This is a genomic window from Amycolatopsis acidiphila (assembly GCF_021391495.1).
Classification (GTDB): Bacteria; Actinomycetota; Actinomycetes; order Mycobacteriales; family Pseudonocardiaceae; genus Amycolatopsis_E; species Amycolatopsis_E acidiphila.
Window position 1 is genome coordinate 168,399 of record NZ_CP090063.1, and the last position, 56,467, is coordinate 224,865.

Here is a 56,467-nt window from a genome sequence, read left to right on the forward strand (position 1 = left end):
GCCGCCGCGGTCGCGTTCCGGTGTGGACGCTCCTGCTGATCGGCGGCTACCTGGGCTTCGCCGGAATGACGTACACCCTGCACCTCGTGCTCGGGGTGCTGGCCGTCGTGCTGCTCGCGATCGTCGCCGGGGTGCTCGACGTGCGCCGCGGGGAAGCCGCGGGCGCCACGGTCAAGCGGCTCCTGCTGCGACTGGTCGTCATCGGCGTCGTGACCGGGCTGCTGTCGCTGGTCACCTGGGGCCCGTTCATCCTCGCCGGCGGTCTGGGCAAGCCGAACGTCGCCGCGCACTTCCTGCCGGAGACCAGCGCGGACTTCCCGACCCCGTTCGAGCCGACGAGCGTGTTCGGCTTCCTGTGCCTGGCCGGGCTGGTCTGGCTGGTACTGCGGGCGCGCCGGCACGCGGTCGCGTTCCCGCTGCTGACGCTCGCCGCGCTGGTGTACGTCTGGTTCGGGCTCTCGACGCTCGCGTTGATGGTGCACACCACGTTGCTGTCGTTCCGGTTCGTCGTCACCGTCGACACCGTGTTCGCGGTCGCGGGCGTGTTCGCCGCTGTGGACCTGTTGCGGCTGGTGCCGAAGCTGTTCCGCGACGGACGGCCGGTGCTGGTGACGGGGTTCGTCCTCGCCTTCGTCGCGGCGCTGTCGCTCGCGCAGACCAGCGTCAAGTCCACCGGCGACTCGGTGAAGACGGCCGAGTCGGACTATTACGACAACGGGTTCAACGCCAAGGGCCAGCACGACACCAGCCAGGACGGGGCGTGGACCGGCGAGCTGATCGGCACGATCGACGAGCTGTCCGGCCGCGCGCCGACGCAGGACATCGTGCTCTCGGCGGACGACCGGCTGCTGTCGTTCGCGCCCTACTGGGGCTTCCAGCAGACCACGCCGCACTACGCGAACCCGCTGGCCGGGTACACCCAACGCAACGCCGAGATCAAGTCCTGGACCACGTCGGCGGATTCGGCACAGCTGCTCGACCGGCTCGCGACGAACCCGCACCAGGCGCCGAACGTGTTCGTCCTACGCAAGGACAACGGCAAGCTCGCGGCGTACCTCGCGTCGGACTCGTTCCCCCAGGCGTCGCCGGTGGCCGTCGAGAAGGTGGACTTCGAGCCCGCCCTCTTCGACTCGCCGCGGTTCGTCCGGCGGGACGTCGGTCCGTTTGCCGTCATCGCCCTGCGGTAACAATGTCGGGGTGAGAACGTCCTGGTGGCTGCCCGCCGCCGCCGCGCTGGTCTCGGCGCTGACCTTCCTGGTCGCGAAGGACAGTCTCACCGACGATGCGTACATCACGCTCGACTACGCGAGGAACCTCGCGGTGCACGGGGAATGGGCGCTGGTCTCCGGCCACCCGGCCAACACCGCCACTTCGCCGCTGCACGTCGCGTTGCTCGGGTTCGTCACGTTCCTGACCCGTGTCTCCGGTTCGGCGCATCCGGTGCTGGCGCTCGGCATCGTGAACACGGCGGTGAGCGCACTGCTGGGCTGGGGCTGGTCCAGAATGCGCTTACCGGTGGCGGCGTCGGCGCTCGGGGTCGCGCTCGTCCTGCTCAACCCGCTGCTGCTTTCCGCGCTGGGGATGGAAGTTCTGCTCATCGCCGCGATGCTGGTGCTGCTGGTGGCGTTCGCCGACCGGCCCGTCGCGTTCGGACTCGTCGCGGGGCTCGCCGTGCTGACGCGGCTCGACCTGATCGTCTTCGCAGGGCTGATCGGGCTGTGCTCGGCGCCGGTCCGCCGGCACTTCGGCCGCGCGCTGGGCTGGTTCGCGCTCGTCGCGTTGCCCTGGTTCGTGTTCAGCTGGTTCTTCTTCGGCTCCGCGGTGCCGGACACGCTGGTCATCAAACAACTGCAGAGATCGTTCGGCGGCAACGGTTATCTCGAAACCGGGCTGCACCTGATGTGGGGTCCGGACCCGGTCGCCGTGTTCAGTTTCGCGCCCGCGGAACTGGGTGTCCTCGCCGTTCTCGGCTGGTTGCTGCTGCGCCGCCGCCTCGACCCGTTCGTCGGGCTCGGGCTGGGCGGGATCGTCTACTACCTGGTGTATTCGGTGATCGGCGTGCCGCCGTACCACTGGTACTTCGTGCCGCCGGTGCTCGCGCTGAGCACCGCCGCCGCGGGGCTGGCCGCGCGCCTGCCGTGGCCGCCGCGGGTCGGCGTGCTGTCGCTGGCCGCGCTGCTGGTGGTGGGCTACGCGCCCGCGTTCGCCGGACGGCCGGTGCCGTGGGCGGCGCCGCCGTTCTTCGGAAACTGGGCCAGTGCACGGGATTACGCCCGCGTCGGCCAGGATCTCGCCGCCCGGGCGCCGGGGAAGGCCGTCGGCGCGCCCGGTGAGATCGGCACCCTCGCCTACTTCTGCGACTGCCTGATCGTCGACGGGTTTTCCGATCCCGGACGACTCGGGCCGCAGATCACCCAGCGGATCGACCAGGCGAGCCCGTTCGTGGCGTGGCTGTTCCGGGTGAACTACACGCATTTCGATTGGTCGAGGCCACCTGTCCGGCTCGACTACCAGCTGCGATACGCGCCGGGACCGGGTCCGTGGCAGGTTTTCTCGGTCGCGAAGGGTGTCGGTCACTTCACGCTCGAACCAACTCGCTGAAACCGTAAGCTGCTCGTAAACTCCCTGCACACAGTGGTCGGGGAGAACACAGCAAAGGGGCGTCATGAGCTACCCCCTGTACCGGCACGGCACGTTCGCCGTCATCGACGGGGTGTCGCACCCGGTCTCGTACACGGTCGGCGAGCACTACGTCCACCTGCCTTCCGGCGCGAGAACCGAGCCCATCCCCGTCGACATGTGCGAGCGCGTGATCTCGGTACAGGTCTACGCCGCCTACCGCGGCCACGGCGTCCTGGTCGACGGCATGGGCCCCGCAGGCAACGCCCGGATCATGGAAGCCGAGTGGGACGGGGAGTGGGCCACCGTCAACGGCTTCCTGCACGAGAACAAGTACGAGTACTTCAAGACCGTCGACGTGCGGGACCTGCGGGACTACTACGAGAAGCAGGTCGACCTGCTGTTCCCGCGCTGGCGCGCGGCGCACTTCGCCCGGCCGGTCGACGGCCATCCGCTCACCGGTGGCTGGGCCAACGGCAGTCCCGCCGTGGTCGACGGCCGCCCCCGCTCCGGCACGCTCACGACCGAGGACGGCCGCAAGGCGGAGGTCACCACGCGGGCGGAGTACCTCGGCTATCCGTGCGAGGTCGCGGGCATCTCGGCCGACGGCTCGGTCGGCCTGTACTACCTCGGCCAGGACCTCTCGCGCGCCGACGCGGACGGCTTCGAGCTGACCGTGGACTTCCGGTGGGCCAAGACGGTGCACATCTACGACCTGGCCCGCTACCAGGAGCATCACGCCGACCTGTACTTCGAGGAGTGGCGTTCGGCCCGGGAGCTGGCAAAGGGTACGTAGCTCACTTTTCCACCAGGTAATCTGCGCGCATGACTCCCGAGGACTGGCTCGCGAACTTCGAGTCGAAGATCGCCGACGTGCAGGCGAAGGCCGCGGAGTTCCAGGAGAACCTGGAGACCGCCGGTGCCACCGAGTCCTCGAAGGACGGTTCGATCCGGGTCACCGTCGCCCCCAACGGCGCGCTGAGCGACCTGCGGCTGGCCGATTCGGCGCGCTCGGGCCCCGCGCTGGCGCAGGAGATCCTCAAGCTCGCCCGCAAGGCGCAGCGAGCGGCCGCGGTGCACGTCGCCGAGGCGTTCGCGCCGCTGGGGGCCGACTCCGAGGCGATGCGGATGGTCACCGGCTACATCCCGCCGGAGGAGCCCGAGGGCGAACCGGACGCACCGGCACCGACCTACCGATTCATCGACGAAACGGAACCGCCGCCCGCCCCGCCGCGTCCGACCCAGCAGCCGCAGCCCCGCCCGCGCCGTCACCGGCGGTCCGACGACGAGGACGACGACTTCGGCGACAACTCCTACCTCCGCCGCGACTGACCGGGAGCCTCACGCGATGACCACAGCCACCTCGGGCGCGGGGTTCGTCGACTCCTACGCCGGCCTGGTGGACTCGATCACCAGCGATTCCGAGTCCGAGGGCATGAACGCGCTCGACGTGTCGATCAACGCGGCCGGCGCCGTGGTGGACACGGTCGCGACACTGGCCGACCCGCTCGGCGCGGTGCTGAACGCCGGTGTCGGCTGGCTGCTGCAGCACATCAGCTTCCTGCGGGAACCGCTCGACGCGCTGCTGGGCAACCCGGACGAGATCAACGCGAACGTCGACCAGCTCAAGACCGCCGCCGCGGAGATGCACCAGCTCGCCGACGAGCACCGCCAAGACGTCGGCACGGTGGGGGACTGGTCGGGCGATTCGGCCGACGCGTACCGGAACTCGATGCACCAGCTCGGCGACGAGCTGGAGTCGCTCGGCAAGACGCTCGACGGCACCGCCACCGTCGCCGCGGTGTCCGGGATGCTCGTCTGCACCCTGCGCGAGATCGTCTACGGGCTGATCTCCTCGGTGATCTCCGAGCTGATCCGGGACGCGCTGATCGCGGCGGCCTCGGCGGTGGTGACGCTCGGCAGCTCGATCGCCGCGTTCTGCGGGGTGGCGGGCGTGCGGGCGGCGGCAACGGCGTCGAAGATCGCGGGCAAGATCAGCAAGCTGCTGCAGGCGTTCGCGCGCCAGGGCAGCAGGCTCGCGAAGCTCGCCGAGGCGATGGAGAAGATCACCAAGGGGCTGGACCGGTTCTCCACGGCCGGCGGTCTCGCGCTCGGCGCGTACCAGGCCGTGCAGCCGTATCCGGCGGAGGCGTGATGGCGCGCCATTCGCACACCCCGAGCACGCACCACACGAGCACGTCCACCCCGCACCACACGAGCACCCCGTCCCACCACACGACGGAAACTCCGCACCACACCAGGGAAAGCGGGCCGCCGACCGGTGGCGGCAAGGGCTACCGGTTCGAACCGGAGCAGCTCGGCTCGATGGAGGGCCGCATCGGCGCCACCCGCACGAAGGTCGACGGGGTCGGCCAGCGGGTCGCCTCGACGAACTTCGGCGCCCAATCGATGGGCGTGGTCGGCAGCACCATGACGGGCACCCTGAACAACGCGCTCGGCAGCGCGAAGCAGCAGGTGGCGAAGGCCGGCGAGGCCGTGGAAGGCGCGCGCACGCAGACGAAGTCGGCGCGCGACGCATTGCAGAACACGGACCGGGCGAACGCCGACAGGCTGAACCGGCTCAAGTCCGATGGGGACGGAAAGACCACTCCGTCCTCCACCGCGACCGCCACCAGCCCGTCGGGCACGTCCGCCAGCACGACGTCGCCCGCCGGCGCGGGTGGCGGTCCACCCGGTCCACCCGGTCCACCGCCGCCACCCGGCGGCGGCGGTGGCAGCCTTCCGCCGACGACACCTTCGGGCGGCGGCTCGACGCCGCGCTCCTGGCGCGACGAGATCAAGAACCACTTCAGCGCCAGCGAGCAGCGCGAGCTGGACTCGGCGTTCAAGAAGATGTCCGAGGACCCGCGGCCGGGCGAGGTGCCGGGCTCCGGCCGGCTCACGCAACACGAACGCGAGCTCGCGGCCGAGGCGCAGAAGCTGGTCACCATCTCGCCGGACACCCGGATGCAGAAGGTCATCCCGCCCGCCGACGTCGACAACTACCTGGACGGCAGGTACCAGCAGGTGGGCGGGTTCGCCGCGCGGCAGCAGGACGCCACCCACATGTCCACTCCGGACGATCTCATCCGCGGAAACCGCCTGGACTACCCGGGAACGAAGTACACGACCGGCATGCCCGAGGTGCACGTGATCGAGTTCCGCGCCGGGGCGCCGGACAACTACCAGATCCCGTTCGGCGCACCGCACGGCGGTGCGAGCGGGCTCGACGCGAGCAACCCGGCGGTCACCAGGGCGGGTGACGACATGATCACCGGCGCGCGCACGGCGGGCGTCGACCCGAACACCTACCACCGGCACGACTCGGAGTGGCCCTACAGCGGCATCGGCGTCACCGCGGACAAGGACATGGGCGTGCCCGAGCGCACCATGACCGACCGGAAGGACTTCGAAGACGGTGACATGATGTACAAGTACACGGCCGCGGGCGACAAGGTCCCGGTGGCACGGTTCGACGAGACGATCGGGCAATGGGTGAGGCTGTGATGACCTACCAGCCGCATCGCCAGGGTGTGCACGTCACCGTCAACGGCCGCACGTACCCCGCGCGCTACAACTCCGGCAAGCGCGTCGTGTTCATCTCGCTCGACACGCCTGAGAACCCCGACCCGGACCTGTTCAGCCGGCACGAGACGCACGAGCTGTGGGTCGCGCGGGTGCCTGCCGACGAGTGCGAGCGCGTCTTCCGCGTCTCGCCGTACGCCCGGTTCTTCGGCCATCGGTGCTATGTGGACGGTCTGGCGGGCGGGGCGGCCGAGCTGGTCTACGCCGACGCGGACGAGGACTGGGCCCAGCGCAACGGTTTCCAGCAGCACGACCGCGGCACGTTCCGCCGCACGGTGCCGGTCACCGAGCTGTACGACTACCACGAGGAACAGTGGGACCTGCTGTTCGACGACTGGCGCGCCCGCACGTTCGGGGAGGCGCCATGATCCCCGGGGCCGGACAGCTGAGCGACCACGAGCGCGAGCTCGTCGCCCGCGTGCAGCGGGTCGTGGTGATCGAGCCGAACACCCTGGTGCTCAAGGTGCTGCGGCCGGGCAGCGTCGAGCGGTACCTGCGGCGCGAGGTGTCGCCCGGCGTCTGGGGACAGGCGCCGCCGTTCGACCACCGGCTCGTCGGCGGCAGCGTCGTGCGCAAACAGGACTGCGCGGCGCTGCGGACGCCGGCGGACTTCGTGCGCGCGCTGCGCCTGGACTACCCGCTCAGCCCGTTCCGCCCGGACCAGCCGGTGCTGCACACGATGGAGTTCCCGGCGGTGGACCCGGCCCAGTACGTGACGCCGCTGGGCGCACCGTCACAGCCGTATCCCGAGCAGGGCTTCCCGCCCGACCACGCCGATGTCCGGCTGGTCGCCGCCGCGATGGCGCAGGCCGCCGAGCGAGCGGGCGTCGACCCGAACACGTTCCGCCGGGAGGTCCGGCCGTGGCCGTACACCGGCACGGGCCTGACCGCCGACCCGGACACCGGCGTGCCGGAGCGCTGGCGCCGGTACGGGCCCATCCCGGCGGGCGCCCTGATCGTCGAGTACCCGGTGGGCAAGCCTGTCGCCGTGTACCGCGGCGAGGCGTTCGGCTGGGAGGTGACGCGGTGACCTACCGGCGTCCGCGCTCCGGTGTCATCGCCACCGTCGACGGCCGGGACTTCCAGGCGGACTCATACCCTCGCGAAGGCGTCGTCACGCTCTTCTCGCGCGAAGCCGAAAATCCGGACCCGACGCACTTCGCGCCCGGGAACGGACTGTGGCTGGCGACGGTGCCTCTCGCACGGTGCGACCGCCTCGCGGAGGTGACCTCCGTCGCGGAGTACCGCGGGCACACCTGCCAGGTGGTCGGCATCGACGAGGACGGCACGACCGGGCTGTACTACCTGGGCGACGACATGGCCGCGATGCCGCGCGACGGGTTCGTCCAGGTCGACCCGGGAACCTGGGCGAAAACCGTGCACATCGGAGAACTCGCCCGATACCGGGAACTGCACCGTGACCTGCTGTTCGACGCGTGGGTGCGGGGCGGGGGCAACCGGTAGTCCGGCCGGAACGTACAGTTCCGTGTGATCGAAGTGCTGAACGCCACCCGCGAAACCAGCCAGGACAGCCGATCCGCGACGCGTAGGAAGCGTGACCCCTACCCGTGGCTGATCGGCGGGCTCGCGCTGCTCCTCGGCCTCGCGTTCGTCGTCTCCGATCTCGCGGCCAACCAGGGCAAGCTCCTCGCGCCGCTGGACGACGTGTACATCCACCTGCAGTACGGACGGCAGATCGGGCTCGGGCACTTCTTCCAGTTCAACACCGGCGACCAGGTCAGCTCCGGGGCCAGCAGCTTCCTCTACGCCCTCGTGCTCGGGCTCGCCTACGCCATCGGGTTCCACGGCGCGTGGTTCCTCGCCTTCGCGATGGGGTTCAACCTGCTGTGCTTCGCGGCGAGCGCGGCACTGGTCTACCGCCTCGGCGCGCTGCTCGTCGCGCGCTCGGTCGGCGGCTGGACCGGGCTGCTGGTCGCGGTCAGCGGGCCGCTGCTGTGGGGGACGGCCAGCGGCATGGAAGTCGGCATCACGATGCTGCTCGTGGTGTCGACCGTGCTGGTGTTCGTGCGCGAGGCGCCCGGCGGCCGGTTCCGCTTCACCCCGGTGATGGCCCTGTTGCTGGCGCTCGTCCGGCCCGAAGGGCTCATCTTCGCCGGCGTGCTCACGCTCGCGTCGTGGTGGATCCTCTGGACCCGGCGCCGCACGACCGGCATCGCCCGCTCGTGGGCGCGCTGGCCGTGGACCCTGCTGCCGCTCCTGGCCGGGATCGGCCAGCTGGTGTTCTACGCGATCGCCACCGGCACCACCTCGGCCAACGGCATCCAGGCGAAATCGCTGCTCTACGACCGGCCGTTGTTCTACCTCGGCGACTTCATCGACCGGGCGGCGGCGAACCTGCGTGGGCTCGTCGGCACCTTCCTCGGCTTCACCATCGGGGACTTCGCGTTTCCCGGCGCGCTCCTGCTGTTCTTCGCCGGTGTGGTGTACCTGATCCTCCTCCGGCGGGCCTGGCGGCCGGTGCTCGTGGCGCTCGTGGCCGGCCTGGTCGCGGTCATGCTCTCGGTGTCCACCCTGAACACCGCGCTGGCGCACAACCTGCGCTACGAGCAGCCCTTCCTGCCGATTCTGCTGCTGTTCGCGGTGTCCGGCGCCTACGGCATCACCCGCGTCGTACCGCACGCCGCGCGGCGGCCGACCCTGCACGGCGGGCTCGCGGTGGTGCTGGTGTTCTCGCTGCTCGCGGTGCCGACGTGGGCGGTCCGCTTCGGTCGGGACAGCGCGACGATCCGGGACAGCGACGTGTCCGTCGGCGGCTGGATCAGCGGAAACGTCCCACCGGGCGCGAGCGTCGCGGTGAAGGACGTGGGCGCGGCCGCGTACTTCGGCAAGCACCGGGTCGTCGATCTGATCGGCCTGGGCACCAACGGTCTGGCCGAGGCCTCGAACAACGGCATCGGCTCGCTCTACGAGGCGGTCCGCCGCCTGCCCGCCGCGCAGCGCCCGACCTACTTCGCCACCTACGACAGCGGCCCCGGCCCGTCCATGGCCATGCTGCGGCAGGTCGGCATCCTCGAGAACGAGCCGCTGCAGGTGTTCGACGTGCAGACTCCGCCGGACATCGGGGGCAACCTCATCGTTCCGTTCCGGGAGATCGACATCTACCGGGCGGACTGGACGCTCGCCGGCACCGGCGACGAGCAGCAGGTGCCGGGACAGCTGCGCGACTACCTCAACGTGGGCGACCTCAGCAGCGAAAAGGCGCACGCCTACGACCCGCGGATGGCGCAGGTCGGCATGCAGCCGCTGAGCATCGTGTCCCGGCTCGGCGACGTCGTCGACAGCGGCCGCAACATCGCCGGTGGTGAGGCCTTCACCGCGCACAACCTGGTGCCGGGCCGTCCGCTGACGATCACCTCGCGCACCGCGATGAACAAGATCGTGCCGGACATGCAGGTGCTGGTGGACGGCAGGCCGGCGGGCACCTGGACGCGCACCCCGGAGGCGGGCGGCTGGGCGACCTACAGCTACACGATCCCGGCTTCGCTCATCACGGCACCGACCGCGCGCATCGAGATCCTGCAGCCCCGCCCGCTGCTCAACCCCTACCCGATCTACAACTCCTTCGGCTACTGGCTGAGCCAATGAGAAAGGGGGGAGGCCCCTGAACCGGTCCGGCCTCCCCCCTTCTTTCCTGCCCCGGGATCAGATCGGCAGCTTCCGGAAGATCGGCCGCGGCACGTGCCGCAGCACCGACATCACCAGCCGGAACGGTGCGGGCGCCCACACGAGATCCTTGCCCTTGCGAGCCGCGTCCACCGCGATCTCGGCGACCTGCTCGGCGGTCTGCTCCAGTGGCGCCTTGCCCATGCCCTCGGTCATCTTCGTCTTGACCTGGCCCGGGCGGACGACCGTCACGGTGACCCCGTGCGGCGCGAGCGCCTCGCCGAGGCCGAGGTAGAACCCGTCGAACCCGGCCTTCGTGGAGCCGTAGACGAAGTTCGAGCGGCGCACGCGCTCACCGGCCACCGACGACAGCGCGATCACCGCGCCGTGCGCCTGCTTCTTGAGCTTCTCCGCCAGCGCGACGCCGACCGACACCGCGGCGGTGTAGTTCACCGTGGCCAGTTCGACGGCCTTGGCGTGGTCCTGCCACGCCTCTTCGTTGTCTCCGAGCAGCCCGAACGCGACCACCGTGACGTCGATGTCGCCTTCGTCGAACGCCTTGTCCAGCACCGCGGGGTGCGAAGCGGTGTCCTTGGCGTCGAAGTCCACTTCGGACACTTCGGCGCCCGCCGAGCGCAGCTTCTCCGCGGCGAGCTTGCGGCGCTCGGACGGCCGGGCCGCGAGCACGACCTTGAGGGGGCGCTCGGCGAGGTACTTGCCGGCGATCGCGAGCGCGATGTCCGACGTGCCGCCGAGCAGCAGGAGCGACTGGGGGTTGCCTACCGCGTCGATCACAGTTCGAGCCTCCGGCTCATGTCTGAGGCGAAAACGCCTTCGGGGTCAACGGAATGCCGGACCTTGCGCCACTCGTCCAGGCGCGGGTACATCTTCGCGAAGGTCTCCGCCGTGGTGCGGGAGTCCTTCGCCGTGTACAGCCGGCCGCCGGCGGCCAGCACGTCGGAGTCCAGCTCGATGCAGAACCGGCCGAGCCCGTTCTTGATGGGGAAGTCCACGCTGAGCATCCAGCCGGGCGACGGCCAGGACAGCGGCGCGCGGTTGCCCTCGCCCATCCGCTTGAACACGTTCAGGAACGAGTAGTGCCCGGAGGTCGCGATCTTGCGGCAGATGCGCTTGAGCTCGTCCTCCCGGCCGAACGGGACCGAGAACTGGTACTGCAGGAAACCCTTCGAACCATAGGCGCGGTTCCACTCGCTGAGCATGTCCAGCGGGTGGTAGAACTGCGTCAGGTTCTGGATCTTGCCGCGCACGCCCTTCTTCGGCACCGTGCGCTGCCAGACGTTGTTGAGCAGCCCGAAGGTCAGCTTGTTGCCCAGCCCGTTGGGGAACACGTCGGGCAGCGTCGCCAGCTGCGGCGCGTCGAACTTCAGCGGGTCGTGCCGCAGCTTCTCGGGCAGCTGGTCCACCCGCGCGAGCGAGCCGCGGGAGAACGTCGCGCGGCCCAGCCGCTCGTCGGAGTTGATCAGGTCCGGCACCGACATCGAGTAGTCGTAGTTGAGGTCGGAGCCGTCGGTGAACAGGGCGAGCGTCTCGTCCAGGTTCGCGGTGCGGTCGGCGTCGACGACGAAGTACGCGCTCTCGGTCTTCTTCATCCGGATCTTCGCGCGGACGATGATGCCGGTCAGGCCGATGCCCGCGACGGTGGCCCAGAACAGCTCCGCCTCGGGGCCCTCCGGGGTCAGCGTGCGCACCTGGCCGTCCGCGGTGACCAGGTCCATCGACACGACGTGGTTGCCGAAGCTGCCCGCGCTGTGGTGGTTCTTGCCGTGGATGTCGTTGGCGATCGCGCCGCCGATGGTCACCTGGCGGGTGCCCGGCAGCACCGGGACCCACAGGCCGTGCGGCAGCGCCGCCTTCATCAGCTGGTCCAGGCTCACGCCCGCGTCCACGTCGACCAGCGCGCTGTCGGGGTCGATCGAGTGGATCCGGTTCAGCGCGGTCATGTCCACGACCAGGCCGCCGGCGTTCTGCGCGGTGTCGCCGTAGGAGCGGCCCAGCCCGCGTGCGATCACGCCGCGCTCGCCCGCCTGGGTCACCGCGCGGGCGATGACCTCCACGTCCGGCGTGCTGAGCACGTCCGCCGTGGTCGGGGCCGTGCGGGCCCAACCGGTCAGTGTCCGCCGCTCGGTCGGAAAATCGGGAGTCGTCGCGTTCACCCGGACCAGGGTAACGATCCCCGATCGGCGGCTTGCGGTTGACCGCTTCTACACTTTCCGCGTCCTTGAAATCCCGGCCGGTGAGGTAGTGCAGTGGTGTCTACGGAACCGCAGGAGTCAACGGAGACGTCGAAGGCCGCCCCCGGCCTGCTCGGCCAGCTGGTGCGTTTCGCGCTCATCGGTGGCTTCTGTGCTTGTCTCGATCTCGGGGTGTACACCGGCGAACGCGCGCTGGGCATGAACCACGTGCCCTGGGACACCGTCGCGCGGGCGATCAGTTTCATCGTCGGCACGACCACCGCGTATTTCCTTAACCGGAAATTCACATTTTCTGCAGGGCGAAAAGAAGGTGCCGCTCAGGTCGGCAGTTTCGTGCTGCTCTACACCGTGACGTTCTTCGTCGCCGTCGGCATGAACGCACTCATGCTGCAGGTGCTGCCGCCTGCTTCCTGGCAGCCGACCCTGGCGTGGGTCATCTCGCAGGGCACCGCGACCGCGATCAACTTCGTGATGCTGAAGTGGGTCGTGTTCCGTGAGCAGCCCACCGCCTAGCTCGTGACCAAGAATCCTCTGGAGGACAGCGAACCCATGGCTGGTAAGACCGCCACCGGACGGGCCACCACCGCGACGGCAAGGACGCGGGGCACCGGCTCCCGCGCGGCCGCGACCGAGGAGGAGACCACGTTCTCCGAGCACACCCCCAAGGGGCGGCTGACCACCCAGCGGGGGCTCTTCGCGGGCCCGTCGCCGGTCGTGTCGAAGGACCTCTACGCCGAGGTAGCGGAGGGTGTCGTCACCCGCAAGCGCGAGCGCATCAGCCTGGAGGGGTCGGCCCGGGTCTCCGGCAACACCTACTTCGGCCGGTTCCCGGCCAGCTACTGGCAGCGCTGGACCACCGTCCGTGAGGTCCGCGCCGAACTCGTCGTCACCGGCTCGGGCTTCGTCGCCGTGCGCGCGTCGGACTACGAGGGCGAGCCGCGCACCGTCGCCGCCCAGGAGGTCGAGGGCGCGAAGGGGACGGCGCTGAGCTTCGACCTGAAGCTCGACAAGTTCCTCGACGGCGGCGCGCTGTGGCTGGACCTGGAGACCGAGGCCGGGCAGCAGCTGAGCGTCGAGCGGGTCCGCTGGACGGTCGAGCCGCCGGAGACGATCCGGCCGACCGCGGTGACGATCTGCACGATGAACCGCGCCGACGACTGCCTGGCGAACCTGCGGGCGCTGGCCGGGGACATCTCCTCGCTGGACACTCTCGACGCGATCTACGTCACCGACCAGGGCACCGACCGGGTGGACTCGCGCGACGGGTTCGCGCAGGTCGCGGGCGACCTCGGGGACAAGCTGCACTACATCGTCCAGCCGAACCTCGGCGGTGCCGGCGGGTTCACCCGCGGGCTGTTCGAGGTGGCCGGGCACACCGAGACCGAGCACGCGAACGTCCTGTTCATGGACGACGACGTGCTGCTCGAGCCGGACCTGGTGATCCGGATGACGGCGTTCTCCAACCGCGCCGCGAACCCGATCATCGTCGGCGGCCAGATGCTCAACCTGCTGCACCCGCACCAGTTGCACGTGGGGGCGGAGTACGCGCGACTGAACACGCTGGAGCCGGGTCAGCCGGTCGAGCACAGCCTGTCCACCGCGGACCTGCTGGGCGTCGACGAGGAGACCGGCAAGCCGAACAAGCAGGAGCGGCGTCTCGACGCGGGGTACAACGGCTGGTGGTCGTGCCTGATCCCGTACGAGGTGGTGAAGGAGGTCGGCTACCCGATGCCGTTCTTCTTCCAGTGGGACGACGCGGAGTACAGCTACCGGGCGCGCGCCCACGGCTTCCCGACGGTGACGCTGCCCGGTGCGGGCGTGTGGCACGCGGACTTCCACTGGAAGGACTGGGACGAGTGGCACCGGTACTTCAACCTGCGCAACTCGATCATCACGGCGGCGCTGCACAGCGAGTTCAACCTGAACGTGCTGGCCAGGGTGCTGATGGCGCAGCTGGTGCGGTACCTGCTCGGGATGCAGTACGGGCTGACGCACACGCTGATCAAGGCGGTGGAGGACTTCCTCGAGGGCCCGGAGATCCTGCACGACGGCGGGGTCGCGGCGATGAAGGACATCCGCGAGATCCGCGCCCGGTACCCGGAGACGAAGCGGCACGACCCGACCGACGTGCCGGGCATCGCGTCGAACGACATCGGCATCATCAACAGCCCCGGCAGGCCGGCCTTCCAGCGGCTCGTGCTGGTCAAGCGCGTGCTCGACCGGCTCCGCGGCCGGTCCCGGTTCGCGCTCGGTGCGATCCCGATGGACGAGGCGAGCTGGTGGCACGTGGCCCTGTTCGACACGGCGGTCGTGACGGACGCGAACCAGGAGGGCGTGCGGGTGCGCAAGTACGACCGTGACCGCATGTTCGAGCTGGCCAAGCACGGGGTGCGGGTGATCAACCGGCTGCGCAAGGAGGGCCGTGCCGTGCAGGCCCAGTACAAGCGGGCGATGCCGGGCCTGACCAGCCGGGAGAACTGGAAGCGCCTGTACGAGCTGTGACGTTGTGGTGCGAGACCCCGTGGTTCCCTGTCCGGAGCTGCGGGGTCTCGTGCTTTCCGGGAACCGCGGGCCCGTGAGCTGCGTCGAAGTGATGTTTCTGCGTGAAAGCGCGGTTGCGGTCGGTTGTCGGCCAGTAGACTCCGCGAGGTAACCGGACGAGACGACGGGGGACGGGACAGCGATGACGGGGTTCGTGCCCAACGCGGGCCAGCCGCAAACTACGGGCGCCGGTGTCGGTGGCGCGGTAGGCGCCGCCGTCGGCGGCATGCTCAGCGAGGCGGCCATCGCCTCCACCTCGGCCGAGGTGCAGAAACTGGTGGACTCTGCCAAGTCGGGCGGCTTCGCGATCAGCGAAGAAGGCGCGAACGAGTACATCAAGGTGTTCCGTGGTTTCGAGGACCAGCTCAACGCGCTGGAGACCACCGTGCAGGACGCGAGCCAGTCTCCCCAGCTTGGCGGAAGCACGTACGCGAGCACTGTCGCGTCAGAAACAGTGAAGATCGCGACTGGTGATCACCAGTCGTACTCCACCGCGCTTCGATCGCTCGGCGTCATCGTGAAACAGGCGCGAGAGGCCTTCGAGGACGCGAAGAAGAACTACGCGCAGATGGATGATGACGCGAAGCAGACGTTCGGTGGGATTCAGGTCTGATCAATGCGAAACACTGTACGTAAGGCCTGGATCGTCCTGCCGTTCGTGACCGCAGCCATGGTCGTGGTCGGCTGCTCCACCGCCAGCACCGGCAACCCCATCCCGCAGACCGGTCCTTCGGCAAGTGGCGGTCAGCAGAGCTCTTCGGCGCCGACCAGCTCTGCCGGTGACTCGAGACTGGGTTCGGTCAACGCCTGTGACCTGCTCACGACTCAGGAAGCGGCGTCTCTCATGAAGGCGCAGGGACCTGGGCACAACGAGGACACCACGGCGTCCGGCGCGACAAGCAATTGCAAGTGGACCGGTCGCTCCGCGGACGACAGTTCCACGAACCTGAGCATCAGCGTGCGGGCCGCCCAGGGGCTGGATCAGGTGAACAACTCGGGCGGAAATCTGACCCAGGGATCGATCAACGGCCGCCCGGCCAGCCAGTATGTGCCGAGTGCGGGCGGATATTGCATGGTCTCGCTTGCCGTGAGCTCCGATTCCCGCGTCGACCTGGGCTACTCGCTCCTCGCTGCAACTGACAACACCGAGGTGTGCCGGACTGCGAGCGATATCGCCAACATCGTCGAACCCAAGCTGCCGAAGTACGAGGGGTAGACCATGACCAATCCGCAGCAGCAGGGCAACCAGGGCCTGGACCAGTACAACAACCAGTACCAGGACATGACCCCCTGGACGCACGGTGGCCGCTACACCTCGCCGGAAGAGGCGCTCAAGCAGCAGCTCGTCGCGCAGGGGTACGACCCCAACAGCAAGGGGTTCTTCGACCTCTTCAACAACCTGATCGCGCAGTCGAAGGCGAACGCCACCGCCGACCAGCAGCGCACCCAGCAGTCGCGCCAGCTGAGCCAGGGCGTCGAGTTCCGCAGTGGGCTGCCGGCGCCGGACACGCACTACCAGGGCTACGACCACAGCACGCTGCAGACCATGGTCCAGTCGGTCAACCCCGGCCAGGTCACCGGTGTCTCCACCTCCTGGACCCAGCTCGCCAACGCGATGGCCACCTTCGGCCAGCAGCTGGGCCAGGCGGCGACCAAGTCGGGCGCCACGTGGAAGGGTGACGCGGCCGAGTCGGCCTACAACTTCGTCTCCGGGCTCGGCACCTGGAGCGACCAGAGCGGCCAGGCGGCACAGCTCGCGTCCGACCAGGTCTACAGCCAGTCCTCCGCGGCCGAGACCGCCAAGAACAGCATGCCCGAGCCCATCCCGTTCAGCTGGACCGACGAGATGAAGGGCTGGGCCAGCTCGAACCCGCTGGACCTCGTCGACAACATCGACAAGTCCTTCCAGAAGCAGCAGCAGAGCCAGGAGGCCCACGACCAGGCCGTCCAGGTCATGACGTCCTACGACAACAACCTCTACACCGCCGCCTCCAAGGCGCCCGCGTTCAACCCGCCGCCCACCTTCGAGGGCCCCACGGGCGGCACCACCGGGCACCTCAGCGGCAGCATCGACGGCACCTCCTCCGCCGGCTACACCGGCCCGTCGGGCGGCACCGGCGGTGTCGGGGGCACCGGCGGCACACCGGGCGGCGGCCAGGTCGGCGGCGGCAACTCCGGCTCCCTCAGCGGCAGCCTCGCAGGTCTCAGCACCCCGGTCGCGCCGACCCTCAACAGCGGCGTCAAGACCGGCGGCAGCAGCACGCCCGGCCGGACCAGCGCGCAGGGCTTCCAGCCGCCCGGCGGCAACTCCAACTCCTCGACCAGCTCCGGACTCGGCCAGGCCGGCCTTGGCAGCATGGGCGGTATGCCGATGGGCGCCATGGGCGGCGGCTTCGGCGGCATGGGCGACGGGGACGACTACTCGAGCAAGGTCGGCCGCGGTGGCGGCAGCGGGTTCGGCCCCGGCGGCTCGGCCGCGAGCAGCGGCAGCGGGAGCAGCGGCAGCGCCGGCGCCGGCGCGCAGAGCGGTGCCCGGGCCGGCGGTGCGGGTGCGGCCGAGACCGCCGCGGGCGGCAGCGGCGCCCGCGGGTCGGCCGGGTCCAGCGGACGCAGCGGTATGGGCGGCATGGGCCACGGCGGCAAGGGACAGGGCGGCGAGGACGAGGAGCACCAGCGCCCGTCCTGGCTCATCGAGCCCGACCCGGACGAGGTCTTCGGCACCACCGAGCGCACCGCCCCACCGGTGATCGGCGAGTAACCGAACGGATCAGTGCAGACCGAACACCTTGCCTTTTCGCTGCAGGTCGTCGATATAGGCGACGGCGACGTGCGCGAAATTGACGGAAATACGGGATTCGTCTTTGGTCTGCACTGATTCCGTGGAACCGTGTTCGAGCAGCAGGGGCAGTTTCGATGCGAGTTCTTCCGCACCTTCCCCGGGCAGGGCGAACACCAGTGGTTCGCCGCCGGTGGCGAGGTGCAGGACGAGTGCGGGTTTGGTTTCGGCCATGCTTCCAGAACACCAGTTTCCGATCTTGTACTGCAACCGGGTTCGCTGACGGCTGAGAGAGTCCGAAAACGCAGCTGATCCGCTAACGTGCTGCAGGGACCATTTCCGAGGGGGAACGTCGATGCCACACCAGTTCTCGCTGTCGCTGGCGGCGCTGGACGTGCTGCTCGAGCACATGAAGCTCGGGCGGGCGCCCGCGCCGTTCGAGGTGCCCTACATCGGCACGTCGAGCACCCAGCGGGCACAGGTGCGCGGAGCGGTGTTCCGTGAGCTCGAATCCCGTGGCCTCGCCGGCCGCGGCCGACTCGACCCGGACCTGGAGCTGGCGCTGCACACCTTCACCAAAGCGCCCGTCGCGATCACCGCCGTCGCTCAGCTGGAGGAGGGCAAGCAGCTGTTCGCCCGCGCCGTGTCGAACGGGCAGTACGCGGTGGTCGCCAAGCAGGACCAGAACTCGGTGATCTTCACCGACGCCCGCCCGACGGCGATCGTGCCCGGCATCGTCGACCTGCTGCCGCTCACCCCGGCGGCCGCCGGCCAGTCGGTCACCGTGTCGAAGCCGGCGAAGCGCGCGAAGCACCGCCTCGACGACGACAACAGCTACGACCCGTTCGCCAACGTGAGCAAGCCGCGCTCGACGGCGCCGGCCCAGTTGCGCATGGTCGAGCGCATCTTCCAGAAGCCCAAGCTGCGGATCGGCCAGTTCAGCGCCGTCGTGCAGGCCCACCGGCTGACCCCGACCGCCTGGTTCGACACCGAAGAGGGCCGCTACTTCGTCACCTCACGCGACGCGGAGGACGGTCAGAGCTGGGTCACCTACGCGCCCGCGGACAACGCACGGATCGCGCACCACCTGTTCGAGCAGCTGCAGCCGTATCAGTAGCGGAAGAACTTCTCCCGCTGCCCCTGCCGCACCAGCTTCAGCCACTGCAGGAACGCCTTCGGGTCACGCTTGACGCCCACGAAGTACAGCCCGAACCGGATCACCTCGAGGGCGCCGATCTTGCGCATCCCGGGCTGCGACAGCAGATAACCCCGGTTGCGGTAGGTGTAGTAGCGCTTGACCTCGTTCTCCGGGTCCTGCGCGTGGAACCGCCCGCCGAGCATCGGCTTGAACTCGTCCGAGCCGTCGGGGTGCAGGTAGGACGCCTTCAGCGACGTGCCGAACGGCAGCCCCGACCGCGCCAGCCGCCGGTGCACCTCGACCTCGTCACCGCGGAAGAACAGCCGCAGGTCCGGCACGCCGACGACGTCCAGCGTGGACGCGCGGAACAGCGCGCCGTTGAACAGCGAGGCGATCCCGGGCAGGAAGTCGGCGCCCAGCTCCGCCGAGGACCGCTTCCAGGTCAGGCCCCGCCGCAGCGGGAACGCCAGCTTCGCGGGCGCGTCGATGTTCGTCACCACCGGCGACACCTCGGCCAGGCCGCGCTTGTCGGCCTCCGTCAGCAGCACCTCGAGGACGGTCTCGTCGGCGGGCCTGCCGTCGTCGTCCGCCAGCCACACCCAGTCCGCGCCCAGTGACAGCGCGTGCAGCATGCCCAGCGCGAACCCGCCCGCGCCACCGAGGTTCCGGTGCGAGGGCAGGTAGGTGTACGGCAGCGGATAGGACTCGACGACCGCGCGCGCGGGCTGGTCCGGCCCGTTGTCGACGACCACGAGGTGGTCGACCGGCCGGGTCTGCGCGGCGATCACCTTGAGCGAGTCCGCGAGCAGGTCACGCCGGTGCCTGGTGACCACGACGGCCACCACGGCACCCTTGCCGAGCGGCGCCTGCTCGGGACTGCTCATGCTCACTCACCGCCTTTGACTGTCACCACGTGCTCGGCCCCGATCCGGGCGGCCGTCTCCGCGCTGATGCTCTCGTAGGGGTCCCGCCCCTTGTAGGCGGTCAGGACCTCGCGCAGGGAGCCCTGCATGCGCATCCGGCCCTCGTCCATCCAGATGGCCGTGGTGCACAGCTCCAACAGTAGGTCGTCGGCGTGCGAGGCGAAGACCAACAGGCCGGAGCGGCGCACGAGATCCACGAGCCGGTCGCGGGCCTTGTTCAGGAACGCCGCGTCGACGGCGCCGATGCCCTCGTCGAGGATCAGGATCTCGGGGTCGATCGTGGTGACCACGCCGAGCGCCAGGCGCACGCGCATACCGGTCGAGTACGTCCGCAGCGGCATCGAGAGGTAGTCGCCGAGCTCGGTGAAGTCCGCGATGTCGTCGACCCGCTTCTCCATCTGCTTGCGGGTCATGCCGAGGAAGAGGCCGCGGATCATGATGTTCTCGTAGCCGGAGATCTCCGGGTCCATCCCGATGCCCAGGTCGAACACCGGCGCGACCTTGCCCTCCACCCGGGCGGTGCCGCGGGTGGGCTCGTAGATGCCCGACAGCAACCGCAGCAGCGTGGACTTGCCGGCGCCGTTGTGCCCGACGAGGCCGACGCGGTCGCCGTCCTTGAGCGCCAGCGACACGTCCTGCAGCGCCTCGATCACCGGCACCCTGCTGTCCGTGCCGATCTTGCCGCCGACCTTGCCGAGCACCCGCTTCTTCAGCGACCGGGTCTTCGCGTCGAAGATCGGGAAATCGACGTACGCGTTGTTGACTTCAATGTTGACCATGTCTAGTTCTCACACCCAGTAGGAGACGCGGGCCCGGTAGTTGCGCATCGCGACGAGGGCGAGCAACCAGCCCACGACGGTGATCCCGCCGACGACGACCCAGCTCCAGGGGTTGACGGCCTGTCCGATCAACGGCGCACGCAGGATCTGGACGAAGTGGTAGAAGGGGTTCAGGTGCACGATCGGCACCACCCACGAGGCGAGTGCCGAGCGGGCGCCGTGGCCGTACAGCTGGTCGATGGGCCAGACGATCGGGGTCATGTAGAACAGCAGCTGGATCAGCGAGTTGATCACCTGCGGGATGTCCCGGTAGCGGGTCGAGATGATGCCGAGCAGTAGCGTGATCCACCAGGCGTTGAACGCCAGCAGGAAGAACGCGGGGATCGCGCTCAGCGAGTACAGGCCCAGGCCCGGGTGACAGATCGGTGAGTCCGGCCCGCAGGTGCCCGTGGTGAGACCGTACGAGTGGCTCAGCGAGCCGAAGAAGATCGCGTCGATGATGACCACGACGATCAGGTTGTGCGCGAACATCAGCGTCTGCCGCCACACCGTGCGCAGCGCGTACACCGTCAACGGCGCGCGGATCTGCTTGATCAGGCCCTCGTTGGAGATGAAGGTCTCCATGCCCTCCGACAGGCAGCCGCTGATGAAGGTCCAGACGATGAACCCGGTGGAGATGTAGGGCAGGAACGTCGAGGTGTGCAGGCCCCACAACTGTGAGTACAGCAGGCCGAGGCCGAGGGAGATGACGCCCTGGCTGATGGTGATCCAGAACGGGCCGATCACCGACCGGCGGTAGCGCTGCTTGATGTCCTGCCAGCCCAGGTGACTCCACAGCTCACGCTGCGAAAACCCCTCGCGGATGTCCTCGAACGCGCGCGCGAAGGAACGGCTGTTCGCCGAGGGCGGGATCCGCCGTGGACCGTTTGTCACAGGATCGCTGGCCGTGTCGACCGTGCTGGTGGCGTGCACTGCCTCAGGGTAGCGACCGGAACCGGGGGGTCCCGTTGAGGGCGGGCAACCTCCTGCCACCTGGGGCGTCACTCTTTCGGGGCGGATAATTCCTGGCCGCTTGTGCCCGGTAGCGTGTGATCCACCTTCCGCCGAGGCGCCGTAGCCTCCGCTGTTTCGACAAACACAAAATCTGAAGCGGGGTGTCGAGCGACATGACCCAGAACGCGGTTGCCGAGCCGGAGAACCGGTCGGGAAGCCAGGGCGGCGAGCCGGGGCGGCTGCTGGCGCAGCGCACGTTCTTCGCCGCGCGCTCCTTCCCCGCTCCGGACGCGATGTACGCGGCCGCGACGCTGGGTGCGGTTGTCACCGAACGTGACCGGGTGACCGTCGAGCCGCACGCGTACGTCACCACCAACACCTACTTCGGCCGCTTTCCGGCGAGCTACTGGCAGCGCTACACCGAGGTCGCGACCTGCGACGTCGAGGCCGTGGTCACCGGCTCGGGCAAGCTGCTGATCAGCGCGTCGGACAGCAAGGGCGACTCCCGCACGGCGGCGAGCACCGTCGTCGAGGGCGCCGACCACGAGACCGTCCGGCTGACCGCGCCGATCGACCGGTTCGTCGACGGTGGCGCGCTGTGGCTCGACATCGAGACCGGCGGCGAGCGCCTGGTCGTGGAGGACGTGCGCTGGACGGTGGCGAGCGCGAAGGCGCCGCGCCCGGTCTCGGTGGTCATCTGCACGCACAACCGCGCCGACTACTGCATCGAGACGCTGACCGAGCTGGCCGAAGACCCGGCCGTCCGCGACTACGTCGCCGCGGTGCACGTCACCGACCAGGGCACCGACACCGTGGAGTCGCGCGAGCGCTTCGCGTACGTCAAGGAGCTGCTCGGTGACAAGCTCCGCTACGTCCGCCAGCCCAACCTCGGCGGTGCCGGCGGCTTCACCCGCGGCATGTACGAGACGCTCGAGGCCCCGGGCGGCGAGGACGCGCACGTCCTGCTGATGGACGACGACATCAAGCTCGAGTCCGACACCATCCTGCGGATCAGCGCGCTCGCCAACTCCACCACCGAGCCCGCCGTGGTGGGTGGCCAGAACCTGTGCGAGCTGCACCCCGACCAGCTGTTCGTCGACGCGGACATCGCGAACCTGCCGAAGCTTCGTGCCGGGATCGACCGCACGGACTCGCTGTCGCAGCGCAGCATGCTCGAGCACAACCAGGACCGCCGCGTCGACGCCACGCACAACGCGTGGTGGTGCTGCCTGATCCCCGCCGAGGTCGTGCGGGCCATCGGCTACCCGCTGCCGATCTTCTTCCAGTGGGACGACGTCGAGTACGGCCTGCGGGCGCGCGGCGCGGGCTTCTTCACCGTGACCCTGCCCGGCGCCGGGGTCTGGCACCAGGACCTGCACTGGAAGGGCTGGGACGACTGGGCCCGCTACTTCCACTACCGCAACGGCCTGATCACCGCGGCGCTGCACCACCAGCTGCAGCCCAAGGACATGTTCCAGTTCCTGCTCAACGAGTTCATGGAGACGCTGGCCTCGATGCAGTACGGCCTGGCTGCGACCATGATCAAGGCGATCGAGGACTTCCTGGACGGCCCCGCCGGCCTGGCCGACGGCGGTGCGAACGTGGTGCAGGCGATCCGGATGCTGCGTGCCGAGTACCCCGAGACCCACATCGTGCCCGCGGCGCGCGCCGGTGTCCGGGCCGACCACATGCCGATCGTGCGCGCGGGCTTCGAGCCGTCGAGGCCGACGCTGGTGATGCTCAAGCGCCTGGCCATGCAGTACCTGGACAAGCCGGGCGGCAGCGCGGCGGTCCGCGCCGGTGACGAGCACTGGTGGCACGTGTCGCTGTTCCGCACGGCGGTCGTCACCGACTCCTCGCAGACGGGTGTGCGGGTGCGCCGGCTGGACAAGAAGCTGATGACCAGGCTCGGCAAGCAGGGCCTGGCAGTGCTGTGGCGGTTGCGGCAGGAGGGGGACCAGACGGTCCGCCGCTACCACGAGGCGCAGCCGCAGCTGACCAGCAAGGAGAACTGGGAGCGCCTCTTCGGCGGCCGATGAGCGGGTTCCGTACCCTCACCCACGTGGCTGAACGAGAGGGGACCCGCGTCCTGGCGGTCGTACCCGCGCGGGGCGGCTCGAAGGGTGTGCCGGGGAAGAACCTCGCGAAGGTTGGCGAGGACCCGCTGATCGCGCGGGCGGTGCGGGCACTGCGCTCGTCCGCCCGGGTCGACGAGGTCGTCGTCAGCACCGACAGCACCGAGATCGGCGCGGCCGCGCGGGCGGTGGGTGCCGCCGTGCTGCCGCGTCCGGACGAACTGTCGGGCGACGTGGTGTCCTCGGAAGCGGTTCTGTTGCACTCGCTGGACGTGTTCGAGGAAGAGCACGGGTACGCCCCCGAGGTGGTACTGCTCGTGCAGTGCACTTCGCCGTTCATCGCCACCGAGACGGTCGACAACGTCGTCTCGCAGATCCTCGACGAGGGCTGGGACTGCGCCTTCACGGCCGTACGCGTGCACGAGTTCCTGTGGCAGCGCGACGACGAAGGCGGTGCGGTCGCGGTGAACCACGACGCGGCGGTACGGCCGCGGCGTCAGGAGCGCACGCCGGAGTTCCGCGAAACCGGTGCGGTGTACGGGATGCGCGTTCCCGGCTTCCGCGCGGCGCGGCACCGGTTCTTCGGGCGCATCGGGCTCGTGGAGACGCCCGCGAAGCACGCCATCGAGATCGACACCCCCGAAGACCTCGCGATCGCCCGCGCGCTGGCGGCGACGATCGAGCCGTCATCCGCCGAGGTCGACGTGGACGCCGTGGTCACCGACTTCGACGGCGTGCACACCGACGACCGCGCGCTGGTGCTGCAGGACGGCACCGAGGGCGTCATGGTCAGCCGGTCCGACGGGGCGGGCGTCGCGCGCCTGCTCGCCGCCGGGATCCCGCTGATGATCCTGTCCGTCGAGCGGAACCCGGTGGTCGCCGCCAGGGCGGCGAAGCTCGGCGCGGAGGTGCTGCACGGCGTCGGCGACAAGGCCGCCGTGCTCAAGAACTGGCTCGCCGAGCAGCGGCTGGACCCCGCCCGGGTCGCGTTCGTCGGCAACGACCTGCGCGACCTGGAGGCGATGGCCCTGGTCGGCTGGCCCATCGCGGTGCAGGACGCGCGGCCCGAGGTCCGCAACGCGGCTCGCCTGGTGCTGAGCAGGCCCGGCGGGTCCGGTGCGGTCCGCGAGGTGGCCGATCTCGTCCTGCACGCAGTCGAACGGAGGAAAGAACAGTGACTTCTGCCGTGCGGATCGGCGACCGAGTTCTCGGCGCGGGGCACCCGGTGTACACCGTCGCGGAGATCGGCATCAACCACAACGGCGATGTGGAGATCGCCAAGCGGTTGATCGAGCTCGCCGCGAACGTCGGCGCGGACGCGGTCAAGTTCCAGAAGCGGACGCCCGACATCGCGACCCCGCCGGACATGCGCGACACGTTGCGCGACACCCCGTGGGGGCAGATGACCTACCTCGACTACCGGTACCGCGTGGAGTTCGGCGAGTCCGAGTACGAGGCGATCGACGGGTACTGCCGCGAGCTGGGCCTCGCCTGGTTCGCCTCGCCGTGGGACGTGCCGAGCGTGGAGTTCCTGGAGAAGTTCGACGTCGTCACGCACAAGGTGGCCTCGGCCTCGCTGACCGACATCGAACTGCTGAAGGCGTTGCGCGATACCGGGAAGCCGATCATCGCCTCCACCGGTATGTCCACAATGGACGAGATCGACGCGGCGGTCGAGGTGCTGGGCACCGAGCGGCTGGTGCTGCTGCACGCCACCTCGACGTACCCGTGCCCGCCGGAAGAGGCGAACCTCCGCATGATCAACACGCTGGCCGACCGGTTCGGCGTGCCGATCGGCTACTCCGGGCACGAGCGCGGCCTGCAGGTGTCGATCGCCGCGGTGGCCATGGGCGCGTGCCTGGTCGAGCGGCACGTCACGCTGGACCGGACGATGTGGGGCTCGGACCAGGCCGCGTCGCTGGAGCCTGACGGCCTGCGGCGGCTGGTCCGCGACATCCGCAACGTCGAGCTGGCGCTCGGCGACGGTGTCAAGCGCGTGTTCCCCGGCGAGGAGGCCCCGCGCCGCCGTTTGCGCCGGGTGTGACGCCCGACGGGCGGTTCGTTACAGTCTCCCGGTCGATCGGTGAAGGGTGGGAGCTGTGCACCTGGCAGAGGCTGCACCGGAGCAGGCGGACGCGTCTCGACAGCTCGACGTGCTCCGGGACCTGCTCGCCTCGTACGCCCGTGGCAGGCGGGTCGAGACCCTGACAGTGGTGGGCAACGCCCCGCTGACCCCGGACACCGAACGGGCCGCCCTGATCGACGGCAGTGACCTCGTGCTGCGGATGACGACGTTCGCGCTCGACGAGCCCGGCGGGCAGCCGGCGTACGGCCGCAAGACCGACGTCGTCGTCGTGCACCGCGGCGTGCTGGTCAGCCCGCACACGTTCGCCGACTACAAGTCCCGGCTCTACCTGCTGGCCGAGCCGGGACGGCTGCACTGGGAGCCCGAGATCATCCCCGGCTGGTGGCCAACGGACCTGGGGTTCGTGCCGATCCCGAACCGGCCGTTCGTGCGCCCGCTGGGGCGCCTGCTGGGGCTCGACCCCGAGCAGGCGATCTGGGCGACCACCGGCACGCTCGTCGTCTACCTCGCCGTCCGGCTCTTTCCCGAGGCCAGGATCCGGATCACCGGGTTCTCGATCCTCGACAAGCCCGAGCAGACGACGTTCGCGCACGCGTGGGGCCAGGACGTGAACGTGACCGGAGACCATCGCCTGCACGCCGAGTCCGCGCTGCTGCGCTCGTGGCGTGACAACGGAGAAATCGAGTTGATCCCGTGAGCACCGTGAAGAAGCTGGGCAAGGTCGCCGTGTTCCCGCTGTGGAAGCGGATTCGCTGGCGGATCGAGAACGTGGCCGACCAGCGGTACGTGCCGCAGCTGGACGACCTGCGCCGCCAGGTGGACGCGTTGCGCGGGGAGCTGCACGCGATCCGCGACGAGCTGCGTGGGCACACCGACCGGCGGGCCGACGAGCTCGACGGCCGGGTCCGGTGGCACGACGACGAGATCAACCGCCTGTCCGCGCACGTCGCGGGCATCGACAGCCGGGTCGCGACGCTGGAACGACCGGGCGGTGGCAACGCGCAGGCCGCGCCGGACCTGGAAGACGCGCGGGCCGAACACGCACGTATCCGGGCCCGCGTCTCTGCCGTGGCGCAGTACGAGGAGCGCCTGGCCCGGGTGGAAGAGGCGTTGACGAAGGATGGTCACCGCAGCAACTGAGGTCAGACCCGGCGCCCCCGGCCGTCCGGCGTTCGGTCGCGGGGCCTGGCCGGCGGCCTCCTGGCGGCGGTCCCGGTCGCCGTCACCTTGTTCCGGACCGGCCTGAACCACGACATCCGGTTCGTGCTGGGATTTCTGCGCACCAGCGACATCGGCCCGGTCGGGGTCTTCGCGCACCGGCTGCTCCTCGCGCCGATGAGCCTCGTTCCGTCTGTGCCCTCTCGCCGAACTGGGACTTCCTGCAGCCGGAATGGGTGGCCGGGGTCTTCTCGACGCCCGCGGTCGCCGGCGCGCTCTGGCCGAAGAGACTGTGGGTGGCCGCGGTTCTCGGCGGACTGGGCCCCGCGCTCGCCGTCCTGGTGAAGTACACGACGGCGCCGACGGCTGGCGATCGGCGTGGTCCTGGTGGTCGACCGGCGGCGGGCGCTGTCGGCGACCGTCGCGGCGGTGCCGATCGGGCTCGCGCCGGCCCTGACACCTACAGGTACTGACCGGTGCCGCTGATTCCCGGAGCATGGCCTTCGGGGCGGCCGGAGGTGCCCGGCGGCAGGCCTCGGCGCATCTGCTCCAACTGCACGCGAGCGGCCATCTGCTGCGCGAACAGCGCTGTCTGGATGCCGTGGAAGAGCCCCTCCAGCCAGCCGACCAGCTGGGCCTGTGCGATCCGCAGCTCGGCGTCCGACGGGGTCGAGTCGTCGGTGAACGGCTGCACCAGGCGTTCGAGCTCGCTCTGCAGCTCCGGCGCGAGCGCCTGCTCGAGCTCCCGGACCGACGTCTGGTGGATCTCGCGCAGCCGGTTGCGGCTAGCGTCGTCCAGCGGCGCGGCGCGGACCTCCTCGAGCAGCTGCTTGATCATCGTCCCGATGCGCATCACCTTGGCCGGCTCTTCGACGAGGTCACCGACGGATTCCTGGGACTCCTCGTCGCCCGCCGGCATCCGCGCCGTGCCCACCGGGGCACCGTCGGGGCCGACCACCAGCACGTGCTGCGCCTGCTCGTCCGACTGGGGATTGAAGTTGTTGGGCTCCGTCATGACTCCGTCCATGGGCTTCGGCGACGCTGGTGCGACGTTCCCGAGCCTAGTCCTTGCGCCGCGGCCGGGTGTCCCACCCGAGGCCCGGACGGGCAAGCGCGACGCGGGAGCATGCCGCGAGAGGACCGATCGGGCACGGGGCGTCCCGCATACACATAGCCCAACCCCGGACGCGCAGCGAAATTACCCCTCCGTACGGTGTGCCCATGGCGTTCGACGTCGCTCGAATTCGTGGGTTGTTCCCCGCGCTGGGTGACGGCTGGATCCACTTCGACGGCCCTGCCGGAATGCTGGTACCCGAACAGGTGGCCTCGGCCGTGTCGACGGCGATGCGTGCCCCGGTCTCCGGACCCGGTGGCGCGTTCCCGGCATCCCAGCGTGCGGAGAGCATAGTGACCGCTGCCCGGCGGGCGGTGGCCGACCTGGTCGGCACCGACCCGGCCGGTGTCGTGCTCGGTCCGAGCGCCGCCGTCCTGATGCGCCGCTTGGTCGAGGCGGTGAGCGACCGCTGGCAGCTGGGCGACGAGGTCATCGTGTCGCGGCTCGACGAGCAGGCGAATCTGGTGCCGTGGCAGCGCGTGGCGAAGCGCATCGGTGCCATCGTGCGCTGGAGCGAGATCGACATCGAGACGTGCGAGCTGCCCGCGTGGCAGTACGAGAGCCTGATTTCCGCGCACACCAAGGCCGTCGCCATCACGGCCGCGTCCGGCTCGGTCGGCACCCGGCCCGACGTGCCGACGGTGGTCGAGTTCGCGAAGCGGGTCGGCGCCCTGGTCGTGGTCGACGCGACCTACGCCGCGCCGTTCGTCCCGCTCGACCTGCCGGAGCTGGGCGCGGACGTGATCGTGGTGTCCGCGCAGTCGTGGGGCGGGCCGGCCGTGGGCGCGCTCGCCTTCCGCGACCCGGAGATGATCGAGCGGCTGCCCTCGGCGTCGCTCGACCCGGACGTCCGGGGTCCGGCGCGGCTCGAACTCGGGCCGCACGCGTACCCGTTGCTGGCCGGGCTGATCGCGTCGATCGACTACCTCGCCGGCCTCGACGACGCGGCCACCGGCTCCCGGCGGGAGCGGCTGGTGACCTCGCTCGGCTCGGCGAAGTCCTACCACGCCGGGCTTCTCGCGCAGCTGAGCTCGGAACTGCGCGCGCTGCCGCACGTGATGGTCATCGGCGACGCGATGCGTCGCATTCCCGCGCTCGCCTTCACGGTGGCGGGCAAGAAGGCGCCGGAGATCGCGGACCACCTGGCCGAACAGGGCCTGTGCGCGTTCGCCGACGACGGGACCAGCGGGGTGTTCGCGGCGCTCGGCGTGGGTGAGGTCGGTGGCGCGGTGCGCATCGGCCTGGCCCACTACTCGAACGTCTTCGAGGTCAACCAGCTGGTCCGCGTCCTCGAAGAACTCCGCTAGCCCTTCGCGGCCAGCAACACCTTCCCGAACACACCACCCTCGTCGAGCGCGCGGTGTGCGTTTCCGGCCTCGGCCATCGGGAGTATCTGACCGACCACGGGCTGGATCGAGCCGTCCTCCACCAGCGGCCACAGGTTCGCGCGCACTTCGGCGACGATCTCGCCCTTCTCCGCCACCGGCCGGGCCCGCAGCGTGGTGCCGGAGACGCTCGCGCGCTTGCCCATCAGCCTGCCGAGGTTGAACTCCGTCTTGGTGCCACCCTGCATGCCGATGATCGCCAGTCGCCCGTTGCTCGCCAGCGCGTCGATGTTGCGGTCCAGATAGGACGCGCCCATGTTGTCGAGGATGACGTCGGCGCCGCCGGTCTCCTTCTTCAGCACCTCGACGAAGTCCTGCTCGCGGTAGTTGATGGTGATGTCGGCGCCGAGCTGGCGGCAGCGCTCCAGGCGCTCCGGGGACCCCGCCGTCACCGCGACAGTCGCGCCGAGGGCCTTGCCGACCTGGATCGCGTGGGTGCCGATGCCGCCGGCGCCGCCGTGTACCAGCAGCACCTCGCCCTCGGTGAGCCGGGCGATCATGACCACGTTCGACCAGACCGTGCACGCGACCTCGGGCAGCGCCGCGGCCGTCACGAGGCCGAACTCGGCGGGCACGGGCAGCAGCTGCACGGCCGGCACGACGACCTTCTCGGCGTACCCGCCGCCCGCCAGCAGCGCGCACACCTCGTCGCCGACCTGCCAGCCCTCGACGCCCTCGCCCAGGGCCGCGATCGTGCCGGAGCATTCGAGGCCGAGGATGTCGCTCGCGCCGGGCGGCGGCGGGTAGTGGCCCTGGCGTTGCAGCAGGTCGGCCCGGTTCACCGCACTCGCGGCGACCTCGACGAGCACCTCGCCCTGGCCGGGTTCGGGATCCGGGACCTCCGTCCACTCCAGGACTTCGGGGCCGCCGGGTTCACGAAAGGTGATCGCACGCATACGCCCGACCCTATCGCGGGAGCGGGTGGGATTCAGCCCAGATCGCGGGCGCCGAAGGTGTCGCAGCGCGCCGGGTCGCCCGTGGAGAAGCCGGTGTTGAACCACTTCTCGCGCTGGGCGGAGGTGCCGTGGGTGAACTGTGAGGTGTCGATCCGCCCGTTGCCGAGGTTCTGCTGGATGTAGTCGTCGCCGATGCGGGACGCGGTGTCGAGCGCGCGTTGCACGTCGTCCTGCGTCACGTCGGTGATCAGGGGCCTGCCGCTCGACGAAGGTGTGGTGGTGGCGTGCTTGCCCCAGACCCCGGCGTAGCAGTCGGCCTGCAGTTCGAGGCGCACCGAGCCGGAGGTCGGTCCGCTGCCGCTGCTGACGCGGTCGGAGGTGCCGAGGAGGTCCTGCACGTGGTGGCCGTACTCGTGTGCCAGCACGTACGCCTCGGGGAAGGGGCCGCCTTCGGCGCCGAAGCGGGTTTGCAGCTCCTGGAAGAAGGAGAGGTCGATGTAGACCTCGGAGTCGGCCGGGCAGTAGAACGGCCCGGTGTCGGAGGTGGCGCTACCGCAGCCGGTGCGAACGCTGCCGTTGAAGAAGTTCGTGGTGGCCTTGCGGTAGGTCCGGCCGGAGCGGGCGAACTGGTCGGTCCAGTAGTCCTGGATCGAGTTGATCATCGCGACGACGGCGCAGTCGTGGTTGCGGTTGGCGTCCGCGCCGGTGTGGCACTCCTGGGAGAGGCTGCCGGCGCTGACCTGCTGGCCGGAGCCGAGCTGGCCGAGCCCCACGTCGCTGCTGCCCGTGGTGCCCACGCCGCCGAGCTGGCTGAGCACGAAGTAGATGAGCACGCCCACCACGCCGAGCCCACCGCCACCGAGCGCCACCCGGGGACCTACGCCTCCGCCACCGCCGCCCCGGAGGTCGGAAACCTCGGAAGTGTCGAGCCCGGCGTCGTCATCGAACCTCATGGTTCCGGAAGCCTAGCCAAAAAGGCCCGGGTGCGGCGCCTTGAGGCCGCACCCGGGGTTGTACCGAGGTTGTCACTGTTGGGGCGGTTGGCTGCCTCTCAGGCCGGCGAGTTTCGCTCTGCCGGTGCTCACGCAGAGGTGGCACCGATGCAGGCCAGATCCTCGCCGTGATGCGCGAGAGGTAGATCGAGCGCATGGCGTTGACACCCGTGCTGCTCACGTCGCGACCGAGCTGAGGTTCACCAAATCCCGGTCGTGGGTCCACAGCCGGCAGTCAACCGCGGGGAATCAATCGTCATTGAACCACCTGACCTTCCCCGGCGGCGGGTCCCGCGCGGTGCACCCGGTAGTGCGCCGGTTGCCGCGGAGCTCGTCCTCCGATGCTCTCCAGCATGCGCCTTTCGGGCGCCGGTCTCAACCGTTCCGTTATCCCACTTCCGGGGATAATCGCCATTCACCGCTATCGTTCCCGGGCATGGGTGATGTGCGCTGGCTGACGCCGCCGGAGCAGAGCGCGTGGCGGGCGTACGTCGTGACCTGGCTGCGGTTGCGTCAGCGCCTGCACCGCGAGCTGACCGACGCGCACGACGTGTCACTGACCGACTACGAGGTGCTCGTGGTGCTCGACGTCCAGGACGGTGGCCGGATGCGGATGTCGGACCTGGCGCACGAGCTGGGTTCGACGAAGAGCCGGCTGTCGCACCAGGTGGGCCGCATGGAGGCCGAGGGTCTCGTGCGCCGCGTCCCCGACCCCGACGACAAGCGAGGGGTCATCGCGGAACTGACACAGGCCGGCAACGCCCTCCTGACCGATGCGGCGCCCACCCATGTCCACGGAGTCCGGCGGCACCTGATCGATCTGCTGACGCCCGAGGAGCAACTGGTGATGAGCGCGGCCTTCACGCGGGTGCTCGAACACCTGAAGGACCTGCCGGACTGAGGAGCTACCCTGCACCTACGGGAAGCGTGGCAGAGCGGCCGAATGCACTCGCCTTGAAAGCGAGCGTGGGGCAACCCACCGGGGGTTCAAATCCCTCCGCTTCCGCTCGCTTGAGCAGGGATTTTGCCGGGCGGTGCCATTGCTGGCGTCACCCGGCGAAGGCCCAGGGTTGCAGTTGACCCCTGTGGCGGGACCGTCGGGACGGGAACGGGGGTCGTCCTGTGGCAGCACTCCGCCGGGTTCGTGACACCTTCGCCATCGTGGCAGTCACGTGGGTCTGCGGCTTCGTCGCGACATTCCTTGACACCTTCGGAGATCTGCTTGGGTGCGCCGAGTTCGCAGCCATTGAGGTGATCTCATCAAGTTGTGGTGTTGGACGCCGAAAAAGCGTAGGCAAGGCTATGCGGGCGGGTTGCAGGACGCTGAGCTGAGCCCTGGGAAGACGGGCGGGGAGCCCCTGGTAAGACTGGATTTGCGAAGATCAAGTCCGGACCAGGAAGCTCCCCGTGATCACCTATCATGCCATCCTCGACGTGCCCGGTGAACTGGCTCAGTACCTGGGCAGACTGCTGCATGCCGAGCGCCGCCGACGTGGCACCCGCAAGACGACCCGCGCGTTGAGCTGCTTCGCCCAGGCGGTGCTGGGCCTGCGCTGGTTCCGTCACCACGTCGATGTCACCGCACTGGCCCGTGATCACGGGATCTCGCGCGCCACCGGCTACCGGTACCTGGACGAGGTCATTACCGTCCTCGCCGATCAGGCGCCGGATCTGCACGACGCATTGCGGAAAGCCAAAGACGACGGCATGACCCACCTGATCTTGGACGGCAAGGTCTTCTCCGCCGACCGTTCTGGCGAGCAGGCCACCAGCGTGAAAGGGAAGCAGATCGACGCGTGGTACTCGGGAAAAGCTCACCAGCACGGTGGCAACGTTCAAGCGCTCTCGGCGCCGACCGGGTTTCCGTGGTGGGTCAGTGACGTCGAGCCCGGCTCGGTCCACGATCTGACCGCAGCCCGGCAGCACGTGCTGGGCGCCTTGTACTGGGCGGCATCGCAACTGGATCTGCCGACGCTGGCCGATGGCGGCTACACCGGCGCCGGCATCGGAGTGTTCACCCCGATCCGGCAACCCGCCGAGGGCCACGTCCTTGACATCGACAACCGTACCTACAACGCGCTGCTCCGGGGCCTGCGATGTTTGGGCGAACGCGGCTTCGCTCTGCTCACCGGACGCTGGCGAACGCTGAGCCACATCACCGCGAGCCCACGCAAGATCGGTGACATCGTCAAAGCCTCGCTCGTGCTCACCCATTACGAGCACGGCAAGATCACGTGAAAGTCGCTGAGATCACCTCATTGAGACCGTTGTCTTTCTTGCGGTAGGCGGAATCGCTCTCGTTTGGTCGCGTTTCCGCAACCATCGGCGCGAGCGGAGATTGGCGCGGTTGCGCGAAGAGAATCGGCAATTCGACAACCCGGCCTCGCCCTAACCAGCGCTTTAGCAAGGGTGTCGACCACAACCCCGGCCTGTTGCTTCCAGGCCGCGGCGTGGCCGTGCGAATCAAACGGCTACCGGCTGCCCTGCTGAGCCGTCGTCACCGTCGTCTTCGTCCGACCAGAGCAGCCCGCCGATTTGGTCGGTAATCGAGGTCATCAGCTCGGTTGTCATGTGCTGGTATCGCTGCGTCATTCCGACGTGGCTCCAGCCCATCACTTCCCTGACGGCCCGCCGCGCTGACGAATCCCCACCCTTCGTCCTGCCAGAGGTTCGCTGCGGCTTCGTGCTCCCGCATTTGGTCAGCCTGATGATCCTTCAGCGCGGTCACAATCGGTTCTGGCATTGCGACCGTGCGCCGTCCGGCCCGGGACACCGAAGCGGTTCTCGCGCGGTATGCGCCGGTGGACGCCTACGAGTTCGCCGACACCGATGCGCCCCTCGGCGACGGCCTGCACCCCACCTTGCTCCTGGCCCCGGGTGCCGTCCAGTCGACGGTCACCGCCGCTGCGCACCACTGCGACCTCTGAGCACGGCTGCATCCGGCGCCTCAGGCTTGAGCGCCCTCAACCGCCGCCCTTGCGCCACAACAACACCACGCCGTGGCCGGGCAACAGCCACGACCGGACTTCCAGTTCCGGCAGGTCCTCCGCCTTCAGCCAGCGCGTCGGCGCGGTGTTCGAGCGGAACGTGAAAGGCGCGATGTTGAATTGGAAATCCCCCGCGCCGTCGAAGTCCAGTTCCTTCACCGCGAACGTCACGCGGTCGACGTAGCACGGGTACGGCGCTTGCCAGTAACAGAAACCTTCGTCGATGCGCTGCAGCGAAGTCGCGCGGACCGACAGGCGTTCGATGGCCTGGACGGAACGGTCGTCGTCGGCGATGTCGCTCAGGTCGCATTCGAAGATGCGCAGATCGGCGAGGTGTTCCCGGGGGCTCTGCCGCGGCAGCGCGCCCATGTCCTCCCGGAAGAACGACAGGTAGTCCGACCAGTTCTGGAACTTGACCTCCCGCAGCCGCAGCTTGCGCGACTCCGCCACGTGGTGCCGGTCGTCGTGGTCCAGGTACTCGATGCCCAGCCGCACCGACGGCAGCATGTCGTCCACCGAGCTCTGGAACAGCTCACTGTCCGGCACGAACCACAGCTCGAACAGCGGCAGCTGGCAACCCGAACTGATGGAGTCGCGCAGCAGCGCGTTACAGGTCGCGAAGATGATGAACCTGTCCACCTGGACGTTCTTCTTGAAGCTGTAGGTCACGGCGAGCGTGAAGTGGTACAGCTCGTGGTCCACGGCGCGCAGTTCGACGTTCACCCCGGTGTGGGTGCTGATCGTGAGATCCCCGCCGAGCGGCCGCCGCCCCTCGCCGCCCAGCACGCCCGTCATCACATCCCGGTTGGCGTCGTTCGCGCCGTAGATCGACTCCAGGAACACCTCCATGACCTGCTGGGGGAGCAGTGCTTCGACGATCCGCGGCCCGGCGATGCGCGCGAGCTCGGCCGCGATCCAGCGGCGGAGGACCAGCTCGTACGCGCCGAGCGCGCCGCCTGCCAGCAACAACACCGGAAATGTCAGCTCGAGCAGGCGGTGCAGTGCCGCCGACCAACCCGGCACCGGCGTCCAGAACACGACCGCGAGCAGCGCGGCCACCCCCAGGAGGACCAGCGACACCGACACCGTCCGCACGCGCCGCCGGTGCTCCGGCGGGCGCGTGTCATCGGCGGGCTGCTCGCGTTCCCCAGCCTTCACTGCCTCTCCGCCTCGTCGACAACAATCGTGTGCGGAAAGGGGAGGAACGCGATAGACCCGTTCGGATTAAATCAGTGCCGGTGCCAGCGTGGTTCGTCCTCCGAGTCGTAGACGTACGTGTTGAGCGCGGCACGCTCGTCGACCGGCGTGCCGGCCTGGCTGGCGAGGTCGTTGTAGAGCCCGAGGAGGTGCGTCGTCATCGAGACGCGTGCGCCGCCCTCGTCGTGCCGCTTGAGGAACCAGGCGACCTGGTTGTGCTCCGTCGCCGACCGGTTGTGCAGCTCAGCGGTGCCGTAGCTGGTGCGGCGGTATCCGCGCAGCTTCGGCACCAGGGACCGGTAGACCTGTTCGAGCAGCTCGTTGTGACTCGCCCTGACGACCGCCGCGTGGAACTCTTCGTCGGTCCGCAGCAGCTCTTCCTTGTCGTCGTTCGGGGCCGTCTGATGGTCCTTCGCGCGCTTCGCGATCTCGTCGATCTCACCCTCGTCGGCACGCAGCGCGGCCAGGCTCGCGGCCGTGGCTTCCAGCGCGATGCGCACCTCGATGAGGTCGGACTCGCTGACGCGCGTGTCTAGCACCAGCGCGTCCTCACGGTCGACGAGGTCGGTGGACCGGACGTACCAGCCGCGGCCACGCATGACCTCGACGATGCCCTGCAGCTGCAACCGTTGCAGCGCGGTACGCAGCGAGCTTCGCGCCACCGCCATCCGCTGCGCGAGCTCGGGTTCGGTGGGCAGCCGGTCGCCGGCCTTGAACCGGCCACTCTCGATCAACTGGCGGAGCTTGTCCTCGATGAGCTCCGGCAGTGGCTTGCGAGTGTCCGGTGAGAGCGCCCAGCTCTCGTCATCCATGATCGGCCTTCTCCACCTCGTACGGGGCCCCGAGCGTTCTCGTCAGGCTAGCAAGGGCAGACAACAGACGCAAGTTGTCTGTCTACAAGTTGTAGCTTGACAGACAACCGACAGCCAGGGGATCCTATTTTCACCGAGGTGGCGGGCAAGCTTCCCTGCCGGCCCGTCACCCCGGCTCTTCCCGAAGGAGGTGTCGTCGTGAGCTCGCAAAACCTGCTGATTGTCATCTTCCTGATCGCAATGGGCGTCGCCCTGATCGGGTGGCGGACGGTGTTGGTGATGACCCTGACGGCCGGCGTGACCCTGGCCGTGCTGGGTCTGGTTGAAATCGTCGCCCTACTCAACGCCGCCGCGTGAGCGTGGGGTGACGGGGTAGCCGAAGACTGTTGTCAGACAAGTCTTCGGCAGAGGTGGCTGAGTGACCAAGGGACCGGGCGGGTACTTTGACCCGGTCCAGAGGTCGCTCCCCCTAGCCGGAAGCCGCGTGGATGAACCTCAGTTCCGACTGGCCCGACGCCACCGCGGTGCACGCGGCGCTCGCTCCCGCGGGCGCGCTGCTGGCCGAGCGTCGCGCGTTGTACCAGCTCGCGGTCGAGCTGTTCGCGCCCGGCACGCCGCCGGTATCCGACGGCCGGCTCGACAACCCGCTCTTCCGGTTCCGGGTGGGGGAAGCGCTGGCGGATCGCATTCCCTTCGATCCCGCCGCCGACGACGAGCTCGACGACGTCGTCACCGAGCTCGACGGGCAGTTGAAGGTGGCCTCGGGCGCCGACGCCGACGCGAAGCTCGCCGACGCGCTCCGCATCATCCACGGCCAGAGCGGTGCCCCCGGTGTGCCGCCGCGGCTGCTGACCGACGCCGACGGCGAGCCCTTCCGGGACGCGATGGACGTCGTCGAAGCGGGACTGGCGCGGTTCCAGGCGGTCAGTCCCGGGCTGGCCCAGGACCTGTTGCCGCACACCGCGCTGCTGGTCGTCCTCGACCCGGCGACGTCCAACGGTCTCGTCTCCGCCTCGTCGCGACTGTTCCCGGGACTGATCCTGATCGACCGCCCGTCCTGTCCGTACGACGTCGCGGAAGCTCTCGTGCACGAGGGCGCCCATCAGAAGTTCTTCGACCTCGCGATCACGCGCGACTTCCTGCGCGTCGACGCGGAAGACCGCGTCTTCACCCCTTCGTGGTCCGGCGCCCGGTGGCCCCTCGAACAGGTCGTCGCGGCCTTTCACGCCTACGCGCTGCTGGCACAGTTCGCCGAGGATGTGACCTCTTCAGGCGAAACCGGCCAAATAGGCCGAAACTCGCTCCTGCCGTTCGCCCGGGCGCGGGAAACCGAGATCGGCCGCTGGCTGCTCGGCACCGAGGAGTCGCTGGAGTGCGACGCACGGTGGCTGCTCCGAACTCTTCTGCGTGAGGACGGCAACTCGATCCGGGCAGCGGAACCGACGAGTTCTGTCCCGGACGGACGTTATGCACTGAAACCTTTCGTCAGAATGGCAAGAATGGCCACCGGTCGGGTGCTGCTGGCGAGCCCGGGCCATCCGCCGCAGCTGCATTGGCTCAACGACAACGCTGCCGAGGTCGTCGACCAGCTGGGACAGGAGCCGTTGTCGATGAGCGCGCTGGGCCCGGAAAAGGCCCGGATTCTGTCGGGGCTCGTCGATTCCGCGCTCGTCCACCGGATCCAGTGAAAAGTGACGGATGGTGGCCTCGCTGTCGCTGTGTGATCGTTGACAGGAGGACTACGATGGCGAAGACATCCACAGCGGCACCGTCTTGTTTGGACGGTGCCGTCACCCATTTTGAAAGGACGCTGATGGCAGCGCAGTGGGATTCTCCCCGGAGAGCCGACACCCCGACCGGCGAGCCGGTGGTCCAGCAACCCCACGGCGGCAGTGTTTCGGAGCAGGTCGTCCTCGGCGGCCGGCCCTACGGCCAGCCCCTCACCCGTGTTGACTTCTTCCGGCGGATGCCCGCCGGTGGTACTGCCTACCTCAAGCCGGCCGACTCCGAAGACTGATTCCGTCGGCGCGGCAGCAGCCCGTTGTCGCGCCCTTCAAAGTGCTCCTGCCGCCATCGCTTCGCAGCTGCGGAGGACGACCGCCGCGGCGCGGCGCTCACCGACGCCGAAGCCCGCGGTCTCCATGAGAGCCCGCCATCGCCGGATCGCGTCGAAGACCGCGCGCTGACCACCCGCGCCGTCCGCGCCCAGCCGCTCCGCGACCGCAGTTCCGTTGCCGCCCACCAACCGGACCGCCTCCGCGTTCAGCTCCGGCGACAACACCACCCGCCCGGTCCGCAGGGCCGCCAGCAGCCGCAGCTCGCGAAACTCGTGGGCGCTCGCCAGCGTCCGCTCCAGCTCGCCGCCCAGCGCCGCCGCGGCGGGATGCGGCTCCATCCGGAGCACCACTTCCAGCCCCAGCAACGCCGATCGCGCCTTGAGTACCGACTGCCGTTCGGTGAAGTACTGGTCGATCGTGTCGCGCAGCTCGGCAAGGCCACTGCGGGGCACCAGCTGGGCCGCCAGCGCCGGCTGGGTCTGCGCGCCCCGGCGGATCAGGGTGACCGCGAGCCGCACGCCGAACAGGCCGAAGCGCTCGAGCAGTGCCGCCCGCGCCTCGGGATTCTGGGACAGGAAGCGATCCGTCGACATCAGCTGTGGCTCCAGCTCCGCCCGCGGCACCCGCGCCAGGTCGACCAGCGCCTCGAACTCGTGCGTGCGCAACGTCCGGCCCGCCGACGCCAGCAGCCCCGCCACCGGCACCACGTCCTGGCACAACCCCTGCAGCTCGGGCTCACGACGGTAGCGGCGGGCGATCTGCCGCGCCGAGATCAGCGCATCGACCCGCCCGGCGCCGAGTTCGTCCGCGCGAGACAGCACGACGACGGAGTTGACGGCCGAGGCCCGGGCGATCGGATGGTCCTGCAAGGTGTGCAGGAAGCCCAGATCCGCGTTCTGCGGATGCCGCACCAGGTACAGCACGGCATCCGCCTCCAGGCAGATTCCCTCGATCGTGTTAGGCGCCGCGTCCGCGTCGATCGCGGGGGTGTCGATCAGGGTCAGCTCGTCCTGCGACCGGCGCAGCGCCGCCCGGAACCAGCGCATCCCGTCGCCCTGACCGCTCAGCTCCTGCCCGGCGATCGCGCTGGCCATCGTCGACTTGCCGGTCTGGTGCGCCCCGACGACGGCGATGCGCAACGGGTCCGAAAACCGGTCCAGATGGCGCCGGAGCCAGCCCACGGCGCGCGGGCTGTCCTGATACGCGTCGAGGGCCTGTTCGAGCATCCTCCGCGTGCGTGCCGTCAGGTTCACGCCGTGAGCCCCCGCAGCGCGGGTTGTGGCGCCCGCAGGCCGCCCAGCGCCTGCGCACGCTGCCGGAGCAGGCTGAGCTCCTCGACGCTGCGCCGGATCTCGTTGGCACGAGCGTTGCGTTGCGCGGCGTCCGTGTCGATGACGCCTTTGATCGACTTCGCCGACTCGGTGATCTCCGCCCGCAGCTCCTCGGCCACGCCCGTCAGCCGGTCACGCAGCGCGCGGTGGATCTGCCGTGCGGTGTCCTTGCTGTGCTTCCCGTAGGTCAGGAAGAAGTCGTCGACGTAGCGGTGCGCGGCGTTCTTCGCCGCGGCCTGGCGCCGTTTCAGCCGGTTGCCCCGCTCCTCGAACACGCTCTTCGCGCCGAACGCGGCACCGGCGCCCAGCGAGATCGGGTTGATCAGCGGCAGGCCGGCGATCGTCGTCGCCAGACCGAACATCAGCAGGCCGCTGTACGAACCGCGCATACCGACGAACAGCTTCTGCCCCACGCTGAACCGCTCGACGCGCGGCATCCGCAGGTCGCCGACCGCGTCAGCGGGCACCTCGCGCGGCAGCGACTCCGGCACGGCGTCCGGCCGGTGCGGCGAGACCTGCCGCGCCATCTTGCGGGCGATCCACTCGAACCGGTCCAGCAGCCACTCGGAGTTCGTCTCGGCGACCGTCGTGAGGTTCTCCCGCAGCCAGTCCTCGAACTCCGCCCACGCCCGCGCCGGGTCCGCGGCGTCGAAGTACTCGTCGACCTCGACCAGGATCCGGCGCGTCCGGTCCCGCAGGTCGAACTCGACGTCCGAGAGCAGGTCCGCGACCTCGTCCGAGAGCAACGTCTGCCAGCGGCCGGCGTCGCGCTGCAGCCGTTCCAGCCGTCTGCCCTCGTTGTGCCAGCGCGCGACGGCGTCGCCGGTGTCGGACTGCTGCGTCTCGGCGAACTCCTCCTGCAGGGGCCCCATCAGCGATTCGACGGCCAGCCCGGTCAGCGCCGCGACCGAACGCCGGGCCAGCAGGTCCGCCTGGCCCATCAGGTCCTTGTGCAGGAACCGGATCAGCTCGCCGAACCCGGACTCCTCGTTCAGGGCCTTGTCACCGGTGCGGGCCGCGGCCAGCCGCAGCGTCGCCGACACCGGGAACACCGTGGCCAGCAGGCCGCCCTCGTTCAGCCGGGCGCGGGTGCGCTCGGCGACGCCGCGCCAGCCGGGCACCAGGTCGATCTTGGTGAGCGCCACGATGACCGTCGGGCACAGGCGGGCGATCTGCTCGAGCAGGCGCAGCTCGGTCACCGACAGCTCAGTGGTGGCGTCGGTGGCCATCAGGACCGCGTCGGCCGACAGGTCCTGCACGGTCTCGAGCGCGGCGCGCGCCGGAGTGTCGACCAGCGACAGGCCCCCCGCGAGCAACGCGCGCGGCAGGCCGATCTCCGTGCGCACCACGGGTGCGCCGCTGACGGACAGGGCTTCACGGTTGGCTTCGGTGGTGACCGACTCGACGGCGACGGGGGTGCGCGCGGAGCCCTCGATCGCGAGCCTGCCGCCGGTCACCACGGTCGCGGTCGGCGTCTGCGCGTGCTCGATCACGGCGGGCACGACGGTCGTCCGGTCGTCCCCGACCGCGCACACGGGGGCGTTGAGCAGTGCGTTGATCAGCTGGCTCTTGCCCTGTCCGGACTCGCCGACGACCGCCACCCGCAGCTTGGGATCGAGCAGCCGGGATCTGCGCGCACTCAGCCGCTCCACCAGATCGGCGCGCCGGTGGGCGGCGCAGACACGGACGGTGTCGTCCAGCACTTCGAGCCAGGGCGGTGCCATCACGGGACAGCAGTGTGCCCTGTCCGGTCACGAAATGGAAACGGCGGGGGTCCGTCCGAAGACGAACCCCCGCCGTTCACGACCGGCGACCGGCGTTCTCACCCCGTTGGGAGGGCACTGGCGAGAACGCCGCTCACCTCACTGGGCGCGGTCAGTGGCCGAAGGGCAGGTCGTTGTGCAGGCTGTCCAGGCTGGGGGCCTCGGACAGCGCGGAGTGGTCCAGCGGAGAGGCCGAGTCGCTCAGCGGGCTGTGCGACACGGTGTCCGTGATCGGGTTGTCGGTGACGACGTGGGTCAGGTCGCCACCCTGCGGCAGCGGGTTCGCCACCGGCAGGTGCGGCAGCGCCTGGGGCAGCTCGGCCTGCAGGTGCACCGGCAGGTCCGAGGGCAGGTGGGTCGGCAGCTCCGACGGCACTGCGGGCAGCGCCGGGGTGGCCGGCAGGTGCGCGGCCTGCTCGGAAGCCGTGGCGGTGGCCTGGTTGACCCCGTCACCGACCTGGGCACCGGCGGCGGTCACCGCGTCCGCGACGTTGGCGTCGGGGCCGGCGCTGGGGCCGAAGCCGGTCAGGTAGCTACCGAGGGTCGTGGAACCCGTCTCGACCGGCTCGCTGATCAGCGCGCCACCCGAGGAGACGAAGTCGGCCAGGGTGCCCGCGGCCGGGGCGCTCTTGGCCAGCGCGTCCGAGTCGAGGCCGTCGCCGAGGTCGCCGACCGAACCGAAGCTCGGGAGGGTGGCGGGGATGCCCGCGGTGCCCACCGAGTAGCTGCCGAGGCCGGACGCGGTCTCCACGCCACCCGCGAGGGCGTCGGTGCCGGCGATGCCGCTGCCGGTCACGCTGCCCAGCTGCGAGTCCGCGGCACCGGCCAGCGCGACGCTGTCGGTCGAGGCGGTGGCACCGGCGGCACCCGCGGCCTCGTCACCGCTGTAGGCCAGGCTGCCGGCGAAGCTGTCGGTGGTGCTGCTGGTCGCGGTCTGGACGGTGCCGACGTAGGGCAGGTCCAGGTTCGGGGTCGACACGGGCAGCGTGTTCAGCGGCAGGCCGTCCAGCTCCGGGGTGTCCAGCGGCAGGCCGCCGAGGTCGGAGGCCGAGACGGGCAGGTCGCCGAGCGCCGGGGCGTCGACGGGCAGGCCGTCCAGCTTGGGGGCGTCCAGCGGCAGGTTGCCGACGGGCAGGTCGGAAAGGCTGGGGGCCGCGACCGGGAGGCCGTCGATGGGCAGCTCGCCGAGCGACGGGGCCGCCAGGGGCAGGTCCGACACCGGCAGGTCGCTCAGCGAAGGCGCCGCGAGGGGCAGGCCGTCGAGCTTGGGGGCGTCCAGCGGCAGCTCACCGACGGGCAGGTCGGAAAGGCTGGGGGCCGCAAGCGGGAGGCCCTCGGTGGGCAGCTCGCTCAGCGACGGGACCGCGACGGGCAGGTCGGAGAGGCTGGGGGCCGCGAGGGGCAGCTCGCCGACGGGCAGGTCCGAGAGGCTCGGGGCCGCAAGCGGGAGGCCCTCGGTGGGCAGCTCGCTCAGCGACGGGACCGCGACGGGCAGGTCGGAGAGGCTGGGGGCCGCGAGGGGCAGCTCGCTCAGTGAGGGCGCCGCGAGGGGCAGGTCGCCCAGCCCGGGCAGCGCGGGGGCGGACACCGGCAGCGAGCGCTCAGCGGACTCGGTCCCCGGCAGGGAAACGGGCAGCGCGTGGGCGGCGTCGGCGACGGCGGTCAGGTGCGCGATGGCGTCCTGCAGGCCGCCTGCACCGGCACCGGCGGGCAGCGTGGACAGGACGGACTCGAGCGCGTCCGCGGCGGGAACCGGCGCGTAGTCGACAACGAGCGGGGCGACTTCCCTGATGTCCTGCGGCGTCACGTCGCTCAGCCCGGCGCGCTCGAGCGCAGCGGTCGGGTCGGCGGTGAAGGCCGACCGGGCGGCGTCGTCGGTCAGCAGGTTCAGCACGAAGTCGTGCAGCGTCTGGGCGGGGAGGGACAACGAAGTCTCCGCAATCTAGGGGTTGGTCATGAGGTGATCGCTCGGCACCCGGCCGGGCAACTCGGTTCAATCTAGGCATCACCGCAGGTCCTGCCATCGGGGATCGGACCCGGTCCCCGTCCCCGGATCGTGGCGCGGCACCGTTAGGGGGTTAGGGGATGTAACCCCAACGCAGGCCTTTGGTACGAAAGGACGACTCCTAGGAGGCAGCACTCGAATGCGTTACGTCCTCGGTATCGACATCGGTGGCACCCGGATCAAGGCCGCCGTCTGCCGTCGTGCGGGGGAGTTCTGGGGCGAGCCCGAGGTGGTGTGCTCGCTCGAGTCGGTCCTGCACGTCGCCCCCGACGCGACGGTCGTCGCAGGTCCGGAGGCCCGGCGGCGTGCGCTGGTGGAGCCGGAGCGGATCGCGCGCGGGTTCTCCCGCCGCGTCGGCGACGACGTCCCCATGCTGCTGGGCGACGAGCTGTACCGGCCCGATTCGCTGACGGCGGTCGTCGCCGGCTGGGTGGCCGACCAGGTCGCCGAGGCCGAGGGCGGCGAGGCGGACCGCATCGCGCTGACCCATCCGCCGAGCTGGGGTCGTTACCGGCGCGCGTTGCTCAACGACGCGCTGAACGAAGCCGGCATCCCCGGCGCCCTGCTGCTGCCGAACTCGATCGCAGCGGCCGAGAGCCTGCTCGTTCGCGAGCGGGTCGAGGTCGGCAGCCTGCTCGCGGTGTGCCGGCTCGGCGGTGAGTACGTCGACACCGCCCTCCTGCGACGGGGCCCGGCCACCTTCGAACTGGTCGCGCACGACGAGCAGCTGGCGCCCGCGCTGGACGACCTGCTCGCCGAGCACGTCGCCGGCCGTTTCGGCGGCGACCCGGCCGAGCTGCGCGACCTGTGCGTCGAGACCAAGGAGCTGCTGTCGACCTCGCCCGAGGTCGACGTGCCGGGGCGGGTCACCCGCACCGAGTTCGAGCGGCTGGTCCGGCCGCTGCTGACGATCTCGCTGGCACCGCTCGAGAAGTACGAGCAGGTCTCCACGGTCCTGCTGGTCGGCGGTGCGGCCCGGATCCCGCTGGTCGCCCGGCTCGCGGAGGAGTCGCTGGACTGCCGGGTCGTGGTCGACCCCGACCCGGCCACCGCCGCCTGCCGCGGCGCGGCGCTGGCCTCGCGCCCGCCCGCCGAGGCGCCCCCGGAGTCGACGGCGCTGGTGCCCAGAGTGACGGGCTATCCCGACCTCGACCCGGACGAGGTTTACGATGCCGAACCCGCACCGCCACGACCGCCGGTCGTGCTCACGCCGCTCGAACCGCCGCGTCGCCGGTTCGTGTCGACGCGGCGCAGCGGTTCCCGAGACGAGGACGACGAGTGATCCTGCTGGACGAGCCCACCGAACGCGTCTGCGCCGCCATCGTGTCCGGCGAGCTCGCGCCGGTCCGGCTCGCGATCGTCGCGCCCGGCGGCTACGGCAAGACGGCCGTGCTCGAGCACCTCTCCGGCGCCGACGTGCGCCTGGTCGACGATGCGCACCTGCTCGGCGATGCCGAGCTGACGGAGCTGCTGCGCTACCTCGACGACGAGCAGGCCCAGATCGTGATCGCGACGAGGCCGCATCCGCGCCGGGTCGCGCTGAACCAGGTGCTCGCGCGCCTGCGCGGACAGCTCGTGCTCCGGCCGTTCGACGTCGGGCAGACGACGGAGTTCCTCGACGCGACGGACTCGCCGGAGCTGGCCGAGTTCGTGCACGTCCAGACCGGTGGTGTGCCCGGGCTCGTGCGGGCGGCCTCGGACCTGAGCCTGCTGCGGCACGAGCTCGACCACGCTGGCGAGGACGTCGTGCGGTTCCTGCTCGCCGCCGAGGCCGGAGCGGGGCCGGATCTCGCCGGCGGCACGATCGAGGCCGCCCACGCCACGGGTCTGCTCGCCGCGGACGGCAGGCTGCTGCCGATCGCCGCGCGGGCGCTGCGTGAGCTGATGCCGCGGGACCGGCAGATCGCGTTGCGCCGTCAGCTGGTCGAACGGCAGCTCGAGCGCGGCGGTCCGGTGCTGCGGCTGATCAAGCCCCTGCTCGACGCGGGCCTGACCGGACCGGACATCGGCGCGGCCTTCGAAGTAGCCGCCGAAGAGGCGGACCCGGCGCTGGCGGCGCGGCTGTACGAGGCCGCAGCCAAGGCGGGACGGCAGGTCGGCGCCCGCTGGGCGGAAGCCCTCGCGCGGGCAGGCGACTTCGACGGGGCGTTGCGCCTCGCGGACGACGTGATCGGCGCGGTGAACGCACCGGAGCGCGCCGAGGGAGCCCGTGTCGCCGGCACGGCCCTCGCGCACCGCGGTCAGCTCGCCCGCAGCGCGGAACTGTTCCAGTGGGCGGACACCGGGGACGCCCAGTGCTTCGCGGCGATCGCCCTCGTCGGCACGGGCCGGGTCGCGGAAGCCCGGCAGGCGCTGGACAAGTGCAGCGGCGACGGCCCGCCGACGCTGTTGTCGGGCGCGGTGTCCGGTGCGGCCCGCGGGGTCGTCGAGTCGGTGACCGAGCCGCCGGCGGTCGCTCTGTCCACTTTGGTCCGTTCGGCGGAGATGCTCGAACCGGTCTCCGCGCGGCTGCTGCTGCCCGACAGTCCCGCCGCGCTCGGCGCGCTCGTCGCCTTGCACAGCGGCGAGGCGGCGATCGCCGAACCGCTGCTGGAACGCGCGATCGAGGCGGGTTCGCTGGTGTCCCGGCACCGGCTCCTGCTGGCGTGGATCGCGATGGTGCGTGGCGACGAGGAGGTGGCCGCGGCACGCCTTCGCGACGCGGGCGACAACCTGTCGCCGCGGGACTGGCTGTTCGCCGTCGGCCTGCGGGTCGGGCTGGCGCGCCGGGCGAGCGACCTGGCCGCGTTGCGCCGGATCTGGGGGCAGGCCCGGGAAGCGGTCATCCGGCACCCGGTGGACCTGTTCACGTTCCTGCCGTTCGGCGAGTTCGAGGTCGCCGCGGCCCGGCTGGGCGAGCGGGACCGGCTCGCGCCGCACCTGCGCCAGGCCCGGCAGCTGCTGACGGCGCTCGGCGATCCGCCGTTGTGGGCCACGGCCCTGCACTGGAGCGGGCTGCACGCCGCGATCCTCGACGAGCAGCCCGGCGAAGCGGCGGAGCACGCGGGTGCGCTGGCGACCGGTGCGGGCGCGGGACCGTACTTCGCCGCGATGTCGCAGGCGGCGGAGTGCTGGCTGAAGGTCCTCGGCGGCGACGTCGACCCGAACGCGGTCGAAACGGCGGCGCGGGGCCTGCACGACATCGGCCTGTGCTGGGACGGCGCGCGGCTGGCGGGGCAGGCGGCGATCCGCACGTCGGACCGCAAGGTGATGGTGGCGTTGCTGGACTGCGCGCGGGTGCTGCAGGGGCGTGAACCGTCGGCGACGGCCGGCCCGGCACGGTTGAGCGACCGCGAACGGCAGGTCGCCGAACTGGTGCTCGCGGGGCTGACCTACAAGCAGATCGGCGACCGGCTGTTCATCTCGGCGAAGACGGTCGAGCACCACATGGCCCGCATGCGGCAGCGGCTCGGCGCGGGCAGCCGCAGTGAGCTGCTGGCGGAGCTACGCGCCGAGCTGGAGCCGTCGGCTCAGGGCACGACCTGAACCGGGTCGCCGACGCCGAGGGTGTTGAAGAACTTCAGCGACGCGCTGCTCGAGAGGTGCACGCAGCCGTGTGAAGGGGTCGACAGGCTGCCCGTGTGGAAGGCGTCGCCGGGGTAGAAGAACACCGAGTTCGGCATCTCGGCGTCGTCGAACTCCTTGCTGTAGTGCATCTTCTCCTTGTAGAGCACGTTGAAGGTGCCCGCCGGAGTCGGGTAGCCCTTGCGGCCGGTGGTGATCGAGACCGGGCCGTAGACGACCTTGCCGCCGCTGAGGAGCCAGGCCTTCTTGGCGGAGATGTCGACGCAGGCGCCCTCGGTGACCGTGCAGGGCACCGCCGGGCTCGCGGCGGGCTTGGTGGTGGTCTTCTTCGGCGTGGTCGTGGTCTTCTTGGGGGTGCTCGTCGTGGGCTTCGGCGCGCTGCTGACGCTGCTCGGCGGCGGGGCGGTCGTCATGGTCGTCGTCGGCGCGGCCGAGCTCGTGGAGATCGGCGTGCCCGCCGCGGCGAGCGGCTGCACGGCGGTGTTGTCGGTGCCCCCGGAACAACCGGCCAGTGCGACGGCCGCGGCCGCGCCGCTCAACGCCACCCAGATCTTGTTCACACGCACGCTGCCCCCACGGGTCGGTTCGGTCGGTTGTTACATCGATTGAGACGCCAGTTCGCTACGCCTGGTTGATGCCCGCTGGTCACGATCTTGTTGCGGTCTCTGAGGCGGGTGTTCGGGCGGTGCCGGTGAGCGACGCTCCGTGGCTTTGTCCGCTATGCCCGCCCCGCTGGTCGCGGAGTCGTGTGGTGTTGGCCGCGGCTCGGGGAGCAGTGGTGGGATGGGGACATGCGATACATCATCATCGGGGCCGGGGCGATCGGGTCCACCGTCGCGGCGCAACTGCACCTCGCCGGGATTCCGGCACTGCTGATCGCCCGGGGCGAGCACGGCGCGACGATTCGAGAGCAGGGCCTCCGCTACCTCAGGCCGGGCGGCGAGCAGCAGGTGCGGGTGCCCGTCGCGGGCGGCGCGAGCGAGGTCGAGCTGACGGCCGACGACGTGCTGGTGCTGGCGACCAAGACCCAGGACACCGAGGCGGTCCTGCAGGAATGGTCGTGGCGGTCCGCCGGTGAGGGTGTCGCCGCCGAGCTGCCCATCGTGAGCCTGCAGAACGGCCTCGAGAACGAGCGTGCCGCGCTGCGCCGGTTCCGGACGGTGTTCGGCGCGGCGTTGTGGCAGCCGTCGACCTACCTGAGGCCTGGCGAGGTGAGCGCGGAGGGCGCCGAAAAGCCCGGCATATTCTGGCTGGGCCAGTACCCGGCGGGCAATGACCCGCGCCTGGCGCAGATCGCGGACGACCTACTGGCCGCGGACTTCGCCGTGCAGGTCGTGTCCGATCTGTCGCATTGGAAGGCGGGCAAGCTGCTGACCAACCTCGGCAACGCGGTCGACGCCCTCTACGGCCCGAACAAGAAGGTGTCGGCGGAACTGCGGGCCGAAGCACTTCGCGTGTTCAAGGCCGCGGGCATGACGGCGGCCAACATCGCCAAGGACTCCGAGGTGGACGTGTCGGTCGCGATGCCGGCGGAGGTGACCGACCGTCCTCGCGGCGGTAGCTCGACCTGGCAGAGCCTCGCGCGCGGCACCGGCTCGGTCGAGGGTGACTTCCTCAACGGCGAGATCGTGCTGCTCGGCCGCCTGCACGGGGTGCCGACCCCGCTCAACGAGGCGATTCAGGCTCGGCTCGGCATGGCCGCCGAACGGCGGGAGGCGCCGGGCAGCGCGAACATCGAGGAGCTGCCGCGACCGGTTCCGCCGGTGCTGGTCACCGTCGACGAACTGGCCCGGCAGCTGGAGTCCGCGGACCCGCCCGTGCTGCTGGACGTCCGGTGGGCGCTGGGCGACCCGCACGGCCACCAGCACTACCTCGACGGTCACCTTCCCGGCGCCGTGTACGTCGACCTGGACACCGAGCTCGCCGCACCGCCCGTCCCCACCGAAGGCCGCCACCCGCTGCCCGACCCGGACGCGCTGCAAGCGGCGGCACGGCGGTGGGGCATCCGCGAAGGCTCTCGTGTGGTCGCCTACGACGACAACGGGAACCTCGCCGCGGCACGGGCGTGGTGGCTCCTGCGCTGGGCCGGCGTCGCGGACGTGCGGCTGCTCGACGGTGGCTTGAGTGCCTGGGGCGAGCGTCCATTGGAGACCGGCTTCGGGCGCACCCCCGAGCCGGGGGACGTCGTCGTCAAGCCCGGCAACATGCCCGTGCTGAGCATGGACGAGGCCGGCGGGTTCCCCGGCGTCCTGCTCGATGCCCGGGCGGGCGAGCGATACCGCGGTGAGCAGGAGCCCGTCGACCCGCGCGCCGGGCACATCCCGGGCGCGGTGAGTGCGCCGACAGGCGAGAACCTCGCCGCGGACGGCCGCTTCCTCGCTCCGGAGGAGCTGGCCGCTCGCTTCGAGAGCCTCGGCGCGACGGAGAACGCTGTCGGCGTCTACTGCGGATCGGGGGTGACCGCCTCCCACCAGATCGCCGCTCTCGAGCTGGCCGGTATCCAGGCAGCGCTGTACCCGGGCTCGTGGTCCCAGTGGTCCAACCACCCGGACCGGCCCGCCGCTACCGGTCCCGACCCGCGCTGAGTCCCGATCCCGCCCGTCGGCAACGACCGGGCGGGATCGCGGACGGCCCGTGGGCTCAGCGCGGCGACCGCACCGACGCCCGGAGCGCTGCGTACACCGCGGCCGACGCCACCAGCCCGACGTAGTAGGCGAGGTCCGCGCCGTGTGCCGCCGTGGCGACCGGTCCGGTGTAGATGCTGGTGTTCATGAACGGAACGGCCGCGCCACAACCGACGAGGAACGCCACCAGCGCCGGCCAGCCGGCCTGTGGCGTCGCCGCGTCGGCCAGCACGTCGAGGCGCCGTCCGCGCCGGGTGCGGATCCACCAGTCGATGACCACGACCCCGACGAACGGCGGGATCCAGTACCCGATGACCAGCAGCACGTCCTCGAACTTCGAGGCCAGATCCCCGCTGTGCATCCAGAGGATCAGCGCGAACGCGATCACCGTGACGACCACCGCCGACACGGGCCGCCGCAGTCGCACGCCGACGGTCTGCAGGGCCAGCGAACCGCTGTAGTCGTTCATCGCGTTCGAGGAAACCGCCGTCAGCGCGATCACGAGCAGCGCGATCGCGCCGAGCACGCCGCCGCCCAGGAGGGTGCTGATGCCGGCGGTGGTCTGGTCGGACAGCGTCTGACCGGCCGCCAGACCGAGGGCCTCGCCCCACGCGAACGACAGCGTCACGCCCAGCAGTGTGTAGATGAACGCCCGCGGCCGCGAGGTCGTCGACGGCAGGTACCGGCTGAAGTCCGAGGCGTAGCTCGCCCACGAGATCGCCAGGCTCAGCGCGATCGTGCTGAACAGCAGGAACGCGCCGACGAGGTCGCCACCGGAGACGGTGTTGCCGACCACGATGCTGTGCCCGCTGAGCAGTTTGACGGTCAGCACGACGAAGAACACCGCGATCACCGCCGTCATCACCGCCTGCACCCGGTGGATGACCTCGTAGCCGAGCACCCCGACCGCGCACTGCAGGAGCAGCACGATCGCGACGGCGAGCCAGAACGGCATCCCGAGCAGCTGCGCGAGCGCGTCGCCTCCGAACAGCCCGACGAGCGCGTCCCACGCGATCGAGTTCAGCCACTGCACCAGGCCGGGCAGCACCACGGTGCCCCGGAACGGCAGCCGCGCGAGCGGGAGCTGCGCCGTGCCTGTGCGCGGCCCCCAGGTAGCGAGGTAGGCGACGGGAATCGAGCCGAGCACGGTACCGAGGAGCATCGCGACCAGGCCGGTGCCGAAGCCGAGACCGAGCCCGGCGCCGAGGGTGCCCGAGAAGACGGCCGTCATGGTCAGGTTCGGCGCGAAGAACACGGTGAGCAGCCGGATCGGCCTGCCGAACCGGTTGCCTTCCGGCACCGGGGTGATCCCGTGTGACTCGAGTGCGAGATCGCCCGCCCGGGTGGGCATCCGGCCGCCGAACACGTCCGCGGTCAACGCTGTCCTGTCCATGGCCATCACCGTCTCACAGGACTTCCCCGCGATCGCCGCGACGAGGGATGAATGTGGACACACCTCCTGTCCGTTGTCACTCGGCGGGCCGGCCCGTTTCGTCTGGTAGTTGTTGATGGGTGAGCCTGCGGCCGAGCACTTCCCACTGGGGCGCTTTCTCCGCTGCCGTGGACGCCGATGGCCGGGTCCGGGTCGCTCCGCACCCGGAAGACCCGTCGCCGTCACCCCTGCTCGGCAACCTGGCCGACACCCTGCGCCACCCGACCCGGGTCGCGGCCCCGGCGATCCGTCGCGGCTGGCTCGAACGCGGCCCCGGCCCCGATCCCGCTCGCGGGCACGAGGAGTTCGTCGAGGTCGGCTGGGACGAAGCGCTGGACCTGCTCGCCGGCGAGTTCCGTCGCGTCCGCGACGAACACGGCAACCAGGCGATCTTCGGGGGTTCCTACGGCTGGGCCAGCGCGGGGCGGTTCCACCACGCCCAGAGCCAGCTGCACCGGTTCCTCAACGCCTTCGGCGGCTTCACCTCCGCTCGCAACACCTACAGCAACGGCACGAGCACCGTGGTGCTCCCGCACATCGTCGGCGGGTCCACCGAGGTGCTCCGGAACGGTTCGAGCTGGCCGACGATCGTCGAGAACACCGACCTGCTCGTCGCCTTCGGCGGGGTGCCGGAGAAGAACGTGTTCGTCACGCCGGGGGGAGTCACCCGCCACCACACCCCTGGCTTCCTGGCGCAGCTCGGCGAGCGCGGCGTGGAAGTCGCCCTGATCAGTCCGCTCCGCGCTGATGTCCCCGCAACAGTGAAGCCGCGCTGGTACCCGATCCGGCCCGCCACCGACACCGCGTTGATGCTCGCGCTCGCGCACACCCTTGCGACGGAGGGCCTGCACGACCGGGAGTTCCTGGACCGCTACTGCGCCGGCTACGACGAGTTCGAGCGCTACCTGCTCGGGGTGGACGACGGCGTGCCGAAGGACGCGGAGTGGGCCGCCGCGATCACCGAGCTGCCCGCGGCTGACATCGTCGCGCTGGCGCGCCGGATGGCCGCCGCACGCACCTTCGTCACCGTCACCTGGTCCCTGCAACGCATCGAACACGGCGAACAGCCGGTGTGGGCCGGGATCGCGCTGGCCGCGATGCTCGGCCAGATCGGCCTTCCCGGCGGCGGGTTCGGGCACGGCTACGGCTCCATGGGAGACAGCGGCGACATCGGCCCGGACTTCCGGGTGCCCTACCTTTCGCAAGGCGTCAACCCGGTCGAGGAGTTCATCCCGGTCGCCCGGATCGCCGACATGCTGCTCAACCCCGGGACCCGGTACGACTACAACGGCACCGTCCGCACCTATCCGGACATCCGGCTCGTGCACTGGGCGGGTGGTAACCCGTTCCATCACCATCAGGACCTCAATCGTCTGCGTGAGGCCTTCTCCCGCCCGGACACCGTGGTGGTGCACGAGCCCTACTGGACCGCGACGGCTCGCCACGCCGACTTCGTGCTGCCGAGCACCGTCTCGCTGGAGAGAGAGGATTTCGGCGCCGGGCGGCGGGACACGCACCTCATCGCCATGCATCAGGCGGCCGAACCGTTCGCCCAGGCCCGGGACGACTACGCCATCCTGGCCGGGCTCGCCGCTCGGCTGGGCATCGAGGAGCGGTTCACCGAAGGCCGGTCGCCGCGCGCCTGGCTGGAGCAGCTGTACGAGTCGTGGCGGAAACCCCTTCGGGACAAGGGCATCGACGTGCCGTCCTTTGTGGACTTCTGGGCCGCGGGCGAGTTCCGGCTCCCGTCGGAGAACGCGGACCGCACCTTGTTCGCGGACTTCCGTCGCGATCCGCTGAAGCACCGGCTGCCCACGCCGAGCGGCAAGATCGAGATCACCTCTCGGCGGGTGCACGCGTTCGGCTACGACGACTGCCCGGGGCACCCGGCCTGGCTCGAACCGACCGAATGGCTCGGCGGGGCTCGCGCCGCGCGGTTTCCCTTGCAGCTCATCGCGAACCAGCCCCACACCCGGCTGCACAGCCAGTTGGACGGGGGCGCGGTCAGCCAGGCAGGCAAGGTGGCAGGCCGGGAAGCCATCCGCCTGCACCCTGACGACGCGCGACAGCGCGGCATCACCGACGGCGAAGTCGTGCGGGTTTTCAACGACCGCGGGAGCTGTCTCGCCGGGGCGGTGGTGACCGCGGACCTGCGCCCCGGGGTGGTCCAGCTTCCGACCGGTGCCTGGTTCGACCCGGTGGGATCCCTTTGCCTGCACGGAAATCCGAATGTACTGACCGCGGATCTGCCGTCTTCCCGGCTGTCACAGGGTTGCACCGGACAGCACGTCCTGGTGGAGATCGAGCGGTACGGTGGAACGCCGCCGGCCGTCACCGTCGGCAGGCCGCCACGCATCGTCCGCCGCTGACCGCGCGACAACGCTTGCGCAACGGCCGTGCGATTCGAAGGAAAAGAAGGCATGACAGGGTTTTCCGCGAGGTCTTCGGTTATCGAATCTGCGTTCGAACACTTTTGACGGCGCCCTTCGAGGCGGTTGGTGAGTGAGTAACCAGCAGGACGTCGTGGTCAGTGGGTCGGATGTCAACGAAACGGGTTGGTCCGACCTTTTGACTACTCAGGGCGCGAGTCGGAAAAGGTTGTATCACCCAATAGAGTTATCTTGTCGCTGGATCGGGGAAAGTGAGAGTCTTTCGCCATCTGTTCAGGCATCGTCCTGGTAGCTTCAGGCGCGCCTTGAGTCCGGCGGACCTGCCGTCGGGTGACGGCCGGCCGGCCGCGAGGCGCCGAAAGTCAGCCAAATGGTGGCCCCTGGAGGATTTCTGATGGCGCGCACGACCCTGCCTCGCAGGTCGGGTGACATCGCGACGGCTATTCAGCTGACGGACCGTACGGGCATCCTGGCAGCCAGTGCGCCGCCCGCTGCCGACGAGCCGAAGCTGCCGGAACTCGAGGCCGTGAGCGTGCCATCGACGCTGGTCGCGGCGAGCGAGCCACAGCGACCGGTGAGCCGGCGGGTGCGCCGCAACCTCGTCTTCACCTGTGCCGCCGCCCTGTTCCTGGTGGTCGGCTGGATCGGTGGCGGGACGTGGGGGCAGCACGACTCGAGCCCCGCTCCCGCGTGGGCCGTTGGCGCGGTCGCCGATCAGGAACAGGGCGGCACCAAGCCTCCCGCGCCGACGACGGGCAGCATTCCCGCCCCGGTTCAGCCGGCCCCGCAGGCGGCCCCGGCCGGGAGTGACGAGAAGCAGGTGACCGCGCCCGCCAAGCGGACCACGAAGGCGACCAGCAAGCCTGCGCCGACGACGAAGGCGACCGCCTACGAGCGCGCCGACACCGCGAGCAGCGAGCCGAGTCCTACGGCCCAGAGCCCGGCCGGCTCGATGACCGAGCAGTTGCAGCAAATGCTCGACTCCTGGTCCAGGACCGGAACGACCGGATATCGGGTGCACGAGTACCCCACCTACGGTCGCTGACGCTCTCTGCGGTGCGGTGCGGTTTACTGGCGACGGAAGCCGTAGTTGCGCTCGACACGGGCGACGTGGACCTCGAAGGCCTCGTACCACTGCCGGCGGCCGGATCGGCGGGCCAGCGTGTGCTCGGCGTGCGCGCGCCAGCCGGCGATCGAGTCCTCGTCGCGCCAGTAGGAGACCGTGATGCCCAGCTCCGGGCCTTCGCGCGCGGAGTCGACGCCCAGGAAGCCCGGCTGTTCGGCGGCCAGTTCGAGCATTCGCTCGGCCGTCGCCTGGTAGTCGTTGTCGTCCTCGGTACGGTGGGACGTGAAGATCACCGCGTAATAGGGCGGCTCGGGGAAGCGGTCGTGCACAGGCTCCATGCAGGTTGTGTACAAGGTGCGTGCCGCGGATGGCAACGCGGTTTTCCCGAGCTGGTCAGCGATTGAGTGCGCCGACCGCCCAGGCCACCACGAGCAGCGCGATGATCAGCGAGATGGCGGACTGGAGCATCATCAGGAGCTTCGCCCACGGGCGCAGCGGCATCACGTCGGTCGGGCTGAAGGCCGTCGAGTTCGTGAAGGACAGATAGAGGTAGTCCGGGTACGTGGGCCGCCAGTCCTTGGCCACGAACTGGGGATCGCTCATCTGCGGGAAGAGGAAATCGGGGTACTCGGCGGAGCCGGCGGCGCGTTCACCGGGCCCACCGCGGTCGAACTCCCAGTACCAGAGGGCGAAGGCCACGATGTTGCTCCAATAGACGATCGCCGCGCTAGCGAGCACGGAGCCGGGACGATCCGCGATCGAGCCGTTGATGATGCCTTCGACCAGCTGCACCGCGGACGCCGCGTTGGCCACGCTCACCGCGGCGACCAGGCACAGCGCCGTGCCGCGTTCGAGTGGGGCGTGCCTGCTGACGCGGCCGGGGTTGATCACCAGCAGCGCGAGCACGAGCAGGGCGGTGACCGACGGCAACAGCCACCAGGGGTGTATCACCAGCTCGTTCGGCAGGAGCACTTGCAGTGCGACCGTCGCCACGATGACCGCGACCGCTGTTGTCCGGTGCTCCCCGTGGGTCGGCATGCGCCAGCTCGGAGTCCGCGTCTCGTCCGGGTCCACGAGGCAAACGGTAGTGGTCGGGCGCCCGGCACAGGCGGTGACGTGCCGTGGCTGATGGCGACGTTGTCCGGCGAGGCCGAGCAGCATCGTGGACCGGTGTAGCGGAAAGGCCCGGTCAGACGTTGGTGATCTCGTCGATGAAGGCGTCCACGTCGAAGTGCTCGCTTTCGGCGCCCAGCGGGACCACCTCGGCCGCCGCGTCGAGAAAGCGCTCCACGTCCTCCCGCTCCATCTCCACCAGTGCGTAACCGTCCGGTGACTCGATCTCGAGGATCAGCAGGTCCTCGTCGTTGGCCAGGTCCGGGCGCACCCGCACGTCGCCGAGACCGGTGGGCTCCGACAGGCCGTGCACGAGCAGATCGCGGGCGAAGGTCCACTCCACCCACCGCCCGCGCTCCGTGCGGAAGGCGATGTTCACGGCGAACGGCTCGGTGCCCACATAGGACAGTCGAGACAGGACGGGGGCGGTGGAGCTGTTCAGCGTGACGAACTGGCTCTGGTTGACGGCTTCGGTGTGCACGGCCTCTCCTCGGTGTCTTGGCTCGCTGCGCGAACCGGTCGGACAGCCAGGAGATGCCGCAGGAGGCCGATGATGATGCGTGGCGAAAGACTTTCACGCGATCCGGTGCAATCGTTCGTAACGTGTAACACGTCGGCGTTTGAGATTCAGCCGCCGTTCAGGGGTACGGTCAGCCCGACCTTGACCCGGTCCATCACCACGCTGGTGGTGAAGTGCCGCACCTCGCCGTTGTCGAAGAACATCCGCCGGGTGAAGGCCTCGAACTCCGTCATGTCCCGGCAGACGACCACCAGCACGAAGTCGGCCGAACCCGTTACGTAGTAGCACTGCTGCACAGCGCCATCGGTCAGCACCTGCTTGCGGAACGCCTCGAGCACCTCGATCCGTTCGCGCTCCATCTCGACCGACACCACGAACGTCATGTGCGCGCCGACGGCCTTCGGCTCGACGACGGCGACCTCCTTCGCGATCACCCCCGTCTCCCGCAGCCGCTTGATCCGGCGCTGGACGGCCGCGGCCGAGAGGCCCACCTGTGCGCCGATGGACTCCGCGATCGTGCGGGAATCCACTTGCAGTCTGCTGAGAATGGCTTGGTCGAGGGCGTCCAGGTCGGCGTCGGGCACCTTCGCATCGTAGCCAAGAACCGCAGTTCAGGGCCTCCGATTAGGCAAGCTCGCGGAACCGGACGTCCGGCGAGCACCCCGGCTCGGCGAAGCGCAGCAACCTCGCGCCGGCGCTCTCCAGCGCG

Annotated in this window: 55 protein-coding genes and 1 tRNA gene (2 of these 56 only partly in view); 35 read left to right on the forward strand and 21 right to left on the reverse strand. The window is 70.0% G+C overall.

The window, feature by feature from the left end; translation table 11 throughout:
- From LWP59_RS00850 to LWP59_RS00895, 10 genes are all read left to right on the forward strand, one after another.
- On the forward strand, positions 1–1,187 hold the 3' portion of the coding sequence (locus LWP59_RS00850; RefSeq protein ID WP_144632516.1) for an arabinofuranosyltransferase. 748 nt of this gene lie to the left of the window's left edge; 1,187 of the gene's 1,935 nt are visible here — the last part of the coding sequence; its start codon lies off the left edge, out of view; it ends in the stop codon at positions 1,185–1,187.
- Positions 1,188–1,197: 10 nt separating this feature from the next.
- A complete protein-coding gene (locus tag LWP59_RS00855) occupies positions 1,198–2,601 on the forward strand; it encodes a hypothetical protein (RefSeq protein ID WP_229857355.1) in 1,404 nt (467 codons plus the stop codon).
- A gap of 64 nt (positions 2,602–2,665) precedes the next feature.
- Positions 2,666–3,415: a hypothetical protein gene (locus LWP59_RS00860; RefSeq protein ID WP_144632519.1), complete on the forward strand. Its 750-nt coding sequence runs from the start codon at positions 2,666–2,668 to the stop codon at positions 3,413–3,415.
- 29 nt (positions 3,416–3,444) lie between these two features.
- On the forward strand, positions 3,445–3,951 hold the full coding sequence (locus LWP59_RS00865; RefSeq protein ID WP_144632522.1) for a YbaB/EbfC family nucleoid-associated protein: 507 nt from the start codon (positions 3,445–3,447) through the stop codon (positions 3,949–3,951).
- Between the two features lie 16 nt (positions 3,952–3,967).
- Entirely contained in the window at positions 3,968–4,774 is an 807-nt protein-coding gene (locus tag LWP59_RS00870) for a WXG100 family type VII secretion target (protein ID WP_144632524.1), read from the forward strand.
- On the forward strand, positions 4,774–6,126 hold the full coding sequence (locus LWP59_RS00875) for a hypothetical protein (protein ID WP_144632527.1): 1,353 nt from the start codon (positions 4,774–4,776) through the stop codon (positions 6,124–6,126). Before LWP59_RS00870 ends, LWP59_RS00875 begins: the two co-directional genes overlap by 1 nt.
- Entirely contained in the window at positions 6,111–6,572 is a 462-nt protein-coding gene (locus tag LWP59_RS00880; RefSeq protein ID WP_144632530.1) for a hypothetical protein, read from the forward strand. The genes LWP59_RS00875 and LWP59_RS00880 overlap by 16 nt, the downstream gene beginning before the upstream one ends.
- On the forward strand, positions 6,569–7,234 hold the full coding sequence (locus LWP59_RS00885) for a hypothetical protein (protein ID WP_144632533.1): 666 nt from the start codon (positions 6,569–6,571) through the stop codon (positions 7,232–7,234). Before LWP59_RS00880 ends, LWP59_RS00885 begins: the two co-directional genes overlap by 4 nt.
- On the forward strand, positions 7,231–7,668 hold the full coding sequence (locus tag LWP59_RS00890) for a hypothetical protein (RefSeq protein WP_144632535.1): 438 nt from the start codon (positions 7,231–7,233) through the stop codon (positions 7,666–7,668). The genes LWP59_RS00885 and LWP59_RS00890 overlap by 4 nt, the downstream gene beginning before the upstream one ends.
- A 24-nt stretch (positions 7,669–7,692) precedes the next feature.
- The gene (locus tag LWP59_RS00895) at positions 7,693–9,810 is read left to right on the forward strand and encodes a glycosyltransferase family protein (RefSeq protein ID WP_144632538.1); all 2,118 of its coding nucleotides are present in this window, start codon (positions 7,693–7,695) and stop codon (positions 9,808–9,810) included.
- A gap of 57 nt (positions 9,811–9,867) precedes the next feature.
- Here LWP59_RS00895 and LWP59_RS00900 read toward each other — a convergent pair whose 3' ends face one another.
- Positions 9,868–10,623 carry a decaprenylphospho-beta-D-erythro-pentofuranosid-2-ulose 2-reductase gene (locus tag LWP59_RS00900; RefSeq protein ID WP_144632541.1) on the reverse strand — a complete coding sequence of 252 codons (756 nt, stop codon included), beginning with the start codon at positions 10,621–10,623 and terminating at the stop codon, positions 9,868–9,870.
- The gene (locus LWP59_RS00905) at positions 10,620–12,002 is read right to left on the reverse strand and encodes an FAD-binding oxidoreductase (protein ID WP_186383007.1); all 1,383 of its coding nucleotides are present in this window, start codon (positions 12,000–12,002) and stop codon (positions 10,620–10,622) included. The genes LWP59_RS00900 and LWP59_RS00905 overlap by 4 nt, the downstream gene beginning before the upstream one ends.
- A gap of 93 nt (positions 12,003–12,095) precedes the next feature.
- On the opposite strand from LWP59_RS00905, the gene LWP59_RS00910 reads away from it, so the two are divergent.
- The 5 genes from LWP59_RS00910 (at position 12,096) to LWP59_RS00930 (ending at position 17,340) form a co-directional block, all read left to right on the forward strand.
- A complete protein-coding gene (locus tag LWP59_RS00910; protein WP_144632544.1) occupies positions 12,096–12,554 on the forward strand; it encodes a GtrA family protein in 459 nt (152 codons plus the stop codon).
- A 36-nt stretch (positions 12,555–12,590) separates the two neighbouring features.
- The gene (locus LWP59_RS00915) at positions 12,591–14,543 is read left to right on the forward strand and encodes a glycosyltransferase (RefSeq protein WP_144632547.1); all 1,953 of its coding nucleotides are present in this window, start codon (positions 12,591–12,593) and stop codon (positions 14,541–14,543) included.
- 181 nt (positions 14,544–14,724) lie between these two features.
- The gene (locus LWP59_RS00920) at positions 14,725–15,195 is read left to right on the forward strand and encodes a hypothetical protein (protein ID WP_144632550.1); all 471 of its coding nucleotides are present in this window, start codon (positions 14,725–14,727) and stop codon (positions 15,193–15,195) included.
- Positions 15,196–15,198: 3 nt separating this feature from the next.
- On the forward strand, positions 15,199–15,798 hold the full coding sequence (locus LWP59_RS00925; protein WP_144632553.1) for a DUF3558 family protein: 600 nt from the start codon (positions 15,199–15,201) through the stop codon (positions 15,796–15,798).
- 3 nt (positions 15,799–15,801) lie between these two features.
- On the forward strand, positions 15,802–17,340 hold the full coding sequence (locus LWP59_RS00930) for a hypothetical protein (RefSeq protein ID WP_144632556.1): 1,539 nt from the start codon (positions 15,802–15,804) through the stop codon (positions 17,338–17,340).
- A gap of 9 nt (positions 17,341–17,349) precedes the next feature.
- Here LWP59_RS00930 and LWP59_RS00935 read toward each other — a convergent pair whose 3' ends face one another.
- On the reverse strand, positions 17,350–17,592 hold the full coding sequence (locus LWP59_RS00935) for a hypothetical protein (RefSeq protein WP_144632559.1): 243 nt from the start codon (positions 17,590–17,592) through the stop codon (positions 17,350–17,352).
- A gap of 121 nt (positions 17,593–17,713) precedes the next feature.
- On the opposite strand from LWP59_RS00935, the gene LWP59_RS00940 reads away from it, so the two are divergent.
- Positions 17,714–18,475 carry an ESX secretion-associated protein EspG gene (locus LWP59_RS00940; RefSeq protein ID WP_144632562.1) on the forward strand — a complete coding sequence of 254 codons (762 nt, stop codon included), beginning with the start codon at positions 17,714–17,716 and terminating at the stop codon, positions 18,473–18,475.
- Here LWP59_RS00940 and glfT1 read toward each other — a convergent pair.
- Genes glfT1 through wzm form a run of 3 tightly spaced genes read right to left on the reverse strand, consistent with a single transcriptional unit; the run spans position 18,469 to position 21,170 of the window.
- Positions 18,469–19,380 (reverse strand): galactofuranosyltransferase GlfT1, encoded by a 912-nt coding sequence (glfT1, locus tag LWP59_RS00945; protein WP_144632565.1) that lies wholly within the window; start codon positions 19,378–19,380, stop codon positions 18,469–18,471. The two genes, LWP59_RS00940 and glfT1, sit on opposite strands and share 7 nt — an antisense overlap.
- Before the next feature lie 2 nt (positions 19,381–19,382).
- Positions 19,383–20,198 (reverse strand): galactan export ABC transporter ATP-binding subunit Wzt/RfbE, encoded by an 816-nt coding sequence (wzt, locus tag LWP59_RS00950; RefSeq protein WP_144632568.1) that lies wholly within the window; start codon positions 20,196–20,198, stop codon positions 19,383–19,385.
- 9 nt (positions 20,199–20,207) lie between these two features.
- Positions 20,208–21,170, reverse strand: a complete 963-nt coding sequence (gene wzm / locus LWP59_RS00955) for a galactan export ABC transporter permease subunit Wzm/RfbD (protein WP_144632571.1) — start codon at positions 21,168–21,170, stop codon at positions 20,208–20,210.
- A 194-nt stretch (positions 21,171–21,364) separates the two neighbouring features.
- Here wzm and LWP59_RS00960 point away from each other — a divergent pair, with 194 nt between their 5' ends.
- The 5 genes from LWP59_RS00960 to LWP59_RS00980 are packed head-to-tail and all read left to right on the forward strand — an operon-like array spanning position 21,365 to position 26,492.
- Positions 21,365–23,230 (forward strand): glycosyltransferase, encoded by a 1,866-nt coding sequence (locus tag LWP59_RS00960; RefSeq protein ID WP_144632574.1) that lies wholly within the window; start codon positions 21,365–21,367, stop codon positions 23,228–23,230.
- A 23-nt stretch (positions 23,231–23,253) separates the two neighbouring features.
- Positions 23,254–24,444 (forward strand): acylneuraminate cytidylyltransferase, encoded by a 1,191-nt coding sequence (locus LWP59_RS00965; RefSeq protein ID WP_229857354.1) that lies wholly within the window; start codon positions 23,254–23,256, stop codon positions 24,442–24,444.
- Complete coding sequence (locus tag LWP59_RS00970) at positions 24,441–25,310, forward strand: N-acetylneuraminate synthase family protein (RefSeq protein ID WP_144632580.1); 870 nt, start codon at positions 24,441–24,443, stop codon at positions 25,308–25,310. Before LWP59_RS00965 ends, LWP59_RS00970 begins: the two co-directional genes overlap by 4 nt.
- Positions 25,311–25,365: 55 nt before the next feature.
- Complete coding sequence (locus LWP59_RS00975) at positions 25,366–26,049, forward strand: hypothetical protein (protein WP_229857353.1); 684 nt, start codon at positions 25,366–25,368, stop codon at positions 26,047–26,049.
- On the forward strand, positions 26,046–26,492 hold the full coding sequence (locus LWP59_RS00980; protein WP_144632583.1) for a hypothetical protein: 447 nt from the start codon (positions 26,046–26,048) through the stop codon (positions 26,490–26,492). The genes LWP59_RS00975 and LWP59_RS00980 overlap by 4 nt, the downstream gene beginning before the upstream one ends.
- Positions 26,493–26,970: 478 nt before the next feature.
- On the opposite strand, the gene LWP59_RS00985 is transcribed toward LWP59_RS00980, so the two are convergent.
- The gene (locus LWP59_RS00985; RefSeq protein WP_186383008.1) at positions 26,971–27,525 is read right to left on the reverse strand and encodes a bacterial proteasome activator family protein; all 555 of its coding nucleotides are present in this window, start codon (positions 27,523–27,525) and stop codon (positions 26,971–26,973) included.
- Between the two features lie 206 nt (positions 27,526–27,731).
- Here LWP59_RS00985 and LWP59_RS00990 point away from each other — a divergent pair, with 206 nt between their 5' ends.
- Positions 27,732–28,931 carry a cysteine desulfurase-like protein gene (locus LWP59_RS00990; RefSeq protein ID WP_144632589.1) on the forward strand — a complete coding sequence of 400 codons (1,200 nt, stop codon included), beginning with the start codon at positions 27,732–27,734 and terminating at the stop codon, positions 28,929–28,931.
- Here the strand turns inward: LWP59_RS00990 and LWP59_RS00995 are convergent.
- Both LWP59_RS00995 and ypfJ read right to left on the reverse strand, forming a co-directional pair.
- Positions 28,928–29,905 carry an NAD(P)H-quinone oxidoreductase gene (locus LWP59_RS00995; protein ID WP_144632592.1) on the reverse strand — a complete coding sequence of 326 codons (978 nt, stop codon included), beginning with the start codon at positions 29,903–29,905 and terminating at the stop codon, positions 28,928–28,930. The genes LWP59_RS00990 and LWP59_RS00995 overlap by 4 nt on opposite strands.
- 32 nt (positions 29,906–29,937) lie before the next feature.
- Positions 29,938–30,858, reverse strand: a complete 921-nt coding sequence (ypfJ, locus tag LWP59_RS01000; RefSeq protein ID WP_144632595.1) for a KPN_02809 family neutral zinc metallopeptidase — start codon at positions 30,856–30,858, stop codon at positions 29,938–29,940.
- A gap of 475 nt (positions 30,859–31,333) precedes the next feature.
- Here ypfJ and LWP59_RS01005 point away from each other — a divergent pair, with 475 nt between their 5' ends.
- The 4 genes from LWP59_RS01005 to LWP59_RS01020 all read left to right on the forward strand — a co-directional run bounded on the left by LWP59_RS01005 (position 31,334) and on the right by LWP59_RS01020 (position 33,824).
- Positions 31,334–31,798, forward strand: a complete 465-nt coding sequence (locus LWP59_RS01005) for a MarR family winged helix-turn-helix transcriptional regulator (RefSeq protein WP_144632598.1) — start codon at positions 31,334–31,336, stop codon at positions 31,796–31,798.
- 20 nt (positions 31,799–31,818) lie between these two features.
- Positions 31,819–31,903: transfer RNA gene (locus tag LWP59_RS01010), tRNA-Ser, on the forward strand.
- Between the two features lie 401 nt (positions 31,904–32,304).
- Positions 32,305–33,135 (forward strand): transposase family protein, encoded by an 831-nt coding sequence (locus LWP59_RS01015; RefSeq protein WP_144632601.1) that lies wholly within the window; start codon positions 32,305–32,307, stop codon positions 33,133–33,135.
- Between the two features lie 512 nt (positions 33,136–33,647).
- Positions 33,648–33,824, forward strand: a complete 177-nt coding sequence (locus LWP59_RS01020) for a hypothetical protein (RefSeq protein ID WP_186383009.1) — start codon at positions 33,648–33,650, stop codon at positions 33,822–33,824.
- A 36-nt stretch (positions 33,825–33,860) separates the two neighbouring features.
- Here the strand turns inward: LWP59_RS01020 and LWP59_RS01025 are convergent, their stop codons facing one another.
- Together LWP59_RS01025 and LWP59_RS01030 are read right to left on the reverse strand one after the other, a co-directional pair.
- Entirely contained in the window at positions 33,861–35,042 is a 1,182-nt protein-coding gene (locus LWP59_RS01025) for a hypothetical protein (RefSeq protein WP_229858271.1), read from the reverse strand.
- A gap of 71 nt (positions 35,043–35,113) precedes the next feature.
- Complete coding sequence (locus LWP59_RS01030) at positions 35,114–35,893, reverse strand: FadR/GntR family transcriptional regulator (RefSeq protein ID WP_144632604.1); 780 nt, start codon at positions 35,891–35,893, stop codon at positions 35,114–35,116.
- Between the two features lie 198 nt (positions 35,894–36,091).
- Between LWP59_RS01030 and LWP59_RS01035 the strand changes: the two genes are divergently transcribed.
- From LWP59_RS01035 to LWP59_RS01045, 3 genes are all read left to right on the forward strand, one after another.
- On the forward strand, positions 36,092–36,250 hold the full coding sequence (locus LWP59_RS01035; protein ID WP_186383010.1) for a hypothetical protein: 159 nt from the start codon (positions 36,092–36,094) through the stop codon (positions 36,248–36,250).
- A gap of 131 nt (positions 36,251–36,381) precedes the next feature.
- Positions 36,382–37,581: an aKG-HExxH-type peptide beta-hydroxylase gene (locus LWP59_RS01040; RefSeq protein WP_144632607.1), complete on the forward strand. Its 1,200-nt coding sequence runs from the start codon at positions 36,382–36,384 to the stop codon at positions 37,579–37,581.
- A gap of 56 nt (positions 37,582–37,637) precedes the next feature.
- Entirely contained in the window at positions 37,638–37,910 is a 273-nt protein-coding gene (locus tag LWP59_RS01045) for a hypothetical protein (RefSeq protein ID WP_144632609.1), read from the forward strand.
- Positions 37,911–37,946: 36 nt separating this feature from the next.
- On the opposite strand, the gene LWP59_RS01050 is transcribed toward LWP59_RS01045, so the two are convergent.
- The 3 genes from LWP59_RS01050 to LWP59_RS01060 form a co-directional block, all read right to left on the reverse strand.
- Entirely contained in the window at positions 37,947–39,203 is a 1,257-nt protein-coding gene (locus LWP59_RS01050) for a GTPase domain-containing protein (RefSeq protein ID WP_144632612.1), read from the reverse strand.
- Positions 39,200–41,008, reverse strand: a complete 1,809-nt coding sequence (locus LWP59_RS01055) for a dynamin family protein (protein WP_144632615.1) — start codon at positions 41,006–41,008, stop codon at positions 39,200–39,202. Before LWP59_RS01055 ends, LWP59_RS01050 begins: the two co-directional genes overlap by 4 nt.
- A 148-nt stretch (positions 41,009–41,156) precedes the next feature.
- A complete protein-coding gene (locus tag LWP59_RS01060) occupies positions 41,157–42,971 on the reverse strand; it encodes an IniB N-terminal domain-containing protein (RefSeq protein WP_144632618.1) in 1,815 nt (604 codons plus the stop codon).
- Positions 42,972–43,188: 217 nt separating this feature from the next.
- Between LWP59_RS01060 and LWP59_RS01065 the strand changes: the two genes are divergently transcribed.
- Together LWP59_RS01065 and LWP59_RS01070 are read left to right on the forward strand one after the other, a co-directional pair.
- Positions 43,189–44,331 (forward strand): Hsp70 family protein, encoded by a 1,143-nt coding sequence (locus LWP59_RS01065; protein ID WP_144632621.1) that lies wholly within the window; start codon positions 43,189–43,191, stop codon positions 44,329–44,331.
- Positions 44,328–46,574, forward strand: a complete 2,247-nt coding sequence (locus LWP59_RS01070) for a helix-turn-helix domain-containing protein (protein WP_144632624.1) — start codon at positions 44,328–44,330, stop codon at positions 46,572–46,574. Before LWP59_RS01065 ends, LWP59_RS01070 begins: the two co-directional genes overlap by 4 nt.
- Here LWP59_RS01070 and LWP59_RS40580 read toward each other — a convergent pair.
- Positions 46,559–46,906 carry a L,D-transpeptidase gene (locus LWP59_RS40580; protein ID WP_308431778.1) on the reverse strand — a complete coding sequence of 116 codons (348 nt, stop codon included), beginning with the start codon at positions 46,904–46,906 and terminating at the stop codon, positions 46,559–46,561. The two genes, LWP59_RS01070 and LWP59_RS40580, sit on opposite strands and share 16 nt — an antisense overlap.
- Between LWP59_RS40580 and LWP59_RS40585 the strand changes: the two genes are divergently transcribed.
- A complete protein-coding gene (locus LWP59_RS40585) occupies positions 46,890–47,222 on the forward strand; it encodes a hypothetical protein (RefSeq protein ID WP_308431777.1) in 333 nt (110 codons plus the stop codon). The genes LWP59_RS40580 and LWP59_RS40585 overlap by 17 nt on opposite strands.
- A gap of 182 nt (positions 47,223–47,404) precedes the next feature.
- On the forward strand, positions 47,405–49,198 hold the full coding sequence (locus LWP59_RS40590) for a rhodanese-like domain-containing protein (RefSeq protein ID WP_144632626.1): 1,794 nt from the start codon (positions 47,405–47,407) through the stop codon (positions 49,196–49,198).
- A 55-nt stretch (positions 49,199–49,253) separates the two neighbouring features.
- Here the strand turns inward: LWP59_RS40590 and LWP59_RS01090 are convergent, their stop codons facing one another.
- A complete protein-coding gene (locus LWP59_RS01090) occupies positions 49,254–50,630 on the reverse strand; it encodes a purine-cytosine permease family protein (RefSeq protein WP_222425398.1) in 1,377 nt (458 codons plus the stop codon).
- Positions 50,631–50,749: 119 nt separating this feature from the next.
- Here LWP59_RS01090 and LWP59_RS01095 point away from each other — a divergent pair, with 119 nt between their 5' ends.
- Positions 50,750–53,038 (forward strand): molybdopterin-dependent oxidoreductase, encoded by a 2,289-nt coding sequence (locus LWP59_RS01095; protein WP_144632629.1) that lies wholly within the window; start codon positions 50,750–50,752, stop codon positions 53,036–53,038.
- A 415-nt stretch (positions 53,039–53,453) separates the two neighbouring features.
- Complete coding sequence (locus LWP59_RS01100) at positions 53,454–54,104, forward strand: hypothetical protein (protein WP_144632632.1); 651 nt, start codon at positions 53,454–53,456, stop codon at positions 54,102–54,104.
- Positions 54,105–54,127: 23 nt separating this feature from the next.
- Here the strand turns inward: LWP59_RS01100 and LWP59_RS01105 are convergent, their stop codons facing one another.
- The 5 genes from LWP59_RS01105 to LWP59_RS01125 form a co-directional block, all read right to left on the reverse strand.
- Complete coding sequence (locus LWP59_RS01105) at positions 54,128–54,463, reverse strand: antibiotic biosynthesis monooxygenase family protein (protein WP_144632635.1); 336 nt, start codon at positions 54,461–54,463, stop codon at positions 54,128–54,130.
- A gap of 55 nt (positions 54,464–54,518) precedes the next feature.
- Positions 54,519–55,199 (reverse strand): hypothetical protein, encoded by a 681-nt coding sequence (locus LWP59_RS01110; protein ID WP_229858263.1) that lies wholly within the window; start codon positions 55,197–55,199, stop codon positions 54,519–54,521.
- 115 nt (positions 55,200–55,314) lie between these two features.
- The gene (locus LWP59_RS01115) at positions 55,315–55,719 is read right to left on the reverse strand and encodes an SsgA family sporulation/cell division regulator (protein ID WP_144632638.1); all 405 of its coding nucleotides are present in this window, start codon (positions 55,717–55,719) and stop codon (positions 55,315–55,317) included.
- Positions 55,720–55,865: 146 nt separating this feature from the next.
- The gene (locus tag LWP59_RS01120; RefSeq protein ID WP_144632641.1) at positions 55,866–56,342 is read right to left on the reverse strand and encodes an Lrp/AsnC family transcriptional regulator; all 477 of its coding nucleotides are present in this window, start codon (positions 56,340–56,342) and stop codon (positions 55,866–55,868) included.
- Between the two features lie 40 nt (positions 56,343–56,382).
- Positions 56,383–56,467, reverse strand: the final stretch of a protein-coding gene (locus tag LWP59_RS01125) for a winged helix DNA-binding domain-containing protein (protein ID WP_144632644.1). Its footprint extends 1,022 nt past the window's final position; 85 of the gene's 1,107 nt are visible here — the last part of the coding sequence; its start codon lies off the right edge, out of view; its stop codon occupies positions 56,383–56,385.

What these genes read in the sequence shown, in the direction of transcription:
- LWP59_RS01090 (WP_222425398.1), bottom strand. Translation starts at nt 50,630, where the DNA reads ATGGACAGGACAGCGTTGACCGCGGACGTGTTCGGCGGCCGGATGCCC.
- LWP59_RS01100 (WP_144632632.1), top strand. Translation starts at nt 53,454, where the DNA reads ATGGCGCGCACGACCCTGCCTCGCAGGTCGGGTGACATCGCGACGGCT.
- LWP59_RS01040 (WP_144632607.1), top strand. Translation starts at nt 36,382, where the DNA reads ATGAACCTCAGTTCCGACTGGCCCGACGCCACCGCGGTGCACGCGGCG.
- LWP59_RS00875 (WP_144632527.1), top strand. Translation starts at nt 4,774, where the DNA reads ATGGCGCGCCATTCGCACACCCCGAGCACGCACCACACGAGCACGTCC.
- glfT1 (WP_144632565.1), bottom strand. Translation starts at nt 19,380, where the DNA reads ATGAGCAGTCCCGAGCAGGCGCCGCTCGGCAAGGGTGCCGTGGTGGCC.
- LWP59_RS00880 (WP_144632530.1), top strand. Translation starts at nt 6,111, where the DNA reads ATGGGTGAGGCTGTGATGACCTACCAGCCGCATCGCCAGGGTGTGCAC.
- LWP59_RS00930 (WP_144632556.1), top strand. Translation starts at nt 15,802, where the DNA reads ATGACCAATCCGCAGCAGCAGGGCAACCAGGGCCTGGACCAGTACAAC.
- LWP59_RS00985 (WP_186383008.1), bottom strand. Translation starts at nt 27,525, where the DNA reads ATGACGGAGCCCAACAACTTCAATCCCCAGTCGGACGAGCAGGCGCAG.
- LWP59_RS00995 (WP_144632592.1), bottom strand. Translation starts at nt 29,905, where the DNA reads ATGCGTGCGATCACCTTTCGTGAACCCGGCGGCCCCGAAGTCCTGGAG.
- ypfJ (WP_144632595.1), bottom strand. Translation starts at nt 30,858, where the DNA reads ATGAGGTTCGATGACGACGCCGGGCTCGACACTTCCGAGGTTTCCGAC.
- LWP59_RS00865 (WP_144632522.1), top strand. Translation starts at nt 3,445, where the DNA reads ATGACTCCCGAGGACTGGCTCGCGAACTTCGAGTCGAAGATCGCCGAC.
- LWP59_RS00940 (WP_144632562.1), top strand. Translation starts at nt 17,714, where the DNA reads ATGCCACACCAGTTCTCGCTGTCGCTGGCGGCGCTGGACGTGCTGCTC.
- LWP59_RS00860 (WP_144632519.1), top strand. Translation starts at nt 2,666, where the DNA reads ATGAGCTACCCCCTGTACCGGCACGGCACGTTCGCCGTCATCGACGGG.
- LWP59_RS00915 (WP_144632547.1), top strand. Translation starts at nt 12,591, where the DNA reads ATGGCTGGTAAGACCGCCACCGGACGGGCCACCACCGCGACGGCAAGG.
- LWP59_RS00920 (WP_144632550.1), top strand. Translation starts at nt 14,725, where the DNA reads ATGACGGGGTTCGTGCCCAACGCGGGCCAGCCGCAAACTACGGGCGCC.
- LWP59_RS00935 (WP_144632559.1), bottom strand. Translation starts at nt 17,592, where the DNA reads ATGGCCGAAACCAAACCCGCACTCGTCCTGCACCTCGCCACCGGCGGC.
- LWP59_RS01005 (WP_144632598.1), top strand. Translation starts at nt 31,334, where the DNA reads ATGGGTGATGTGCGCTGGCTGACGCCGCCGGAGCAGAGCGCGTGGCGG.
- LWP59_RS40590 (WP_144632626.1), top strand. Translation starts at nt 47,405, where the DNA reads ATGCGATACATCATCATCGGGGCCGGGGCGATCGGGTCCACCGTCGCG.
- LWP59_RS00925 (WP_144632553.1), top strand. Translation starts at nt 15,199, where the DNA reads ATGCGAAACACTGTACGTAAGGCCTGGATCGTCCTGCCGTTCGTGACC.
- LWP59_RS00960 (WP_144632574.1), top strand. Translation starts at nt 21,365, where the DNA reads ATGACCCAGAACGCGGTTGCCGAGCCGGAGAACCGGTCGGGAAGCCAG.
- LWP59_RS00870 (WP_144632524.1), top strand. Translation starts at nt 3,968, where the DNA reads ATGACCACAGCCACCTCGGGCGCGGGGTTCGTCGACTCCTACGCCGGC.
- LWP59_RS01105 (WP_144632635.1), bottom strand. Translation starts at nt 54,463, where the DNA reads ATGGAGCCTGTGCACGACCGCTTCCCCGAGCCGCCCTATTACGCGGTG.
- LWP59_RS01065 (WP_144632621.1), top strand. Translation starts at nt 43,189, where the DNA reads ATGCGTTACGTCCTCGGTATCGACATCGGTGGCACCCGGATCAAGGCC.
- LWP59_RS01045 (WP_144632609.1), top strand. Translation starts at nt 37,638, where the DNA reads ATGGCGAAGACATCCACAGCGGCACCGTCTTGTTTGGACGGTGCCGTC.
- wzt (WP_144632568.1), bottom strand. Translation starts at nt 20,198, where the DNA reads ATGGTCAACATTGAAGTCAACAACGCGTACGTCGATTTCCCGATCTTC.
- LWP59_RS00990 (WP_144632589.1), top strand. Translation starts at nt 27,732, where the DNA reads ATGGCGTTCGACGTCGCTCGAATTCGTGGGTTGTTCCCCGCGCTGGGT.
- LWP59_RS00885 (WP_144632533.1), top strand. Translation starts at nt 6,569, where the DNA reads ATGATCCCCGGGGCCGGACAGCTGAGCGACCACGAGCGCGAGCTCGTC.
- LWP59_RS01030 (WP_144632604.1), bottom strand. Translation starts at nt 35,893, where the DNA reads ATGGATGACGAGAGCTGGGCGCTCTCACCGGACACTCGCAAGCCACTG.